51 protein-coding genes and 1 tRNA gene (2 of these 52 only partly in view) are annotated in these 55,701 nt (G+C 64.3%); 35 read left to right on the top strand and 17 right to left on the bottom strand.

Annotation, left to right across the window (positions count from 1 at the left end):
* From C8N43_RS04210 to C8N43_RS04145, 14 genes are all read left to right on the top strand, one after another.
* A protein-coding gene (locus tag C8N43_RS04210; RefSeq protein ID WP_107844410.1) for a DUF2182 domain-containing protein crosses the window boundary here: on the top strand, positions 1–245 show its end. It extends 562 nt beyond the left edge of the window; the window shows 245 of its 807 coding nt (coding positions 563–807); its start codon lies beyond the left edge, outside the window; it ends in the stop codon at positions 243–245.
* Between the two features lie 13 nt (positions 246–258).
* Complete coding sequence (locus C8N43_RS04205; RefSeq protein WP_107844409.1) at positions 259–960, top strand: DUF1326 domain-containing protein; 702 nt, start codon at positions 259–261, stop codon at positions 958–960.
* The gene (locus C8N43_RS04200) at positions 957–1,463 is read left to right on the top strand and encodes a DinB family protein (protein ID WP_107844408.1); all 507 of its coding nucleotides are present in this window, start codon (positions 957–959) and stop codon (positions 1,461–1,463) included. The genes C8N43_RS04205 and C8N43_RS04200 overlap by 4 nt, the downstream gene beginning before the upstream one ends.
* A 110-nt stretch (positions 1,464–1,573) precedes the next feature.
* A complete protein-coding gene (locus C8N43_RS04195) occupies positions 1,574–2,674 on the top strand; it encodes a dimethylsulfoniopropionate demethylase (protein ID WP_107844407.1) in 1,101 nt (366 codons plus the stop codon).
* Positions 2,675–2,686: 12 nt separating this feature from the next.
* On the top strand, positions 2,687–3,670 hold the full coding sequence (acuI, locus tag C8N43_RS04190) for an acryloyl-CoA reductase (RefSeq protein WP_107844406.1): 984 nt from the start codon (positions 2,687–2,689) through the stop codon (positions 3,668–3,670).
* A gap of 213 nt (positions 3,671–3,883) precedes the next feature.
* Positions 3,884–5,737: a BCCT family transporter gene (locus C8N43_RS04185; RefSeq protein WP_107844405.1), complete on the top strand. Its 1,854-nt coding sequence runs from the start codon at positions 3,884–3,886 to the stop codon at positions 5,735–5,737.
* A gap of 102 nt (positions 5,738–5,839) precedes the next feature.
* Positions 5,840–7,252: a cryptochrome/photolyase family protein gene (locus C8N43_RS04180; protein WP_107844404.1), complete on the top strand. Its 1,413-nt coding sequence runs from the start codon at positions 5,840–5,842 to the stop codon at positions 7,250–7,252.
* Positions 7,253–7,359: 107 nt separating this feature from the next.
* Positions 7,360–8,595 (top strand): SAM-dependent methyltransferase, encoded by a 1,236-nt coding sequence (locus C8N43_RS04175; RefSeq protein WP_107844403.1) that lies wholly within the window; start codon positions 7,360–7,362, stop codon positions 8,593–8,595.
* Positions 8,596–8,602: 7 nt separating this feature from the next.
* Entirely contained in the window at positions 8,603–9,043 is a 441-nt protein-coding gene (locus C8N43_RS04170) for a TrgA family protein (RefSeq protein WP_107844402.1), read from the top strand.
* Between the two features lie 4 nt (positions 9,044–9,047).
* Positions 9,048–10,178 carry an NUDIX domain-containing protein gene (locus C8N43_RS04165; RefSeq protein WP_158269904.1) on the top strand — a complete coding sequence of 377 codons (1,131 nt, stop codon included), beginning with the start codon at positions 9,048–9,050 and terminating at the stop codon, positions 10,176–10,178.
* 58 nt (positions 10,179–10,236) lie between these two features.
* Complete coding sequence (locus C8N43_RS04160) at positions 10,237–11,265, top strand: cysteine synthase A (RefSeq protein WP_107844400.1); 1,029 nt, start codon at positions 10,237–10,239, stop codon at positions 11,263–11,265.
* Positions 11,266–11,271: 6 nt separating this feature from the next.
* A complete protein-coding gene (locus C8N43_RS04155) occupies positions 11,272–13,692 on the top strand; it encodes a DUF3772 domain-containing protein (protein WP_107844399.1) in 2,421 nt (806 codons plus the stop codon).
* Complete coding sequence (locus tag C8N43_RS04150) at positions 13,689–14,405, top strand: alanyl-tRNA editing protein (protein ID WP_107844398.1); 717 nt, start codon at positions 13,689–13,691, stop codon at positions 14,403–14,405. The genes C8N43_RS04155 and C8N43_RS04150 overlap by 4 nt, the downstream gene beginning before the upstream one ends.
* A 128-nt stretch (positions 14,406–14,533) precedes the next feature.
* Positions 14,534–14,623: transfer RNA gene (locus C8N43_RS04145), tRNA-Ser, on the top strand.
* A gap of 9 nt (positions 14,624–14,632) precedes the next feature.
* On the opposite strand, the gene C8N43_RS04140 is transcribed toward C8N43_RS04145, so the two are convergent.
* From C8N43_RS04140 to C8N43_RS04130, 3 genes are read right to left on the bottom strand one after another with little or no spacing between them, the layout of a single operon-like run.
* A complete protein-coding gene (locus C8N43_RS04140) occupies positions 14,633–15,616 on the bottom strand; it encodes an ABC transporter substrate-binding protein (RefSeq protein ID WP_107844397.1) in 984 nt (327 codons plus the stop codon).
* Positions 15,595–16,953: a sensor histidine kinase gene (locus C8N43_RS04135; protein ID WP_107844396.1), complete on the bottom strand. Its 1,359-nt coding sequence runs from the start codon at positions 16,951–16,953 to the stop codon at positions 15,595–15,597. The genes C8N43_RS04140 and C8N43_RS04135 overlap by 22 nt, the downstream gene beginning before the upstream one ends.
* Entirely contained in the window at positions 16,946–17,611 is a 666-nt protein-coding gene (locus C8N43_RS04130; protein ID WP_107844395.1) for a response regulator transcription factor, read from the bottom strand. The genes C8N43_RS04135 and C8N43_RS04130 overlap by 8 nt, the downstream gene beginning before the upstream one ends.
* 107 nt (positions 17,612–17,718) lie before the next feature.
* On the opposite strand from C8N43_RS04130, the gene C8N43_RS04125 reads away from it, so the two are divergent.
* The 3 genes from C8N43_RS04125 to C8N43_RS04115 all read left to right on the top strand — a co-directional run bounded on the left by C8N43_RS04125 (position 17,719) and on the right by C8N43_RS04115 (position 20,766).
* The gene (locus C8N43_RS04125; RefSeq protein WP_107844394.1) at positions 17,719–18,705 is read left to right on the top strand and encodes a tripartite tricarboxylate transporter substrate binding protein; all 987 of its coding nucleotides are present in this window, start codon (positions 17,719–17,721) and stop codon (positions 18,703–18,705) included.
* 63 nt (positions 18,706–18,768) lie between these two features.
* Positions 18,769–19,251 carry a tripartite tricarboxylate transporter TctB family protein gene (locus C8N43_RS04120; protein ID WP_107844393.1) on the top strand — a complete coding sequence of 161 codons (483 nt, stop codon included), beginning with the start codon at positions 18,769–18,771 and terminating at the stop codon, positions 19,249–19,251.
* Between the two features lie 3 nt (positions 19,252–19,254).
* On the top strand, positions 19,255–20,766 hold the full coding sequence (locus tag C8N43_RS04115; RefSeq protein WP_107844392.1) for a tripartite tricarboxylate transporter permease: 1,512 nt from the start codon (positions 19,255–19,257) through the stop codon (positions 20,764–20,766).
* Here the strand turns inward: C8N43_RS04115 and C8N43_RS04110 are convergent.
* Together C8N43_RS04110 and C8N43_RS04105 are read right to left on the bottom strand one after the other, a co-directional pair.
* The gene (locus C8N43_RS04110; RefSeq protein ID WP_107844391.1) at positions 20,763–23,036 is read right to left on the bottom strand and encodes a mechanosensitive ion channel domain-containing protein; all 2,274 of its coding nucleotides are present in this window, start codon (positions 23,034–23,036) and stop codon (positions 20,763–20,765) included. The two genes, C8N43_RS04115 and C8N43_RS04110, sit on opposite strands and share 4 nt — an antisense overlap.
* Before the next feature lie 108 nt (positions 23,037–23,144).
* On the bottom strand, positions 23,145–24,350 hold the full coding sequence (locus C8N43_RS04105) for an ROK family transcriptional regulator (RefSeq protein ID WP_107844390.1): 1,206 nt from the start codon (positions 24,348–24,350) through the stop codon (positions 23,145–23,147).
* A 149-nt stretch (positions 24,351–24,499) separates the two neighbouring features.
* Between C8N43_RS04105 and C8N43_RS04100 the strand changes: the two genes are divergently transcribed.
* The 4 genes from C8N43_RS04100 to C8N43_RS04085 all read left to right on the top strand — a co-directional run bounded on the left by C8N43_RS04100 (position 24,500) and on the right by C8N43_RS04085 (position 28,065).
* A complete protein-coding gene (locus C8N43_RS04100) occupies positions 24,500–25,519 on the top strand; it encodes a sugar ABC transporter substrate-binding protein (RefSeq protein ID WP_107844389.1) in 1,020 nt (339 codons plus the stop codon).
* Positions 25,520–25,619: 100 nt separating this feature from the next.
* Positions 25,620–26,687 carry an ABC transporter permease gene (locus C8N43_RS04095; RefSeq protein WP_107844388.1) on the top strand — a complete coding sequence of 356 codons (1,068 nt, stop codon included), beginning with the start codon at positions 25,620–25,622 and terminating at the stop codon, positions 26,685–26,687.
* Positions 26,687–27,457: an ATP-binding cassette domain-containing protein gene (locus C8N43_RS04090; protein ID WP_107844387.1), complete on the top strand. Its 771-nt coding sequence runs from the start codon at positions 26,687–26,689 to the stop codon at positions 27,455–27,457. Before C8N43_RS04095 ends, C8N43_RS04090 begins: the two co-directional genes overlap by 1 nt.
* On the top strand, positions 27,457–28,065 hold the full coding sequence (locus C8N43_RS04085) for an AAA family ATPase (RefSeq protein WP_107844386.1): 609 nt from the start codon (positions 27,457–27,459) through the stop codon (positions 28,063–28,065). The genes C8N43_RS04090 and C8N43_RS04085 overlap by 1 nt, the downstream gene beginning before the upstream one ends.
* Here C8N43_RS04085 and urtE read toward each other — a convergent pair.
* The 5 genes from urtE to urtA all read right to left on the bottom strand — a co-directional run bounded on the left by urtE (position 28,054) and on the right by urtA (position 33,980).
* Entirely contained in the window at positions 28,054–28,749 is a 696-nt protein-coding gene (gene urtE / locus C8N43_RS04080; RefSeq protein WP_107844385.1) for an urea ABC transporter ATP-binding subunit UrtE, read from the bottom strand. The two genes, C8N43_RS04085 and urtE, sit on opposite strands and share 12 nt — an antisense overlap.
* The gene (urtD, locus tag C8N43_RS04075) at positions 28,742–29,491 is read right to left on the bottom strand and encodes an urea ABC transporter ATP-binding protein UrtD (protein ID WP_107844384.1); all 750 of its coding nucleotides are present in this window, start codon (positions 29,489–29,491) and stop codon (positions 28,742–28,744) included. The genes urtE and urtD overlap by 8 nt, the downstream gene beginning before the upstream one ends.
* On the bottom strand, positions 29,488–30,666 hold the full coding sequence (gene urtC / locus C8N43_RS04070) for an urea ABC transporter permease subunit UrtC (RefSeq protein ID WP_107844383.1): 1,179 nt from the start codon (positions 30,664–30,666) through the stop codon (positions 29,488–29,490). Before urtC ends, urtD begins: the two co-directional genes overlap by 4 nt.
* Before the next feature lie 4 nt (positions 30,667–30,670).
* Positions 30,671–32,599 (bottom strand): urea ABC transporter permease subunit UrtB, encoded by a 1,929-nt coding sequence (gene urtB / locus C8N43_RS04065; RefSeq protein ID WP_107844382.1) that lies wholly within the window; start codon positions 32,597–32,599, stop codon positions 30,671–30,673.
* Positions 32,600–32,696: 97 nt separating this feature from the next.
* A complete protein-coding gene (urtA, locus tag C8N43_RS04060; protein WP_107844381.1) occupies positions 32,697–33,980 on the bottom strand; it encodes an urea ABC transporter substrate-binding protein in 1,284 nt (427 codons plus the stop codon).
* Between the two features lie 542 nt (positions 33,981–34,522).
* Here urtA and C8N43_RS04055 point away from each other — a divergent pair.
* From C8N43_RS04055 to C8N43_RS04020, 8 genes are all read left to right on the top strand, one after another.
* Positions 34,523–36,256, top strand: a complete 1,734-nt coding sequence (locus C8N43_RS04055) for an ABC transporter substrate-binding protein (RefSeq protein WP_107844380.1) — start codon at positions 34,523–34,525, stop codon at positions 36,254–36,256.
* Between the two features lie 116 nt (positions 36,257–36,372).
* Positions 36,373–37,422, top strand: coding sequence for an ABC transporter ATP-binding protein (locus C8N43_RS04050; protein WP_107844379.1), 1,050 nt, complete (start codon positions 36,373–36,375; stop codon positions 37,420–37,422).
* Positions 37,422–38,495, top strand: coding sequence for an ABC transporter ATP-binding protein (locus C8N43_RS04045; RefSeq protein WP_107844378.1), 1,074 nt, complete (start codon positions 37,422–37,424; stop codon positions 38,493–38,495). Before C8N43_RS04050 ends, C8N43_RS04045 begins: the two co-directional genes overlap by 1 nt.
* Complete coding sequence (locus tag C8N43_RS04040) at positions 38,492–39,355, top strand: carbohydrate ABC transporter permease (RefSeq protein ID WP_107844377.1); 864 nt, start codon at positions 38,492–38,494, stop codon at positions 39,353–39,355. Before C8N43_RS04045 ends, C8N43_RS04040 begins: the two co-directional genes overlap by 4 nt.
* Complete coding sequence (locus tag C8N43_RS04035) at positions 39,352–40,149, top strand: carbohydrate ABC transporter permease (protein ID WP_107844376.1); 798 nt, start codon at positions 39,352–39,354, stop codon at positions 40,147–40,149. The genes C8N43_RS04040 and C8N43_RS04035 overlap by 4 nt, the downstream gene beginning before the upstream one ends.
* Before the next feature lie 15 nt (positions 40,150–40,164).
* On the top strand, positions 40,165–40,443 hold the full coding sequence (locus tag C8N43_RS04030; protein ID WP_107844375.1) for a DUF2160 domain-containing protein: 279 nt from the start codon (positions 40,165–40,167) through the stop codon (positions 40,441–40,443).
* Positions 40,444–40,527: 84 nt separating this feature from the next.
* The gene (locus C8N43_RS04025) at positions 40,528–40,923 is read left to right on the top strand and encodes a BlaI/MecI/CopY family transcriptional regulator (RefSeq protein WP_107844374.1); all 396 of its coding nucleotides are present in this window, start codon (positions 40,528–40,530) and stop codon (positions 40,921–40,923) included.
* Positions 40,910–42,052, top strand: coding sequence for a M56 family metallopeptidase (locus C8N43_RS04020; RefSeq protein WP_107844373.1), 1,143 nt, complete (start codon positions 40,910–40,912; stop codon positions 42,050–42,052). Before C8N43_RS04025 ends, C8N43_RS04020 begins: the two co-directional genes overlap by 14 nt.
* Positions 42,053–42,114: 62 nt before the next feature.
* Here C8N43_RS04020 and C8N43_RS04015 read toward each other — a convergent pair whose 3' ends face one another.
* Genes C8N43_RS04015 through C8N43_RS04000 form a run of 4 tightly spaced genes read right to left on the bottom strand, consistent with a single transcriptional unit; the run spans position 42,115 to position 46,729 of the window.
* Positions 42,115–42,669: a pyridoxamine 5'-phosphate oxidase family protein gene (locus C8N43_RS04015; protein ID WP_107844372.1), complete on the bottom strand. Its 555-nt coding sequence runs from the start codon at positions 42,667–42,669 to the stop codon at positions 42,115–42,117.
* Positions 42,662–43,708 (bottom strand): lipocalin-like domain-containing protein, encoded by a 1,047-nt coding sequence (locus tag C8N43_RS04010; protein WP_107844371.1) that lies wholly within the window; start codon positions 43,706–43,708, stop codon positions 42,662–42,664. Before C8N43_RS04010 ends, C8N43_RS04015 begins: the two co-directional genes overlap by 8 nt.
* Complete coding sequence (locus tag C8N43_RS04005; protein WP_107844370.1) at positions 43,698–46,076, bottom strand: FtsX-like permease family protein; 2,379 nt, start codon at positions 46,074–46,076, stop codon at positions 43,698–43,700. The genes C8N43_RS04010 and C8N43_RS04005 overlap by 11 nt, the downstream gene beginning before the upstream one ends.
* Entirely contained in the window at positions 46,073–46,729 is a 657-nt protein-coding gene (locus C8N43_RS04000) for an ABC transporter ATP-binding protein (RefSeq protein WP_107844369.1), read from the bottom strand. Before C8N43_RS04000 ends, C8N43_RS04005 begins: the two co-directional genes overlap by 4 nt.
* Positions 46,730–46,918: 189 nt before the next feature.
* Between C8N43_RS04000 and C8N43_RS03995 the strand changes: the two genes are divergently transcribed.
* Together C8N43_RS03995 and C8N43_RS03990 are read left to right on the top strand one after the other, a co-directional pair.
* The gene (locus C8N43_RS03995) at positions 46,919–48,709 is read left to right on the top strand and encodes an autotransporter assembly complex protein TamA (RefSeq protein ID WP_107844368.1); all 1,791 of its coding nucleotides are present in this window, start codon (positions 46,919–46,921) and stop codon (positions 48,707–48,709) included.
* Complete coding sequence (locus C8N43_RS03990) at positions 48,709–52,500, top strand: translocation/assembly module TamB domain-containing protein (protein WP_107844367.1); 3,792 nt, start codon at positions 48,709–48,711, stop codon at positions 52,498–52,500. Before C8N43_RS03995 ends, C8N43_RS03990 begins: the two co-directional genes overlap by 1 nt.
* Before the next feature lie 50 nt (positions 52,501–52,550).
* Here C8N43_RS03990 and C8N43_RS03985 read toward each other — a convergent pair whose 3' ends face one another.
* Together C8N43_RS03985 and C8N43_RS03980 are read right to left on the bottom strand one after the other, a co-directional pair.
* Entirely contained in the window at positions 52,551–52,730 is a 180-nt protein-coding gene (locus tag C8N43_RS03985; RefSeq protein WP_107844366.1) for a hypothetical protein, read from the bottom strand.
* Between the two features lie 58 nt (positions 52,731–52,788).
* Positions 52,789–53,517, bottom strand: a complete 729-nt coding sequence (locus tag C8N43_RS03980; protein ID WP_107844365.1) for a Crp/Fnr family transcriptional regulator — start codon at positions 53,515–53,517, stop codon at positions 52,789–52,791.
* A 115-nt stretch (positions 53,518–53,632) separates the two neighbouring features.
* Between C8N43_RS03980 and C8N43_RS03975 the strand changes: the two genes are divergently transcribed.
* Positions 53,633–53,950, top strand: coding sequence for a hypothetical protein (locus C8N43_RS03975; protein ID WP_146174154.1), 318 nt, complete (start codon positions 53,633–53,635; stop codon positions 53,948–53,950).
* A gap of 36 nt (positions 53,951–53,986) precedes the next feature.
* Here the strand turns inward: C8N43_RS03975 and C8N43_RS03970 are convergent, their stop codons facing one another.
* Positions 53,987–54,796: a response regulator gene (locus C8N43_RS03970; RefSeq protein WP_107844363.1), complete on the bottom strand. Its 810-nt coding sequence runs from the start codon at positions 54,794–54,796 to the stop codon at positions 53,987–53,989.
* A 107-nt stretch (positions 54,797–54,903) separates the two neighbouring features.
* Here C8N43_RS03970 and C8N43_RS03965 point away from each other — a divergent pair, with 107 nt between their 5' ends.
* The 3 genes in view from C8N43_RS03965 to C8N43_RS03955 are tightly spaced (each overlapping or abutting the next) and all read left to right on the top strand, a layout consistent with a single transcriptional unit that may run on beyond the window.
* Positions 54,904–55,068 (top strand): NepR family anti-sigma factor, encoded by a 165-nt coding sequence (locus tag C8N43_RS03965; protein WP_107844362.1) that lies wholly within the window; start codon positions 54,904–54,906, stop codon positions 55,066–55,068.
* Complete coding sequence (locus tag C8N43_RS03960; protein ID WP_107844361.1) at positions 55,058–55,615, top strand: RNA polymerase sigma factor; 558 nt, start codon at positions 55,058–55,060, stop codon at positions 55,613–55,615. The genes C8N43_RS03965 and C8N43_RS03960 overlap by 11 nt, the downstream gene beginning before the upstream one ends.
* On the top strand, positions 55,612–55,701 hold the beginning of the coding sequence (locus C8N43_RS03955) for a sensor histidine kinase (protein WP_107844360.1). It continues 1,635 nt past the right edge of the window; the window shows 90 of its 1,725 coding nt (coding positions 1–90); its start codon is at positions 55,612–55,614; the stop codon falls past the right edge of the window. Before C8N43_RS03960 ends, C8N43_RS03955 begins: the two co-directional genes overlap by 4 nt.

Here is a 55,701-nt window from a genome sequence, read left to right as displayed (position 1 = left end):
GCACCGGGTTCGCCGGGGGCTTGCGCATGGGGCTTGGCCTTGGCGCGTTCTGCGTCGGCTGCTGCTGGGGCTTTATGGCGCTTGGCTTCGTGGGCGGGGTGATGAGCCTGTTGTGGATGGGCCTCGCCACGCTGTTCATGGTGATCGAGAAACTGCCCCAGATCGGGCATTACGTGACAAAGCCTGCGGGGGTCGTCTTGATCGCCGCTGGGCTCGGTGTCGCCGGATATGGCGTCATCCAATAAGGGAGGACCAGCAATGGCCGCGAAGAAAGAGAGAAAGCCGTCCGATCGCCTGCAGGTGATGCAGAAGATCGACAGCCGGATGAACCCGACCCGGCGGCGCCGCGAGCCGACCAATTGGGAAATTAAAGGCGAGCTGTTTCTCAACTGCTCCTGCACCGTGTTCTGCCCCTGCGTCGTGTCGCTGGGCGCGCACCCGCCGACCGAAGGGCACTGCCATGCGTGGATGGCCATCGCCATTGACGACGGCCATTTCGAAGGCGAGAGCCTTGCGGGCCTGAATGTCGGCCTGCTGGTCGACATCCCCGGCCGCATGGGCGAAGGCAACTGGCGCGTCGCGGCTTACGTGGACGAGAACGCGACCCAGAAGGCCTATAACGGCATCCTGAAAATCTTCTCGGGCGCTGCGGGCGGCACCACGGGGCTGTTCACCATGCTGGTGTCCGAGATCATCGGGGCGGAGCGCGCGCCGGTCGAGATCGTGCGCGAGGGCAAGAAACGCTCCATCGTCATTGGCCGCAAAATCCAGGGCGAGATCGAGATGATCGATGGCAAGTCGCCAGATCATCCGGTGATGGTGTCCAACTCCAAATACTGGATGGGGCCTGACATCATCGCCGCCGTCGGCACGAAAAGCCGGGTGCGCGATTATGGGCGGGTCTGGGATTTCGGCGGCAAGAGCGCCGAGATCTGCCCGATCGAGTGGAGCGGTCCATGATCACAGTCGAATATTGCCGCACGATGGCACGCTACAACGCGTGGCAGAACCGCAGCATGACGGATGTAATGAGATCGCTCAAGAAGGCCGAGCTGACCAAGGATCGCGGGGCTTTCTTCGGGTCGATCTTCGCCACGGCGAACCACCTTTTGTGGGGCGACCAGCTGTGGATGTCGCGCTTTGACGGGGGCATCGGCCCCAGCGTGGCTCCAAAGGACCACCTGAAACTGCACGACACGCTGGACGCGTATCTCAGCGACCGCATGCGGACCGACGCGCGGATCACCCGCTGGGCGCAGGGGCTGACACAGGTCAGTCTGATCGGGCCGCTGACATGGTATTCGGGTGTGCTGGAGCGCGAAGTGAGCAAGACCAAGGGTCTTTGTATCGCTGGGTTCTTCAATCACCAGACCCACCACCGTGGCCAGATCCACGCGATGCTGACCGCGGCCGGGCACCGGCCCGGCGATACGGACCTGTTCATCATGCCGGATGGCGACTGAGATGTCGCCGCGGGGCAGGGATCGCCGCGCCCGGCTTGGGGTGGCGGTGTCCGGGGGCGCGCGTGTCGCGCCCTGTGATCTTGATCGTAACCTGCGAGGAGGGCTCTGAAATGGCCACCATCGTTCCGTCGCGCCGCGTGCGGCGCACCCCGTTCTCCGATGGCGTCGAAGCCGCGGGCGTCAAAGGCTACACGGTTTATAACCGGATGCTGCTGCCCACGGTGTTTCGCTCGGTGGAAGAGGATTATCACCACCTGAAATCCGCCGTGCAGGTCTGGGACGTCTCGGTCGAGCGCCAGGTGGAGCTGCGCGGCCCCGACGCGGGCCGCCTGATGCAGATGCTGACCCCGCGCGACCTGCGGGGCATGCTGCCAGGCATGTGCTACTACCTGCCGACCGTGGATGGCACGGGCGGGATGCTAAATGATCCGGTGGCGCTGATGCTGGCCGATGATCGCTACTGGATCTCCATCGCGGACAGCGATTTGTTGCTGTGGGTCAAAGGCTTGGCGCACGCGCTGTATCTCGATGTAATCGTCGAGGAGCCCGATGTCTCGCCGCTGGCGATCCAGGGCCCCAAGGCCGACGAGCTGGCCGCGCGCGTATTTGGCGACGGGGTCAAGGACCTGCGCTTCTTCCGCTACGGGTATTTCGATTTCCAAGGGCAATCCATGCTGGTGGCCCGCTCGGGCTATTCCAAACAGGGGGGCTTCGAGGTCTATGTCGAAGGCTTTGCCAATGGCATGCCGTTGTGGAACGCGCTGATGGAGGCGGGCAAGGACCTTGATGTCTATGCGGGCTGCCCGAACCTGATCGAGCGGATCGAGGGCGGGTTGCTGTCCTATGGCAACGACATGACGCGGGACAACACGCCCCATGAATGCGGGCTGGGGCGGTTCTGCTCGACCCAGACGGCGATTGGCTGCGTGGGGCGCGACGCGCTGCTGCGGGTGGCCAAGGAAGGCCCGGTCAAGCAGGTGCGCGCCATCGCCATTGATGGCGAAATTCCGCCCTGCGACCGGCTTTGGCCGATCACCGCGAAGGACAAGGTGGTGGGGCAGGTGACCTCGGCGGCGAAAAGCCCCGATTTCAACACCAATGTCGCTATCGGCATGGTGCGCATGACGCATTGGGATCCCGGCACCGAGTTGCAAGTTGAGACCCATGACGGCCCGCGCCGGGCCGTCGTGCAGGAAGAATTCTGGCTTTAAAGGAGAGAGACAATGTTCAACGCACTGATCGTCGAGAAGGATGAAGAGGGCAAGACCAGCGCTTCTGTCCAGAGCATCTCGGAGGACCGCCTGCCTGAGGCAGAGGTCACCGTGGCCGTGGAATACTCCACCGTGAACTACAAGGACGGGCTGTGCATCGGACCGGGCGGCGGTCTGGTGCGCAACTATCCCCATGTGCCGGGCATTGACTTCGCGGGCACGGTCGAGGCCTCTGATGATGACCGCTACAAGCCGGGCGACAAGGTCGTGCTGACCGGCTGGCGGGTGGGCGAGGCCCATTGGGGTGGCTATTCCCAGAAAGCACGCGTGAAGGCGGATTGGCTGGTGCCGCTGCCCGATGGTCTGGACACGCGCCAGGCGATGGCGGTGGGCACGGCGGGCTTTACGGCCATGCTGGCGGTCATGGAGCTGGAGGATCATGGCATCAAGGACGGCCCGGTTCTGGTCACGGGAGCGGCCGGCGGGGTCGGATCGGTCGCGACGGCGATCCTTGCCAATCTGGGCCACGAGGTCGCTGCGGTCACCGGGCGGCCCGAGACGGAAGACTACCTGAAATCGCTGGGGGCCACGCAGATCGTGCCGCGCGAAGAGATCAACGAGACGACCAAACGCCCGCTGGAAGGCGAGACATGGGGCGGCTGCGTGGACGCCGTGGGTGGCGAGATGCTCGCCCGGCTGCTGGGTCAGATGAAATACGGCGCGTCCGTCTCGGCGGTGGGTCTTGCGGGCGGCGCGGCACTACCCGCCACCGTGATCCCGTTCCTGCTGCGCGGGGTGAACCTGCTGGGCATCGACAGCGTCATGCAGCCGTATGACAACCGCGTGCGCGCGTGGGGGCGGATCGCCAAGGATTTGCCGATGGACAAGCTCGAGGCGATGGTCCAGCCCGCGACGCTCGCCGATCTGCCGGGTTTGGGCCGCGATATCCTGAAGGGGCAGGTCAAGGGCCGGGTCGTTGTCGACGTAAACGCCTGATTTTTTGGTATATCTCCAAAGAAACGCGGCGCCCCCGAACGGGGCGCCGTTTTTCGTTCAGGGTCTCAATAAGGCGTCTCGCAGCATCCGTGGTTGTCCCGGAGTTCCGGCTCTTATGTCGCCTAGTATGCCAGATTGTCGCATTTTCCCTATGGATTTGCCGGATTCGCGCGTATCGTTTCTGCACAAAAACAAGCCAACAGGGATAGAAACATGCCAGTTAAACCACCAGTCACGGATCTGCCGATCCGGACCGCCGTCAGCGGTTTTTATAAAGGCTTCACCAAGGACGTCACGATCACCGGCAAGATCCTGGTGGGCGGGCTCATCTTGTGGGCCGTTGCCTTTCCGGATCAGGCGGCGGGCGTTCTCAGCGCGCTGAACACGAGCATCCTGGCCTCCTTCGGCTTCTGGTATGTCTACGTCATGGCGTTCTTCGTCGTGCTCTGCCTTGCTCTTGCGGTGTGGCCCGCGGCCGGACGGCTGAAGCTGGGGCAGCCGGAAGACGTGCCGGAATTTTCCAACTTCTCATGGTTTTCGATGATGTTCGGGGCCGGGATCGGGATCGGCATGCTGACCTTCGCCACGGCGGAGCCGATGTATCACTGGGGCGCAAACCCCGCGACGATACAGGGCATCACCGAAGGCTCGTCGGCCGGTAACGTGCGGGAGGCCTATGTCTGGTCCTTCACCCACTGGGGTCTGGCGGCCTGGGCGTCCTACGCCATCGTCGGGCTGGCGCTGGCCTATTTCTCTTACCGTCGCGGGCTGCCGCTGACGATCCGCTCGGGCCTGACGCCGCTCTTCGGCAAGAGCCTGTCCGGTCCGATCGGCCACGTCGTTGATATCGTGGCGGTTGTGGCGACCGTGCTGGGCGTGTCGCAAACTCTGGGCTTCGGGGTGGAGCAATTCGTCTCCGGCCTCGTGCGTGTGGGCTTTGGCGACTGGTTGCAGACCACCGCGGCTGACGGGTCGGTGAAATCCTCGACCGCGGGCATCGTCGTGGCGCTGGTCGTCATCATGGGCGCGTCGACCCTGTCGGCGCTGTCGGGTGTCGGCAAGGGCATCAAATGGCTGTCGAACATCAACATGGGGCTGAGCTTCTTCCTGCTGGCCTTCTTCCTGATCTTCGGCTCGACCTTCTTCGGTCTGACGGCACTGTTCGTGGGCATCTGGGATTACCTGATCTCGATCCCGGGCAACATCCTGACCGTCTGGAGCGGCTCGCCCTATGAGAGCTTCTTTGCCAATGTGCCGCCCGCGGTGCAGGCGCTGCCGGAAGCCGATGTTCGTGCGATCTACGATTCCGCCACAAGCCCATGGGGCACCGCTGGCTCGTTCGCGGAAGGCGTGCCTGCCTCTGCGGCGGCTCTGTCGGAGGCTGATCTGTCCGCCGCCTATGCGGCTGCGACCGAGGACCGGCTGTCTGGCTGGCAGGGTGCGTGGACAATCTTCTACTGGGCCTGGTGGATCGCGTTTGCGCCCTTTGTGGGCGTGTTCCTGGCGCGTATCTCCAAGGGTCGCTCGATCCGTGAGTACGTGCTGGGCGCGCTGGTCGTGCCTGCGCTGATGTGCTTCGTGTGGTTCGCCATCGTCGGTGGCACCGCCATCGATCTGGAGCTCAACGGCGATGCGAATGGCGCGATCCAGGGGGCAGGTCAGTCTGACCAGCTCTTCGCGATGCTGGCGGTGATCTTGTCGGAAAGCATGGCGTGGATCATGAGCATCATCGTGGTGGTCCTGCTGCTGACCTACCTCGTGACCTCGGCGGACTCGGCGGTGCTGATCATCAACACGATCAACGCAGCCGGCGACGAAGGCCCGAAAGCGCGCCCGCACATCCTGTTCTGGGGCGCAGCCCTGGCGCTGGTGGTGGGCGGCTTGATCATCGCAGGGGGGCTGGGCGCGATCCAGACCGCCATGGTGATCGGGGCGCTACCGTTCAGTCTGGTGATGGTTTTGATGGGCCTCGCGCTGATCAAGGCGATCTGGAATGACGGCCGCCGCGAGGCCGCCGGCTTGCCAACCACGGTCGAAGACATCGAAGGTGCGACCCCCGCAGAGTAATCCGGACCTGACATGACATCGGGACGCCCCGCACCTGACGGTGCGGGGCTTTTCTTTTGGGCCGCCGCTTGACCAGTCCCAAGTGGCGCTAGATGCAGGCCCATGACTGAGACACCAATACTTTTCTGGTTCCGCCGCGACCTGCGTCTGGGCGACCATGAGGGCCTCACCGCCGCCGCCGAGACGGGTCGCCCCGTCATCCCTGTGTTCATCTGCGACGAGGTGGTCGAAAGCCACGGGGCCGCGCCGAAATGGCGGCTGGGGCTGGGGGTCGAGCATTTCGCGCAGACGCTGGACGGGATCGGCTCCAAGCTGATCCTGCGCCGGGGCCGCGCGCTCGACGTGCTGCGCGCCCTGATCGAGGAGACCGGGGCAGGGGCCGTCTGGTGGTCGCGCGCCTATGACCCCGACGCCATCGCGCGCGACAAGGGCGTGAAGGAAACGTTGAAAGACGACGGCATCGACGCGCAAAGCCACAAGGGCCATCTGCTGTTCGAGCCATGGACGGTCGAGACCAAGACCGGCGGCTTCTACAAGGTCTACACGCCGATGTGGAAATCGGTGCGCGACCGTGACGTGCCCGCTGACCTGCCCGCCGTGTCCGAGTTGCGCGCGCCGGAAAGCTGGCCTGCCTCGGACGATATTGCCGATTGGGGTTTGGGCGACGCAATGAAGCGCGGGGCCGAGATCGTCGCGAAGCATGTCTGCGTTGGCGAGGACGCCGCCTCCACCCGGCTTGCGACCTTTACCCGCGACCGGATTGCGGAATACGGCGAGGCGCGCGACGAGATGGCCGTGGAAGGCACCTCGCGCCTGTCTGAAAACCTGACCTACGGCGAGATTTCCACCCGCCGCTGCTGGCACGCGGGCAAGCGCGCGATGAGCGACGGCAAGAAGGGGGCGGAGACGTTCCTCAAAGAGCTGGTTTGGCGCGAGTTCGCCTATCATCTGGCCTATCACACCCCGCGTATCATCGACCAGAACTGGCGCGAGGAATGGGATGACTTCCCGTGGAAGGACGATGAGCGCGCCGCGGAGATCAAGGCGTGGAAGCAGGGCCGCACCGGTGTCCAACTGGTCGATGCGGCGATGCGCGAGCTCTATGTGACGGGCTACATGCACAACCGCGGCCGCATGATCGTGGCGTCTTATCTGACCAAACACTTGATGACCCACTGGAAAGTCGGGCAGGCGTGGTTCGACGATTGCCTGATCGACTGGGACCCGGCGAGCAACGCGATGGGGTGGCAGTGGTCGGCGGGCTCCGGCCCGGATGCCACGCCGTTCTTCCGGGTGTTCAATCCGGCAACGCAGGCCGAGAAGTTCGACCCCAATCGCGAGTACCGCGCGCGCTTTCTGGGCGAGCTGTTCAAGAACCATGGCGACGAGGCCAAGGATTTCTACAAGGCGATCCCCGAGAGCTGGCACATGTCCATCACCGACGACTATCCAGAGCCGGTGGTGGCGCTGGACGAGGGGCGCCAGCGGGCCCTTGATGCCTATCAGTCGCGGTAGGTCGGCCATGAAGTTCCCTTCACGTCACTTCACGAGAGCGTTGTTTTTCTTGTGTGTTTCCGCCCGCATGTCTAAAATATCTTACAGTTGAGGAGGAGGATCACGCGATGAATGTGCTCACTGGCGACCCGTTGGAGCAACACGTCCTGACCTCGACTGCGTGCCAGTCCGGCCTTCCGCGCTATTTCACGCAGGCGTTCGCGACAGCGTCGAAGATGCGCTACGGGCGGCTCGACATGAAGCTGCCCGACGGCCGCGTGTTTCGCGCAGAAGGGTCCGAGAAGGGCCCGATTGCCGAGATCGACATTCACAACAACGACCTGTTTGCGCGCCTCGTGCGCGAGGGCGATCTGGGCTTTTGCGATGCCTATCTTGACGGCTGGTGGACCACGCCCGACCTGCAGGCCTTCATGGACCTTGTGCATGCCGACAACGAAGACGTCTATGACGGCTACCCCGGCATGGGGCTGGTGCGCGCCTATGAGAAGCTGCGCTTCTGGATGCAGCGCAATTCCAAAGAGCAGGCCAAGAAGAACATCAGCTACCACTATGATCTGGGCAATGATTTCTATGCGCTGTGGCTCGACCCGTCGATGACCTATTCCTCTGCGCTGTTCAAAGGGGACGAGGACCACGAGGAGGCGCAGCAGAACAAATACGCCTCAATGCTGGATCAAATGGGCGCGCAGCCGGGCGACCACTTGCTTGAGATCGGGTGCGGCTGGGGTGGGTTTGCTGAGCATGCGGCCCGCAAGGGCATCCGGGTCACCGGGCTGACCATCAGTCAGGAACAGCACGACTACGCCGTGGCGCGCTTGGCGAAGGCGGGGCTGTCGGAGCTGACAGAGATCAAACTGCAGGACTACCGCGACGAAACGGGACAATATGACGGCATCGCCTCCATCGAAATGTTCGAGGCGGTGGGCGAGCAATACTGGCCGGTCTACTTCAAGGCGCTGCACAAGCTCCTCAAGCCCGGCAAGAGCGCCACGCTGCAGATCATCACAGTCGAGGATCGCCGCTGGAAGGTCTACAAGCGGCAGGTCGATTTCATCCAGAAATACATCTTCCCCGGCGGCATGCTGCCATGCCCCTCGGCGCTGCAGCGCGAGATCAAGCGGGCGGGGCTGGAGTTCCAGCATTCGATTGAGTTCGGGCAGAGCTACTCTAAGACCCTTCGGCTCTGGCACCGCGATTTCAACAAAGCGTGGCCCGAGGTCGCCGCGATGGGATTTGATCAGCGCTTCCGCAATATGTGGAATTTCTATCTGACCTCTTGCGCGAGCACCTTTTGGAGTGGAAACTGCGACGTGACGCAGATCACAATGAAAAAACCCGAGTAGCAGACCAATGCCCACCGCCGCCAAGCTCGTCGCAGCCGTCATCTTTGCGCTGACGGGGTACATCGTGGCAGAGGCCATCCGCCCCACACTTCCCGAAGGCCAGCCGTTGAAATGGCTGCTGCCAATTTGCGTAGGAATTCCGCTGCTTGTGGGCTGGCGCGTGATGGGCAGACTGGTCGGCAAAAACTACGGCGTCAGCATGAACTCCGGCCTCTACGGCATTGTTGTTGCTACGGTTTCCGTCACATTCATCTTTGCCGTCGCACAGATGATCAAGCTGTCACGCCGCCTGCAATATGACGGCCCGATGGAGGCACTGGTGGACGTGTTCGCGATCATGCTGGAATACGGGCTGCTTCTGGTGAACCCGGTGGTGATCGTGGCCCTTGTAGGCGGCGGCTTCATCGGTGGCTTCCTCGCTGAATGGGCGGATCGCAAGTTCGGATGATCCATTGAGCCGCGCCCCTGCGCCGCGCGATATCGTGCTGTTTGGCACGCTCCGCGACCCCGAATTGCTGGAAATCGTGTTGGGCCGTGTTGCCCATTTGCAACCCGCGTACTTGTCCGGACACGGTGTCTTTGTGGCCGAGGGCCAGAGCTTTCCGCTTCTCGCCATAGCCGATGGCGCGGCGGAGGGCGGGTTGCTTGAAGGGCTGACCGATGAGGAAATCGCCCGGCTTGACTGGTATGAAGCACCCTATGGCTACGCGTTGGAGCCGGTGACGCTCACGGACGGACGCACGGCGCAGGTCTACCGCCCGACGGACGGGCAGTGGCAGCCAGGCGGCGCGTGGAGCCTTTCGCGCTGGCAGGCAGAGCAGGGCCCGCTTGCTCGCGAAGCGGCGCGCGAAATCATGGACCTGTTCGGCACCGTGCCGCTGGACACCTTGCAGCAGCGCATGTCGCAGATCCGTTCCCGTGCGCAGGCGCGAGTGAATGCAAGCCGCGAAGCCCCGACCGCACAGCTGCGCCGGGGGCTGACCCGCAGCGACGTGGACGTGCTGACGCACCGGCAGGCCTATTCCAACTTCTTCGCCGTGGACGAGCTGGACATCCGCCACCGCCGCTTCGACGGCGGCACGCAAGAGGTCAACCGCGCGGTCTTCGTCATGGCCGACGCCGTGGTGGTGCTGCCCTACGATCCCGTGCGCGACCGCGTTCTGGTGATCGAGCAAATGCGCGTGGCCCCCTTCGTGCGCGGCGACAAGATGCCGTGGGTGGTCGAAACGGTGGCGGGCCGGGTCGATGGCGGCGAAAGCCCCGAAGACTGCGCCCACCGCGAAGCGCAGGAGGAGGCGGGCGTGAGCCTGTCCAGGCTGATTAAGGTCTCCGGCAATTACCCGTCACCCGGCGCGGTGACCGAATTTCTCCATTGCTACGTGGGGCTTGCGGAGCTCGGCGATGCGGGGGGGATAGGCGGGCTCGACAGCGAGTCCGAGGATATCCGCTCGATCACGGTGCCGTTCGAAGACCTGATGGCCGGGATCGCGCAAGGCGAGGTGCAAAGCGGCCCGCTGATCCTTCTGGCGCTCTGGCTGGAGCGGGAGCGCCCGCGGCTGAGGCACGACGCAACATCGCCTTGAGTTCGCGCAGGCCCGGTCCTACACATTAAATGTTATAGCCAACCCGGAGCCCGCGCCCATGACCATCAAGACAAACCTCGCCGATCTTGTGGGCAACACGCCGCTGATCCGGCTCAACGCGGCGTCAGAGGCGACGGGCTGCGAGATCCTCGGCAAGGCTGAGTTCATGAACCCCGGCCAATCGGTCAAGGACCGCCCGGCGCTCTATATCATCAAGGACGCGGTTGCCCGCGGCGCGCTCAAGCCCGGCGGCACGATCGTCGAGGGCACGGCGGGCAACACCGGCATCGGGCTGGCGCTGGTGGGCGCGTCGATGGGCTTCAAGACCGTCATCGTCATCCCCGAGACGCAGAGCGAGGAAAAGAAGGATATGCTGCGGCTGGCAGGCGCGGAGCTGGTGCAGGTACCGGCGGCACCCTACCGCAACCCCAACAATTTCGTGCGCTATTCCGAGCGGCTCGCGGCCGAGCTCGACAAGACCGAGCCCAACGGCGCGATCTGGGCCAATCAGTTCGACAATGTCGCCAACCGGCAGGCCCATGTGGAAACCACCGGCCCCGAGGTCTGGGAGCAGACCGACGGCAAGGTCGACGGCTTCATCTGCGCGGTGGGCTCCGGCGGCACGCTGGCAGGCATGGCGCAGGCGCTGCAGCCCAAGGGCGTGAAGATCGGTCTCGCCGATCCGATGGGCGCGGCCTTGTATGATTGGTACACTAAAGGCGAGCTGACGACCGAAGGCGGCTCCATCGCCGAGGGGATCGGGCAGGTGCGCATCACCAAGAACCTCGAAGGGCTCACGCCGGACTACACCTACCAGATCAGCGATGAAGAGGCGTTGCCGATTGTGTTTGATCTGCTGCGCGACGAGGGGCTGTGCATGGGCGCGTCATCGGGCGTGAACATCGCGGGCGCGATCCGCATGGCCCGCGACATGGGGCCGGGCCACACCATCGTGACGATTCTGTGTGACTACGGCACCCGCTACCAGTCGAAGCTGTGGAACCCCGCCTTCCTGCGCGAGAAGGGGCTGCCGGTGCCAGAGTGGCTCGACCGCCCAGCGCAGGACATGCCGTCCGTTTTCGAGTAGCGCGTGATGCTGGCCATCCTGCGCCTGTGTCTTTTGGCCCTCTCGCTGGCTTTGGCCGTTGGGGTGCCATCTGTTGCCATGGCGCAGGCCGTCGCGGGACCGGACGGCGCGCCGGATTACGCGGCGTGGGAAAGCAACGCGACACGCGCCAATGACGTGCTCATCACCGACCGCGCGTCGACCGAAACGCTTGAGCGGCTGCGCGGGCAACTGGTGTCGTGGCGCGAGATGTTCCTGCGCCGCCAAGGGGCCAATGGCGACCAGATCGCCACCGTGCGCAGCCAGATCGACGCGCTTGGACCTGTGCCCGCAGAGGGTGAGAGCGAAGCAGAAGACATCGCCGAACGCCGCGCCGCGCTGAACGAAGAACTTGACCAGCTGACCGCTCCGGTGCGCCGGGCCGAAGAGGCCTATGCGCGCGCCGACGGGCTGATCGCGCGGCTCGACGCCACGGTGCGTGACCGCCAGACAAACCAGATACTGGAGCTGAACCCGACGCCGCTCAATCCCGCACTTTGGCCGGAAGCGGCGTTCTCGGTGGCCGATCTGGGCGGTCGGCTGACCTCTGAGCTGTCGTCCAATTATGCCTCGCCGGTGAAGGCAGAGACGCTAAAGGGCAAAGCGCCGCTCTTGATCATCATGGTGGTCGTGGGCCTGACGCTCGTGCTGCGCGGCGCGGCCTGGGTCGAGCGGGCCATGGCGCATTTCCGGGGCGATACGGAAAGCTCCGGTCCGCGCCTGCGTGTGGGCGTGTTCATCGTCTCGCTGGCAACGCTGATCCTGCCGATCGCGGGGATGCTTCTGGTGATCGAGGCCGCCGATCAAAGCCAGCTTCTGGGGCAGGTGGGCACCACGCTGTTGGAGATCCTGACCGGGGTCGTCCTGGTCGTCTACGCTGCGCGCTGGCTTGGCCGTCAGCTGGCCCCGCCCAGCTTTCCGCCCCAGGCGGTGCTGACCCTGTCGGATGGCCAGAACCTGCAATTCCGCTTGCTCACCAACCTTGGCGGTTTCCTGTTCTCGGCCAATCTGGCGGTCAGCGCGCTGCTCGATCAGCGCCTGATCAGTGAGACTGCCGCCTCCGTTCTGGGCTTGCCGCTGATCGTTCTGGCTGGTTTGTTCCTATTCCGCATCGCGCAGCTCATGGTCAGCAGCGCCAAGGCCGCCGCTGCCGAAGCGAACGCCGCCAAGGAGGCAAATGGCGACACGACGCCTGACGGCCCCTCTGGCCTCGTCATGCGGTATCTGGGCCGTGGTGCGCGGCTGGTGGCAATCGCGGGTCCGCTTTTGGCGGCCATCGGCTACACGTTTGCGGGCAATGCGCTGGTCTTCTCGACCTACATGACGCTGGCGCTTCTGGCGGTCGTCGCGATCCTGCAGCGTTTCGTGCGCGATCTCTATGCAAGCTTCCGCGGCGAGGCGGCGGGCTCCGAAGGGTTGATCCCGGTGCTCTTGGGCTTCGCCATCGCGCTGCTGGCCCTGCCGGTGCTCGCGCTGATCTGGGGCGCGCGCGTCACCGATCTGAGCGAGGTCTGGTCCCTGATCGCCGCGGGTGTGCCTATCGGCGAAAGCCGCATCTCGCCCGTGGATTTCCTGAAATTCGCTCTGGTTTTCGCGGGCCTTTACGCGCTGACCCGCCTGTTCCAGGGCACGCTGAAGGCACAAGTGCTGCCGCGCACGAACCTTGATACCGGAGGGCGTAATGCCATCGTGGCGGGCACGGGCTATGTCGGCATCTTTCTGGCCGCGCTCATCGCGATCACCAGCGCGGGCATCGACCTGTCCTCGCTCGCCATCGTCGCAGGCGCGCTGTCGGTGGGCATCGGCTTTGGTCTGCAGACCATCGTGTCGAACTTCGTCTCGGGCATCATCTTGCTGATCGAGCGCCCGATTTCCGAGGGCGACTGGATCGAGGTCAGCGGCACCATGGGTGTGGTCAAGAAGATCTCCGTGCGCGCCACGCAGGTCGAGACGTTCGATCGCCGCGACGTGATCGTGCCCAACGCGGATCTGATCTCGACCTCCGTGACCAACTGGACCAAGGGCAATCTGACGGGGCGGATCATCGTACCGGTCGGCGTGGCTTACGGCACCGACACCCGCAAGGTGGAGGCGATCCTCAAAGAGATCGTCGAGGCGGAGCCGCTGGTGATCCTGAACCCGCCGCCCTCGGTGCTGTTCATGGGGTTTGGGGCGGATTCGCTCGACTTCGAGATCCGCGCGGTGCTGCGGGACGTGAACTACGTCATGGCCGTCCCGTCCGAGATGCGCCACACCATCGCCAAGCGCTTCAAAGAGGAAGGCATCGAGATCCCGTTCGCACAGCGCGATGTCTGGCTGCGCAACCCGGAGACGCTGCGCGCGGTGCAAGATGACGACCCACCGCCCGAGCCCCAGGGGCCCGCGCCAGAGGAGCCCCAGACCACATGACCAAGCTATTGTTTCGTGAGGATGCGTATCTGAAAGAGGCGCCCGGCGTCGTTGTCTCCCGTACCGATCTGGGCGTCGTTCTGGATGCGAGCGTGTTTTATCCCACCGGCGGCGGCCAGCCCGGCGATGCGGGCCGTCTGAGCTGGGACGGCGGGATGTGTCAGATCGTCGACACCCGCAAGGGGGAAGGTGATGCGGTGGTGCTGATCCTCGCCGAGGGCGCAACTTGGCCCGAGGTTGGCACGCAGGTCACCCAAACCCTCGACTGGGACCGCCGCTTTGGCCACATGCGCGTGCACACGGCGCTGCATCTGCTGTCCGTCGTGATCCCCATTGGGGTCACCGGCGGGCAGATCGGGACGGAGAAGGGACGGCTGGATTTCGACATGCCGGAACCGCCGGCGGACAAGGTCGCGCTGGAGGAGACGCTGAACGCGTTGATCGCCCGCAATCTGGAGGTCTCCGAAAGCTGGATCACCGATGCGGAGCTGGAGGCGAACCCCGGCCTTGTCAAAACCCTGTCCGTGCAGCCGCCCAAGGGGGCAGGCCGCGTCCGGCTGGTGCGCATCGGCACGGATGACGAGCAGGTGGACCTGCAACCTTGCGGTGGTACCCATGTGGCGCGCACGGGCGAGATCGGGCGCGTGCGGATCGGCAAGATCGAGAATAAAGGCCGTGGCAACCGCCGCGTGAACCTGCATCTGGACGGCTGATCGGGGCGTCGGGATTTCGAATGCTTTTGCCGAGATGAAGCCGGGGAGACACGTGCACGGCTTCGCGTGAAAAAAGCGCCGTGGACCCCTTGCAAATGTCACCGCCTATTGGCTAAACCCTGCGCTACGGACAGGTGGCCGAGTGGTCGAAGGCGCACGCCTGGAAAGTGTGTAGGCGGGAGACCGTCTCCAGGGTTCGAATCCCTGTCTGTCCGCCATATCCCCCTTCATTGCCGCTGGATGATCGCGTTTTCCCATTCCGTGAGAAACGTGCGTCGCTTGAGCGTGTCCAGATAGGTCATCAGCGCAGGCGCCAGCGTGATCGTGGATTGGCCCAGCTCCCCCGTCAGGGCGGGCAGCGGGGCTGCACGGATGCCCGGGCCGAGCAGGTGGCGCAGAAAGGCCTCGGCCCGCGCGGGCTGCGGCGCATCGCGGGAGATCAGCGCGCTGCGCATCATCGTTGTAGGGAAATCCTGCGGCAGGATGATCTCGAGCCCCGGCGTCTCGGCCTGGCGCGCCTGCGCGTAGCTGCCCAGCACATTGTAGGCCACGGCGAGACGCCCATCGGCCAGCTCGTCGATCATCTCGCCGGAGCAGCAGTAAAGCTTTGCGTCGAGCGCGCCCATGACCTCCATCAGCCGCCAGTAGGTCTCCGATGCGCGGGCATCCTGCGTCGCAAACAAGTAGCCCAGCCCCGATTGCCGCACGTCATAGGTGCCCACGCGCCCGCGAAACACCTCTGGTCGGGCGCGCAGGGACTGGATCAGCTCTTGCCGGGTCTGCGGGATATCGTGGCCGGTGAAGGCCGCGCGGTTGATGACGATTGCTGCGGGCTCCGACGTGAAGGCGAAAAGCGTCTGGCGCCATTCGGCCCAATCAGGATGGTCCAGCTCTTCGATGCGCGCGCCGAAGCCGTCATTGGCGAGCTTCAACTGCAGATCCATCGCGCTGGAAATCACCAGATCGAAGGCGGCCGGGTCCGCGCGAAACCGGGTGTTCAGATCGGCGGTGCCGGTCACCAGATACTCCACGGCCGTGCCGGGGTTGGCGGTGAGATAGCCCTCGATGATCGGGGCAAAGAAAGACGTATCGGTGCTGGACAGAACCCTGAGCGGGGCGGGCGCGTCGCCGAAGACCTGTCGGTCCTCCCACTCCTGTGCGCCCGCGAGCGCGGGCAGGAGCCACAGGATCAAAGCGATAAGGTAACGCATGCGCCGCCCTCCGGTCGGTTCTCGAGCTTCAGCGCGCCGCCATGGGCCACCGCCACGTCCTGGGCGATGGTCAGGCCAAGGCCAGAGCCGATCGTGCCTTTCGCGTTGCCGCCGCGCTGGAACCGCGTGGCGAGCGTGTCGATTTCGTCGGGCGGAAAGCCGGGGCCTTCGTCACAGATGATGACCTGCGGTGAGGCGGTGAGCGTGATCTCCACGACGCTTTCGGCGGGCGAGTATTTCAAGGCGTTGTCGATCACATTGCGCACCGCGTTTTGCAGCAGGATCGGGTCGCCCGTGCAGGTGACAGGGCCATCCTGGTGGATGCGCAAGAACAGGTCTTTCATGTCGGCAATCGGGGTCAGGCCGCGCACCAGCTCGGCCACCAGCTCGCCCAGATCAAGCTGCTGGCGTTCCAGATGATCGGCGCGGAATGTGATCATCGCATGATCCAACAGCTGGCCCGCCGCCCGTGAGCTTTCGTCAATCGCGCGCACCATGGATCGCAGCGCCTGGCGGTTCTCTTCCCGGTCGACGCGCTGCAACGTGGCTTCCGCATAGGAGCGCACGGTGGCCAGCGGCGTGCGCACCCGGTGGGCGGCCTCGGCGATGAAATCCTCCGAGCGGTTGAGCGACTGGTCGAGCCGGCCCATCAGCGAGTTCAGCGCGCCCACCAGCGGCTGCATTTCGGACGGCACGGGTTTGGAGAAGGGCGTCAGGTCCTGCGGGCCGCGCCGTGCCACCGATTGGCCAAGCGCGCGCAGGGGGCGGATCGTGGTCGAGCTGGCCCAGAGCGCCAGCAGCGTTGCCAGCACGAAGAACCCACCACCAAACAGCGCGGCATTGCGAGAGATATCCGCCAAAGTGCCCGCCATGGCGTCCTGTGTCTGAGCGACCGAGACGGTGATCAGCGTTCGGTTGTCCTCGGCAATCAGCCAGCGCCTGTTGGTGACCCGGCGTACCTGTGAGCCTTGAAATTGCAGCGTCTGGATGTCTTGCAGCTTCATTCGCGGAAAGGGCGGCGACAGCCCTTCATAGCCTGAAAGATGCGTGTCATCTTGTTGAATTTCGTAGAAAATTCGGTCGTCCTGCTGCGTCGTCAGCATCGAAAAGGCGGCATAGGGAATGTCGAGTTCCAGCGCGCCGTCGCGGATCAGCGCGGCGTCGAGGATCGACGTGACGGAGGCCCCAAGGATCGCGTCCTGGCTTTGCTGCGCAACCGCCGTGGCGTAGCCGCGCAGCAGCAGGAAGACCAGCACGGCCAGCACCGCCGCCCCGCCGATCAGCGTCACCATCAGGCGGCGTCGCAAAGAACCGGAGCTGCGTAAAACCTCAGTCATGGTCCAGCCGATAGCCGAGGCCGCGCAGGGTGGTGATCCTCAGGTTTGAGCGCTCAAGATGCTTGCGCAACCGGCCGATATAGACCTCCACCGCGTTCTCGGAGACGTCCTCGTCGTAGGAAAACAGCCGATCCACCAGCTTTTGCTTTGAGAAAATCTGCCCCGGCGCGCCGATCAGAAGCTCCAGCAGGCGCAGCTCCCGGTTGCGCAGGTCCACTTGTGTCTCACCAACTTTCAGGTGGCCGGCCACTGGATCAAACGTGACATCACCCAGCACTTGCACCGTCTGCGCCTTGCCCGCTTGGCGGCGCAACACGGCGCGGCAGCGGGCCTGCAGCTCTGCATGGTCAAAGGGCTTGGTGACGTAGTCATCGGCGCCCAGATCAAGGATGCTGATTCTGTCGGACACCTGGCTGCGGGCGGTCAGAACGATCACCGGCGTGTCCTTCTGGCCCGCGCGATGGCGTTTGAGGAAGCTGCGCCCATCGCCATCGGGCAACATGATATCGAGCAGGATCAGGTCGTATTCCCCGGTCTCGGAGAAGGCGATTGCATCTTCCAAATTGCCCGCATGATCAACGACATGCCCGTCGAGGCTCATCCGGCTCGAGACCGCGTGCGCCAGCTCTTGGTTGTCCTCGACAAGCAGGAATTTCATTCGATGCGCCGCCCAAGTGATGCGTGACAGGTCTGTGTCAGGTTTGCATGATTGCCTGCATGCAACTGAGCCGCGACGCGGACAGTTGTCAAATGGGAGGACAATCTATGACGACATTGAAACTGGGCCGCAGGGCCCTGATGGCGGCTGCTGTGGCGGCCCTGAGCTTTGGCACCAGCGCACATGCGGACGGCCATCAGGTTGTGGACAGCATCCACTTCCTGATCCCCGGCGGCGCTGGCGGCGGCTGGGACGGTACCGCTCGCGGCACCGGCGAAGCGCTGACGAATGCGGGCCTTGTCGGCTCCGCATCTTACGAGAACATGTCGGGCGGCGGCGGCGGCAAGGCCATCGGCTACCTGATCGAGAACGCCGAAAGCAACCACGGCACGCTGATGGTCAACTCGACCCCCATCGTGATCCGCTCGCTGACGGGCGTGTTCCCGCAGAGCTTCCGCGACCTGACCCTCGTGGCTGGCACCATCGGTGACTACGCGGCCATCGTGGTGGGCAAGGACAGCCCGATCAACAACATGGACGACCTGCTGGCCGCCTATGACGCCGACCCGTCCGGCACCGCAATCGGCGGCGGCTCGGTTCCGGGCGGCATGGACCACCTTGTGGCGGCCATGGCGATGGAAGCGGCGGGCAAAGATGCGCTCAACGTGAAATACATCCCTTACGACGCTGGCGGCAAAGCCATGGCAGCGCTGCTGTCGGGCGAGATCGCGGCCTTGTCGACCGGCTTCTCCGAGGCGGTTGATCTGGCGAACGCGGGCGAAGTGAAAATCATCGGCGTGACCTCGGACGAGCGGGTGCCCGCGGCCCCCGACGCCATGACCCTGAAAGAGCAGGGCATCGACACGACCTTCGTCAACTGGCGTGGCTTCTTTGGCGCCCCGGGCCTGCCTGCGGACAAGACCGCCGCTTATCAGGACGCCATCGCCAAGATGTATGACACGCCCGAGTGGGAAGAAGTGCGCGCACGCAACGGGTGGGTGAACATCCACAACCCCGGCGACGACTTCAAAGCCTTCCTCGAGGACCAGGAAAAGGTCATCGGCGATCTGATGAAGAAGCTCGGCTTCCTCTAAACCACTTTGGCAGAGCGGCCCCGCGCTGCTCTGCCTTTTTCTCATTCCGGGGGAGGGGATGTGATGGCGCTCGATCGCTGGATTGCACTGATATTGTTAGGCATTTGTCTGACCTACGGCTACACGGCCTGGTTCACGATGGATGCCTCGCTCGCGCCCTTCATGAAGCGTAACCCGATCTGGCCCTCGACTTTCCCAAAAGTGCTGTCGGTGCTGGCGACGCTCGCCTGCCTGTCGATCCTGCTGGGCCTCGAGAAATCCGAGGCGAAAGAGCCGGAAATCGACTACCGCCGCCTGCATGAATACAAGCTCGGCCAAGCGGTGATGTTGCTGGCGCTGATGGCCGCTTACGCGCTGTGCCTGCGCCCGCTGGGATTTCTGATCTCCACCACTGCCTTTCTCGTTCTCGGCTCGTTCATCCTGGGCGAGCGCAAATGGCTGGTGATGATCCCTATCGCGCTGACCGCGACCGGGGTGGTCTGGTATCTGGTCCAAGAGGTTCTTGGCATCTACATGCGCCCGCTGCCGGGCTTTCTGGGAGGCTGATCCATGCTCGAAGGACTTCTGATCGGCCTGCAAACGGCCATGTCATTCCAGAACCTCGCGATGGTGATCGCGGGCTGCCTGATCGGCACGTTCATCGGCATGTTGCCGGGGCTGGGGCCGATGTCGATTATCGCGATCATGATCCCGGTGGCGATCTCCATGGGCGATCCGTCTGCCGCGCTGATCCTGCTGGCGGGGGTCTATTACGGCGCGATTTTCGGCGGCTCCACCTCGTCGATCCTGCTGAATGCGCCGGGTGTTGCGGGCACCGTGGCGTCGAGCTTCGACGGCTATCCGATGGCCCGCCAAGGCAAGGCAGGCAAGGCGCTGACCATTGCCGCAATCGCGAGCTTCGCGGGCGGCACGATCGGCGCGATCTTGTTGATGGTCTTCGCGCCGATGCTGTCCTCGGTCGCATTGCTGTTCCACTCGGCGGAGTATTTCGCGCTGATGGTCGTGGGCCTGTCGGCCATCGCGGCCTTCGCGGGCACGGGGCAGGTGGGCAAGGCGCTGCTGATGACCGTGCTGGGCCTGATCATGGCCACCGTGGGCGAGGGGGCGCTGTTCAACCTGCCGCGCTTCACTGGCGGGATCATGGACCTGCAATCGGGCTTTGGCTTCATCACGCTGGCCATGGCGATGTTCGCCCTGCCAGAGGCGCTGTTTCTGGTCCTGAAGCCCAAGGACGCCGGCAGCGCCGATGGCGAGATCAAGGATCTGCGCATCACCGGGGCGGAGGCGCGCTCCATCGCGCCGGTCATCGGTCGGCAATCCATTCAGGGCTTCTTCATCGGCGTGCTGCCCGGCGCGGGGGCGACAATTGCCAGCTTCCTTGGCTACGCGGTCGAGCGCAACATTGCACCGAAGCACGAGCAGGACGAGTTCGGCAAAGGCTCGATCAAAGGGCTTGCCGCGCCTGAGACGGCGAACAACGCCGCCTGCACCGGCTCCTTCGTGCCGCTGCTGACGCTGGGCATCCCCGGCTCCGGCACCACTGCGATCCTGCTCGGCGCGTTGATCGCGCTGAACGTCTCGCCCGGTCCTCGCCTGATGATCGACGAGCCGCAGATTTTCTGGGCGGTCATCATGTCGATGTTCATCGGCAACCTGGTGCTGCTGATCCTGAACCTGCCGCTGATCCCCTATATCGCCAAGGTGCTGGCGATCCCGCGCAACTACCTGATCCCGTTCATTTTGTTCTTCACCCTGATGGGGGCCTATATCGGGCAGAACAACGCGACCGAGCTCTTGATCCTAGTGGCTTTCGGCATCTGCGCGACGGCGCTGAAATTCGCGGACTATCCGCTCGCGCCGCTGCTCATCGGCTTCATCCTGGGCGGCATGCTTGAGAACAACTTTGCCCGCTCGATGCAGCTTTACGACGGCGTGTCCTTCATCTGGGAACGCCCCATGACGCTTGGCCTGCTGGTGATCGCCGCGATCCTGATCCTGCTGCCCAGCTACCGCGCCCGCCGCGCGCGGCTGCGCGCGCAGGGCGTGGCGGACGGCGACTAGGTCTCGTCGCTCACGACCTTCAGGGGCTGGGTCTTGCCGTCCTTGCTTTCGCCAAAGAAGATCGTCTGGTGCGGGAAGGGGATCTCGATCCCTGCCGCGTCGAACTGGCGCTTGAGGATCTCGTTATAGGCGCGGCCCACGCCCCATTGCTTGCCCGGCAGTGTCTTGATCCGGCAGCGCAGCACCACGGCGCTGTCGCCGAAGGACTGCACGCCGAACCATTCCAGATCGCCAAGGATGAAGCCGCCCTGATCGGGATGCTCGCGCAGCTCGTCGAAACAGGCATGCATGACCTCGCGCACCTCGTCGACATTCTCGCGGTAGGCCACGCCCATGTCGCAGACCGCAAAGGAGAAATCGCGCGAGAAGTTGGACACCATGTCGACGCTGGAGAACGGAATGATGTGGAAGACGCCATGCACATCGCGCAAGGAGACCGAGCGCACGGACAGCTTCTCCACCCCGCCGGTGGTGCCGCCCACAGTGATGACATCGCCCACGTTGATCGCGTTCTCGAACTGGATGAACACGCCGGTGATGATGTCCTGCACCATCTTCTGTGCGCCAAAGCCGATGGCAAGGCCCAACACGCCGGCAGAGGCCAGCAGCGGGCCGATATCCAGCCCGATCTCCGACAGGCAGAACATAAGCGTAAGCACTACCAGCACGATCGTCAGCGCATTGCGCAACAGCGATAGCAGCGTGGTCTCGCGCGCCGTTGGCACCGCGCCGTATTCCGGGTTCAGCCGGAAATCGACCCAGGAGGTCATGGCCAGCCACAGCGCGAAGGCCACGACAAGGATCAAGCCCAAGGTGACCAGCGTCCCGGCCAGCTCCTGGCCGAACTGAGTGCCGAGCCAGCCGCGCACATCCAGCACGCTGATGATGTCGAGGATGAAGAACACCGCAATCGCCATGATCACCAGCCGCACCGCGCCGAGCGCGCGGGTCATGAAGCCGTTGAGCCGCGGCTCGAGCAGCGGCAGCTTCATCGTGACGTCCTCGGGCAGGGAAATGCCCGTGGCGATTGAGCGCGCCAGCATACCAGAGACCAGCGATGCCGCCACGAGGGTCGCCAGCACCTTGCCCGACGCGATGAGCACCGCGAAGGTGGTCTCTGCGGGTTGGGTCATGACCACGATGAAGATCGCCGTCAGGTAGACCAGCGCAAACCAGTGCCAGATCAGCGCGAGCGACATCAGCATGCCGCGCAGGCCGCCGGGGCGGGCAGGGGCCTCTATCTCGGCTGCGGCCTCTGCGGTCGCTTGCTCTGCGGGACCGGGCTGGTCGGTTTGCACGGGCGCGTGCGGGTCGAACATCGCCACGATCCACGCCGCTACGGGCTTGCGGCGGGCCCAGACCACGGTCATCAGGTAGATCAGTACACCGACCGCCAACAGCGCGGTGATGCCGCTGCCCGCGGCGAAAGACGCGCTTTGATTGACGATTGGCACAACCAGCAACTGGCCGTAGCCCAGAACGCTGACCACGATCTTGGCCGTGCGGTAGAGCGACTGCGCCGCGCTGTCGCTCAGCGGCACAATGCGCAGCCCGCTGGCACTGGGCGACAGCACCACCCGGATCGCGACCTTGACCATTTCGACGATCAGGAAGGCGTTGAGATACATGGTCTGGCGGATGCCGATATTGCCGAACTCGCCCAAGGCCAGAACCGTAATCGCGTAGCCCGCGGCCCACGCGAGGACCACGATCACCGCGTCCACCAAGTTGGTCCCGACGAATAACAGCGCGGTGGAGAAACTGTTTGCCTCATGCGCCCTGTTGCCCATGCGGCGATAGAAGGGACGCGCCAGCAGGCGCAGCCCGATGTAAATCCCCACGGTGATCACGATAACCAATAGCAGGCTGGGCAGGGCCGACAGGACGATGCCGAACTCGTCGCCACGCAGGCCCGACAGCGCGTTCTCGCCACTGGTCAGCCCGGACCAAAGGGCTGTCGCACGCTCGACCGTGCCTTCCACCGCCTCTTGCGTGAATACGGCGATGCGGCGTCCAAGCGACACCTGCTCTTGGGCCGTGGCTGTGGCAGTCTCCGCGACCGCTTCGGCGGCTGGCGCGACGCTGGCTTCCAGCTCCGCGATCAGTTTTTCGCGGGCGGCGTCGTCCTTGAGCACGTCAAGCAGAGTCGAAAGTGCGCCATCCGCGCCCTCGGCCGCCTGATCCTGCGCGGCGGAGGGGGCCCCGGTCAGGGCGACGAAAAATGCGAGAAGGCAGGCGAGCAAGCGGGTCTTGAAACTATACGACGACATCGGGTCCTTACTTGTATCTTCTTGGGCACGCCGATTGACGACATCAAAGGGAGTAACGCGCGAAGCCCCGGAACTTGTTCCGTACAGATGCTAATATTTTGTGATTGTCTATGCGGGCGCTGCGGCGCGGGCGTTCGTGTTGAGGAAATACTGCGCAAAGATCGGCCCGCTGGCCGCCCCGATGCCGCGCGCCTCACGCCCGATGGAGCCTTCTTCGATCTCCGGCAGGATCAGACCGCGGCTGTCTTCGTGCGGCAGCTTCTCGCGCACGGCGGCGACGAGCCGGGTTCGGATTTCCTCCGGAAAGGCGCCGTCGATGATGACGGCTTCAAAGTCGATGACCGACGCCACGGACACGCAAGCCTGCGCGATGGCGGCGCCGGTTTCGTCCAGCCAGGGCGCGACCTCGGCCTCGAAGGACTGCCAGTCCTGCGGCTCCGCCCACAACGCGCGCGGGTCGTGGCCTGCGGCGCTGAGCCGGTCCTCCAGCACATGCACCGACGCCACATCCAGCAATTGCCGCGTGCGCCCGGCGCGGTCCCCCACACGCAAGGGGCCAAAGGCACCTGCATTGCCACTGGGGCCCTCATAGACCGCCTGGTTCAGCACGATACCCCCGCCGATGAAGGTCGACACGAACATGTAGGCGTAGTCGCTATATTCACGGCCCCGCCCGTAGACATGTTCCGCCCAGCAGGCGCTGGTCGCGTCGTTGAGCATGAAGACGGGCAGGTCGGTGATCTCGGTGAGCCGCTCGCGGAACGAGACATCCTTCCACGACAGAAATTCCTCGGGCGTGTTGCGGTCGGTCGCCCCCCATTTCCAGATCTCAAACGGGGCCGCGACGCCGATGCCACAGACCCGCGCGGCCAGCGTCGCGCCGACACTGTCGAGCGCATCCCGGTAGGCCGCCTCGATAAACGCGAATACGGTGCGGGGCAGGGCGATTGCGTAGCCGAGCTGGCGCTGGAACAACACCCGGCCCAGAAGATCGGTCAGCACGACCTCGCTGGAGCGCCGCCCGACCTTGACCCCAAGCCCAAGCGCGCCTTCGGGGTTCAGGGCCATCGGGATCGACGGCTTGCCGACCTTGCCCTTGACCGGCGCGCCCTTGATCAGCAGGCCGTCGGCCTCGAGTTTGCGCAAGATGACGGACACGGTCTGCGCCGACAGATGCGTCTCGCGCGCGATTTCGCTGCCCGGCAGCTCGCCATGGCGCTGCAGCACGGACAGGATCAGCCGCTCGTTGTGATTGCGCACCCCGCGTTGGTTGAAGCCTTCGCTCAACGATCTGATTTTGGCGGATTGCTCCATGGCGCTCTCTTTTGGATAGACCGCAGAATGGTCAAGCGCGATTATTAAATCAAGTTTATTTATTAATTGACTTCGCCCGGGAATCGCTCAATTTTGGCGATATTCCGCCTCACCCGGTAGGCGGCTTTCGAATTCCGTGGGAGGAACTAATGAAGAAATTTATCGCTGGAACCGCAATGGCTCTGATCGCATCTGCGGGGGCGGCTGCGGCGGATGGCCATGCTGTCTCTGCCTGCCTGATCACCAAGACCGACACCAACCCGTTCTTCGTGAAGATGCGCGAAGGCGCGACCGCGAAGGCCGAAGAGCTGGGCATCTCGCTCAGCAGCTACGCGGGCAAGGTCGATGGCGACCACGAGACCCAGGTGCAGGCCATCGAGACCTGCATCGCCAACGGCGCCAAGGGCATCCTGCTGACCGCGTCGGATACTTCATCCATCTCGCCGGTCGTGCAGCAAGCGCGCGATGCGGGGCTTCTGGTCATCGCGCTCGACACGCCGCTGGAGCCGATTGACGCCGCCGACATGACCTTTGCCACCGACAACTTCCTGGCCGGTGAGCTGATCGGCAAATGGGCCGCCGCGACGCTGGGGGATGCTGCAGCTGACGCCAAGATCGGCATGCTTGATCTGGCCATCAGCCAGCCCACCGTGGGCGTGCTGCGCGATCAGGGCTTCCTGACGGGCTTCGGCATCGATGTGAAGGACCCCAACAAGTGGGGCGACGAGGATGATCCGCGCATCGTCGGCAATGACGTGACCTCCGGCAACGAGGAAGGCGGCCGCCGCGCCATGGAGAACCTGCTGGCCAAGGATCCCGGCATCAACGTTGTGTACACGATCAACGAGCCGGCCGCCGCGGGCGCCTATGAGGCGCTCAAGGCCATCGGCCGCGAGAATGACGTGCTGATCGTCTCCGTCGATGGCGGCTGCCCCGGTGTGCAGAACGTGGCTGACGGCGTGATCGGGGCGACCTCGCAGCAGTATCCGCTGCTGATGGCGTCCCTCGGGATCGAGGCGATTGCCGCCTGGGCCAAGGACGGCACCAAGCCGGAAGCCACCGAAGGCAAGGCGTTCTTTGACACCGGCGTCTCGCTGGTGACGGACAAGCCCGCCGACGGGGTCGAGAGCATCTCGGTCGCCGAAGGCAAAGATCGCTGCTGGGGCTAAGCCCCGGGTGGACTGCAACCACCTGATCTAAATCACAAACCCGTGGGCAGGCTTCGCGCCTGCCCTCGGGCGCACCCGCCCTTTGAAATAGGCCGTCCCCATGTCCAGCTCTGACAATTACGAGTCCGCCGCCACGACCGCCAACGCGCAGGTCGCCCAGTTCGAGGACAACCGCAAAGGCCTCGTGGGCCAGATTCAGAACCGGCTGCATCAGACCCCGTCCCTGGTGCCGCTGATCGTGTTGGTCTTCTCCATCGCGCTTTTTGGCCTCCTGCTGGGCTCGCGCTTTTTCTCGCCCTTTGCGCTGACGCTGATCTTGCAGCAGGTGCAGATCGTGGGCGTGCTGGCCGCGGCGCAGACCCTGATCATTCTGACCGCGGGCATTGACCTCAGCGTCGGGGCCATCGCGGTGCTGTGTACGGTCGTCATGGGCAAGGCCACCTTCAGCTACGGCATCCCGCCCGCCATCTCCGTGGCCATCGGTCTGGCGGTTGGCACCACCATCGGCGCGATCAGCGGCTGGCTCGTCAGCCGCATGAAGCTGCCGCCCTTCATCGTCACGCTCGGCATGTGGCAAATCGTGCTGGCCGCGAATTACCTCTATTCCGCCAACGAGACGATCCGCAGCCAAGATATCGAGGCGGAGGCCGCCTTCCTGCAATTCCTAGGCTACAAGCTGCAATTCGGCGGCGCGACCTTCACGCTGGGCGTGGTCTTGATGATCGTGCTCTTCATCGTGCTGGCCTACGCGTTGCGCTCCACCGCATGGGGGCGGCATGTCTATGCGGTGGGCGACGACCCCGAAGCGGCGGAGCTGTCGGGCGTCAATGTGCACAAGACCTACATGTCCGTCTATATGGTCACCGGCTTCATCTGCGGCCTCGCGGCCTGGGTGATGATCGGGCGGTTCGGCTCAATCTCGCCGTCCGCCACAACCGGGGTCATCGGGAACATTCAGGCCATCACTGCCGTCGTGATCGGGGGCATTTCGCTCTTTGGCGGGCGCGGCTCGATTGCGGGCGCCTTGTTCGGCGCGCTGATCGTTGGTGTATTCGAGCTTGGCCTGCGGATGGCGGGCGCCGACCCGCAATGGACCTTCATGCTAATCGGCTGGCTGATCATCGCAGCCGTCGCAGTGGATCAGTGGATCCGGAAAGTGAGCGCATAATGGAGCCGATTCTGAAAGCACGCGGGCTGGTCAAGCGCTACGGTAAAGTCACGGCGCTGGACCATGCCGATTTCGATCTGATGCCGGGCGAGATCCTCGCCGTCATCGGCGACAACGGCGCCGGGAAATCGTCGATGATCAAGGCGGTCTCCGGCGCGGTTGTGCCGGACGAGGGTCAGGTCTGGCTGGAGGGGCGCGAGGTCAAGTTCCGCTCCCCCATCGACGCCCGCGCCGAGGGGATCGAGACGGTCTACCAGCAGCTCGCCATGTCGCCCGCTTTGTCGATCGCCGATAACATGTTCATGGGGCGCGAGCTGCGCAAACCCGGGGTTCTGGGTAAGGTCTTCCGCCGTCTCGACAAATCCGCGATGGAGAAATTCGCCCGCGACAAGCTCAACGAGCTGGGGCTGGCCACGATCCAGAACATCAACCAAGCGGTCGAGTCGCTCTCGGGCGGGCAGCGCCAGGGCGTCGCCGTGGCCCGCGCGGCGGCCTTTGGGTCCAAGGTTGTGATCCTCGACGAGCCCACCGCGGCGCTTGGCGTCAAGGAAAGCCGCAAGGTACTGGAGCTGATCCTTGATGTGCGCTCGCGCGGCATCCCGATCATCCTGATCAGCCACAACATGCCCCATGTGTTCGAGGTGGCCGACCGCATCCATGTGCACCGTCTGGGGCGGCGGCTGTGTGTCATTGACCCCAAGGAACATTCCATGTCCGACGCGGTGGCCTACATGACCGGCGCCAAGGAGCCCGAACCGAAGGCCGCCTGATGGACCTGGCGTCCGTCACGGCCCGGATTGCCGCCGCGCCCTTCAAGGCGCGCAGGCGACTGGTCGCTTTGGTTGGCCCGCCCGCCAGCGGCAAATCCACCCTGTCCGAGCAATTGCCGCAGGTGGTGCCCGCCTCGCAGGTCGTACCGATGGACGGCTTTCACCTCGACAACAGCCTGCTGGCCGAGCGGGGTCTGAGCACGCGCAAGGGCGCGCCCGAGACGTTCGATATCGCGGGGCTCACCCATCTGGTGCGGCGATTGGCCGACGAGGAAGAAGTCATCTTCCCGCTCTTCGATCGCGCCCGCGACGCGGCCATCGCCGGGGCGGGGATCGTCGGGCCAGAGGTGGACACGGTGATCGTCGAAGGCAATTACCTTCTGCTTGACCGCCCGGGCTGGCGCAAATTGGCGGCGATGTGGGATATCTCGATCCTGCTTACCGCGCCCGAGGACGTCCTGCGCGACCGGCTTTTGCAGCGTTGGCGCGATTTTGGCTATGCCGAGGGCGACGCGGTGACGAAGACGGAAACCAACGATTTGCCCAACGCCCGGACCGTACTGCGCGAAAGCCTGCCCGCCGACATCACGATCAGCTCAGAGCGCTAGGTCCGCGATCAGATTATCGCGGGCATAGCCGTCCTTCTCAGTCGCCCGCTTGATCCGCCCGCCTTCCATCAGCACGAAGCGATCCGCGATGCCATAGGCGAAATCTGCGTTCTGTTCGACCAGCAGGATCGCCATCTCGCCCTGGCCGCGCAGCAGCTTCAGCGCCTCGCCGATCTGCTGGATGACATTGGGTTGAATGCCCTCCGTCGGCTCGTCCAGAAGCAGCACCTTGGGTCGCGTAATTAGTGCACGGGCAATCGCCAACTGCTGTTGCTGCCCGCCCGACAAGTCACCGCCGCGGCGCGATTTCATGTCCAGTAGCACCGGGAACAGGTCGAAGATGTAATCCGGGATCGTGTGGGCGTCCTTCGGCAGGCAGGCGAAGCCAGTCTCGAGGTTCTCCATTACGCTCATCATCGGGAAGACTTCGCGGCCTTGGGGCACATAGGCCACGCCCGCCCGCGCGGCGTTGAACGCGTTCGAGAACCGGGCAGGGGCGCCGTCCACCGAGACGTCCCCGCCGGATGCCGGATGCCGCCCGGCAACCGCCTTCAAAAGCGATGTCTTGCCGACACCATTATTGCCCATCAACGCGGTGATCTTGCCCAAAGGCGCGTCCAGCGACACGTCCCACAGAATCTGGCTCTGCCCGTAATGCAGGTTCAGGTTTTGCACATCAAGCATGGCCGCGCCCCAGATAGACGTCGATCACCGTCTGGTCGCTGGTCACATGGTCCAGACTGCCCTCGGCCAGCACCGATCCTTCGTGCAGAACGGTCACTTTGCACTCGAGCCTGCGCACGAAAGCCATGTCATGCTCGACAACCACGACCGCGCGCGTCTCGGCGGCGCGGCGCAGGATGTCGGTGGTCTTCTCGCGCTCTTCCACGGTCATGCCCGCGGCGGGCTCGTCGACCAGCAGCAGACGCGGGTCCTGCGCCAGCAGCATCCCGATCTCGAGCCATTGCTTTTGCCCATGAGACAGCTCCCCCGCGCGCCGCATCAGCTGATCGAGCAGTCCGATCTCGTCGGCAATCGCCTCGATCCGGGCGGCATTGGTCGCGGTTTTCTTGTGCATCAGCACCGCAAACGGACCGCGCGGGGTCTTAAGCGCCATCGCCAGATTTTGCCGCACCGTCTGATCCTCGAACACGGTGGGTTTCTGGAACTTGCGCCCGATGCCCTCCATCGCGATCTGGCTTTCCGACATACCCAGCAGCGAGATGTTCTTCTCGCCCCAGATCACGCGGCCCTCGTCGGGCTTGGTCTTGCCCGTCACGATGTCCATGAAGGTCGTCTTGCCTGCGCCATTGGGCCCGATGATCGCGCGCAGCTCGGCCTCGGCGAAGTTGATCGACAGGTTGTTGATCGCCTTGAAGCCGTCGAACGAAACCGACACGCCAGATACTTCCAGCAGCATGCTCATGACGGCTTCCTCACCAGATAGTCAAACAGCCCGCCAATGCCTTTGGGGAAGAACAGGGTGACGGCCACGAAGGAGAAGCCCAGCAGTACCAGCCACCAGTCGGTCCATTGGATCGTGTAGAAACCGAGCGGGATATCGGGCGCGCCGCCGCCGGTGAACCAGCTCGACAGAAGCGACACGAATGCCGCACCGATCACCGCGCCATAGAGCCTGCCGCGCCCGCCAATGGCGACCCAGACGGCCAGATAGATCGACGCAATCGGCGCGATCTCGCCCGGGTTGATGATGCCCGCCTGCGGGTAATAAAGCGCGCCTGCGATGCCGGATACGACGGCGGTGATCGTGAAGATGAAGAGCTTATAACTTTCAACGTGATAGCCAAGGAACCTCACGCGCGCCTCGTTGTCGCGGATGCCTTTCACGACGCTGCCCATCTTGCCGGAAATCACCCATGCGAAGAAGAGATAGCCCATCGCCAGCGCCAAGGCCGAGGCGTAGAAGAACACGATCGAGATCACCGCCTGTGACGTGTCCTCGAACCCCGGGATGTTCTGCAGGCCCGACAGGCCGTTATTGCCGCGCAACCCGCTGTCGTTCTGGAACAGGTAGAGCGACAGGGCCAGCGTCATAGCTTGCGTCAGGATCGACAGGTACACCCCCGTCACCCGCGACCGGAAGGCCAGCCACCCAAAGACCAGCGCCAGCAAGCCTGGCACCAGCACGACCATTGCCAATTGCAAAAACAGGCTGTCCGCGAAAGCCCAGATCAGCGGGAATTCCGATGATCCGACCACGCCGAAGATCTGGTTGCCGATCGCGTCGCTGATCTCGTCGGGCGTCGGCGGGATCGCGCGCTCCATCAGGGACGGCACCACGATGGCTTGTGTCCGCGCATACATCAGCCACATGCCGATGGCGTAGCCGCCGATGCCGAAGAAGGCGAAATGCCCAAGGCTCAGGATGCCGCAATAGCCCCAGACCACGTCCATCGCGATGGCGATCAGGCACAGGCACAGGGTCTTGCCCAGCGTCTTGACGAAGGAGGTCGAGATCACGCCAACCCCGGTCGCCTCGGACAACAAAGTGACACCAAGAGTGAACAGGCCGAGCGCTGCGAGGAAATACAGCACGGATGGGTTTTGTGCGATAAAGCTTTGTCGGGGTGGTGTGCTCATGGGATCAATCCGCCGCCGCGCGGCCTTTGGGGGCGACGATGCCCTTGGGCCGGAATTGGATGAAGAGGATGATGAACAGGATCATGTAGGTCTGCGCGGCTAGCGTGTTGGACGGGTTCAGCCACTCAATGCCCTTTTGCAGGAAGCCGATCATCGACGCGCCCGCCAGCGTGCCCCAGACATTGCCGACGCCGCCCACGACCACGGTCATGAAGCTTTGCACGATGTAGTCCGCGCCCATCTCGGACGTCACCTTGGCGTAGAGCCCGATGGCCACGCCCGCGATCCCCGCGATGCCGGAGCCAAGCCCGAAGGTCAGCATATTGATGCGGTCCGGGTTGATGCCCATGCTCGCCGCCATGCCGGGGTTCTGGGTCACGGCGCGCACTTCCAGCCCCAGCCGGGTGCGCTTGAGCACGAACAGGATCAGCGCGAGGAACATCAGCGCCAGCACGAAGATCGCGATACGGATGTAGCTGATCGCGATCACGTCCGAGATCACCCAAGCCCCGTCCAGCCACGCGGGCGAGGTCAGGGGGCGCGCCTGCGTGCCGAAGATGTTCTTGGCCAACTGCTGCAACGCAATCGAGATCCCGAAGGTCGCCAGCAAGGTCTCCAGCGGGCGGTGGTAGAGATGCCGGATCACCAGCCGCTCCATCGTGACGCCGGCCGCAAACGTGATGGCGAAGGCCACGGGCAGGGCGACCAGGATCGACACGGTGTAGTCGGGGATGAACAGCTGGATGACGTAGCCGGTGTAGGCGCCCATCATGATGAACTCGCCATGGGCCATGTTGATGACCCCCATCACGCCAAAAGTGATCGCCAGCCCGATGGCCGCAAGGAAGTAGATCGAGGCGAGCGAGAGACCGTCGAGCGCCAAATCCGCCGTCTGCGCCAGTGCGACGCGGCTCTCGACCGAAGCCAAAGCGGCCTCTGCGGCGGCGGTGATGTCGGCGTTCGGCTCGTCGTAGATCTCGTAGAACACATGCTCATCGAGCGCGGCATCACGGTAGACCTGCGTGACCAGTTGCGGCACCAGATCGTCCGCGGCCAGCCGCGCATAGGCGCGCTCGCGGGCCGCGTTGGTGTTCATCTGCGCCACGGGCAAGCCAGCGACCATGCCGCCCTCTAGGTTTGCTTCCAACGCCGCACGGATCGCGTCAGGCGTGGTGCGGGGCGGGGCAAGCTCTGCCGAGACAAGCTGGGCGTAGAACGCATCGGGTGCGGTGGTCGGGTCAAGGATGCGGGCGATATTGCCCTCAGGCGCCTCTTTGGCGACGCCTGCCTCGACTTCGAGGATTTGGTTCAGCACCGACCGCGCCTCGACCGATGTGTCTTGGGCGAGGCTCTCAATCGCCGCGATCCGGTCCTCTGGCGCGTCTGCGAAACGCGCGGACATGAAATTGGCAAGCTGGGTCTTGCGGGCCTTCAGCCCGGCATCGGTTTCACCGTCGATGGAGGCGAGCAGGGGGGCGAGCTGCGCGGCTTCCGGCCTGCGCGCAATCGAGGCCACTGCGCTTTCGCGCCGGGACAGGTCAGGGTCAGACAGTTGGAACTGCACCAGCGCCGTGCCAATCACCCGGCGCACGCCGCCATTGGGCTTCAGCTGGGTAAATTCGTCCTTGGCCCCGGTGGTCTCGGCACCGCTGTCAATGTCGCGCAAAGCAAGCGTTTCACCATCGGCTTCGGCGATGAAAAACAGGCCATCCGCGTCGCGCTGCCAGACATTCTTGTCGGACCATTCCTCCAGAAAAACCAGAACCTGCGGTAGGCCGGACGCCACCAGATCATCCAGCACAACACCGACCGACGCGCGCTTCGGCTTGGCGATTTGATCGGCATGGGTTTGCAAAAGTGTCTGTAATTGCTGGGCGTTTGCGGGAATTGCAAGGCCGAGGCACACAGCCAGAACGGAGAGGATCAGGCGCATGGGGACGGGGACCGCTCTGTCTTGAGGTCGATACTTGGAAAGGCGAGGGGCTGCGGGGCCGACAGGGAGGTTCGGCCCCGCAACAGGTGCGTTCAGCTTAGTAGTTGGAGGTCAGCTGCACGCAGGATTTGGTCTCGGTGTTGTACATCCCGCAACCGAGGTCTTTCCAATCGGACACCAGTTTGGCGCTTTCCGGCAGGAAGTCGGTCCAGGCGTCGCCCGGCACTTCGGAGGTCTTAGAGATGATGTCGAACTGACCCTCGGCGGTGATCTCGCCGATCAGAACCGGCTTGGCCAGGTGGTGGTTCGGCAGCATCACGGCGGTGCCGCCGGTCAGGTTCGGGAATTCCTGCCCATACATCGCGGTGCGCACGGCGTCGACGTCGGTGGACCCGGCGGCTTCAGCCGCGTTCACCCACATGTTGAAGCCGATATAGTGGGCTTCCATCGGGTCGTTGGTCACACGATCTTCACCGGCGAAGGCCTTCCACGCCTTGATGAATTCGGCGTTGGCGGGTGTCTCGGCGGACTGGAAGTAGTTCCATGCGGCCAAGTGGCCAACAAGGTTCGAGGTGTCGAGACCCGACAGCTCTTCCTCACCCACGGAGAAGGCCACGACGGGGATGTCGTCGGCAGAGATGTCGGCTGCGGCCAGCTCTTTGTAGAAGCCGATATTCGCGTCGCCGTTGATGGTGGAGATCACACCGACCTGCTTGCCGTCCTCGCCCAGGGCGACGACGTCGCCGACGATGGTCGCCCAGTCAGAATGGCCGAAGGGCGTGTAGTTGACGAAGATGTCTTCCTTCGCGATGCCTTTGTCCTGCAGATACTGCTCGAGGATGTTGTTCGTGGTGCGCGGGTAGACATAGTCGGTGCCCAGCAGCGCGAATTTCTCGACGCCCAGCTCTTCCAGGAAGTAGTCCACTGCAGGGATGGCCTGCTGGTTCGGCGCGGCGCCGGTGTAGAACACGTTCTTGGAGCTTTCCTCGCCCTCATACTGCACCGGGTAGAACAGCAGGCCGTTGAGCTCTTCGATCACCGGCAGCACAGATTTGCGCGACACGGAGGTCCAGTTGCCGAAGATCACGTCCACTTTGTGCACGGTCAGCAGCTCGCGCGCTTTCTCGGCAAAGAGCGGCCAGTCGGAGGCGGGGTCGACTACCACGGCTTCCAGCTCGCAGCCCAAAACGCCACCTTTGGCGTTTTGCTGCTCGATGAGCATCAGCATGGTGTCTTTCAATGTTGTCTCGGAGATCGCCATGGTGCCCGACAGCGAGTGCAGCACACCAACTTTGATCGGGGCGTCGCAGGCGAGCGCAAGAGAGGTCGTGCCCAGCAGCGCGGCGCAGGCGAGGGTGGGTAGTTTAGCGAAGTTGGCCATAGTCTAGCGTCCCTATTGTCGCTGCGGGCGGTCGAGACGGCGCGAAAGGGGCTGTCCCTGCCGATCCAAACCGATAGGCAGGACCCGCAACAGTGATGTTGTAGTCGCGTGGGGGGAGATATCTGCCAGGATGGCCCTCCACGCGGCGTTCATGCCCCCCAGGCGGGGACAGCGGCAGATGGCGACAATCCGATGGGCCAAGCCAGCTTTCGGGCGGTTGCGGGAGCCGGGAGACCCGGTTTTGTGTAATTTTGCACACAAAAACTGTGCAGGTGCTCAATTCTTAGACTCTTTACGCGCGGTAAATTCCGGGTGCCGATGCTCAACTTGGCAGCGCCCCGGGGAGAGTCGCGGCATTTCTGTGCATCGGCGAAATTTCGGCCTTTCCGGTTCTGCGGCGCAGCAAGGAATTGTGATAACCCATTGTTTAATAATAGTTTAAATCTACTAATAATTTAGTTTGACAGATTTGTGCAAGTGCATCTACCGTTACGGCGTGGGCAGAAACCTGCCTGCAGAAATAAACATAGGGAGGAGACAGGATGCGCAAGTATCTGCTCTCCGCGACAGCGGCCGTGGCCGTCATCGCGGGATCTGGGACTGCTTTTGCGGACGCCGCCGCAGCTCAGAAATGGATTGACTCAGAATTCCAGCCATCGACGCTCAGCAAAGACGAGCAAATGGCCGAGATGGAATGGTTCATTCAGGCCGCCGAGCCATATTCCGGCATGGAAATCAACGTGCTGTCGGAGGGTATTCCGACCCACGGCTACGAGAGCGAAGTGCTTACCAAGGCGTTTGAGGAAATCACCGGCATCAAGGTGAACCACCAGATCCTGGGCGAGGGCGAGGTCGTGCAGGCGGTGCAGACCCAGATGCAGACCAACCGCAACCTCTACGACGGCTACGTCAATGACAGTGACCTGATCGGCACGCACTCGCGTCTGCAGCAGGCCTATAACCTGACAGACATGATGGCGGGCGACTGGGCGGCGACGACCTCGCCGACGCTGGATCTGGCCGACTTCATGGGCACCCAGTTCACCACCGGCCCCGATGGCGACCTGTACCAGCTGCCCGACCAGCAATTCGCGAACCTCTACTGGTTCCGCAAGGACTGGTTCGACCGCGAGGACCTGCAAGCGGCCTTCAAGGAAAAGTACGGCTATGATCTGGGCGTCCCGGTCAACTGGTCGGCCTACGAGGACATCGCCGAGTTTTTCTCCAACGACGTCAAGAATATCGACGGTGTCGATATCTACGGCCACATGGATTACGGCAAGCGCGCGCCCGATCTGGGCTGGCGCATGACCGATGCGTGGCTGTCGATGGCCGGCGCAGGCTCAAAGGGTGAGCCGAACGGCGTGCCGATCGACGAGTGGGGCATCCGTATGGAAGAGGGCTCGTGCAACCCGGCTGGCGCATCCGTGTCCCGCGGTGGTGCGGCCAACGGTCCTGCGGCGGTCTACGCGATCCGCAAGTGGGACGAATGGCTGCGCAACTACGCGCCTCCCGGTGCGGCTAGCTACGACTTCTACCAGTCGCTGCCTGCTCTGGCCCAGGGCAACGTGGCCCAGCAGATCTTCTGGTACACGGCATTCACCGCCGACATGGTGAAGCCGCAATCCGAAGGCAACAACACGGTGGATGCAGATGGCAACCCGCTGTGGCGCATGGCCCCGTCGCCCCACGGCCCGTACTGGGAAGAAGGCCAGAAGGTCGGCTATCAGGACGTGGGCTCCTGGACTTTCCTGACCTCCACGCCCTCTGACCGGGCGCAGGCGGCATGGCTTTACGCGCAGTTCGTGACCTCCAAGACCGTCGATGTGAAGAAGTCCCATGTGGGTCTGACTTTCATTCGCGACAGCTCGGTGAACCACGAAAGCTTCACGGAACGTGCCCCCAAGCTGGGCGGACTGGTCGAGTTCTACCGCTCGCCCGACCGCGTGGCCTGGAGCCCGACCGGCATCAACGTGCCGGACTATCCGAAGCTGGCCCAGATCTGGTGGCAGCAGATCGGTGACGTGAACTCCGGTGCCTTCACCCCGCAGGAAGCCATGGACCGTCTGGCCGAGGAGATGGACATCACCATGTCCCGGATGCAGCGCGCCGACGAGGCACAGAACGTCTACGGTGGCTGCGGCCCGCGCCTGAACGAAGAGCGTGACGCCGAGTATTGGTTCGCCAATGGCGGCGCCAAGCCCAAGCTCGACAACGAGAAGCCGCAAGGCGAGACCGTGAACTACGACGAGCTGGTCGCCCGCTGGAACCAGTAAGCACCTTTCCGGTCCCCGGTTGAAACCGGGGGCCGGTCTTTCGGGGGCTCCCGCCTTGGTATGTATGTCCGGGCGGGGGCCTTCCTGCCGCGCCTTCAAACACAAAGACCAAACTCATGACACTTGAGCTCAAACAGGCCACCAAGGTGACCCGCGGGATCACCCATATCAAGCCGACCTCGCTGGTGCTGGAGACCGGGCATTTCAACGTCCTGCTGGGCCAGACCGGTGCGGGCAAGACATCCCTGATCAAGCTGATGGCGGGTCTCGACCCGCTGGCTTCTGGGCAGATTTTCTTCGACGGGCAGGACGTCTCCAAACTGTCGACGCAGAAACGCAACATCTCGCTGGTGCACCAGTTCTTCGTGAACTACCCGCAGATGAGCGTCTACGACAACATCGCCTCCCCGTTGCGGGTCGCAGGCATGGCCAAGTCCGAGATCGACGACCGGGTGCAGGAAGCTGCCAAGCTGATGAAGCTGGAGCCGATGCTCAAGCGCCGCCCGCAGGAACTCTCCGGCGGCCAACAGCAACGCTGCGCGCTGGCGCGCGCGATTGCCAAGGAAAGCCGCGCGGTGTTCCTCGACGAGCCCTTGGCCAATCTCGACTACAAACTGCGCGAAGAGCTGCGCGAGCAGCTGCCGGAGCTGTTCGCCGGGCGCGGTGCCGTTGTGGTTTATGCAACGTCCGAGCCGGAAGAGGCGCTTCTTCTGGGCGGCCGCACCGCCTTGATGGAAGACGGGGTCGTCACCCAGTTCGGCCCCACGGCCGAGATCTACCGCAACCCCGCCAACCTGACCGCCGCGTCGGTCTTTTCCGACCCGCCGATCAACGTGCTCGACGTCACGTCCGAGAAGGGCGGCATCTGGGGCGGCGGCAACCTGACATGGAACGCCGATGACCGAAGCGCGTCCGAGGGCCAGTACCACTTCGCGATCCGCCCGCACCATGTCCGACCCACGCGCGGCAGCGACGCCGATGTCGAAGTCACGGGCCGCATTCAGGTGACCGAGTTGTCGGGCTCCGAGACCAGCGCGCATTTCGAAGTGCAGGGCCGGTCCTGGGTCAGCCTTGCCCACGGGGTGCACCCTTACCGCGTCGGCGAAGAGCACACCTTCTACATGGACCCGGCGGACGGTCTTTACTTTGCAAACGGGGCCGCGTGATGGCGAAAATTACCCTCTCCAAACTGCGACACTCCTACATGCCGAACCCGAAGGGCCCGGAGGATTACGCGCTGAAGGAAATCGACCTCGACTGGGAAGATGGCGGCGCCTACGCGCTGCTCGGCCCGTCGGGCTGCGGCAAGTCTACCTTGCTCAACATCATCTCGGGGCTGCTGGAGCCATCCGAGGGCGCGATCCTGTTCGACGACCGCGATGTCACAAGCCTGCCGCCCGACCAGCGCAACATCGCGCAGGTGTTCCAGTTTCCGGTGATCTACGACACAATGACCGTCTACGACAATCTGGCCTTCCCGCTGCGCAATCGCGGCTTTGCGGAGAAATTCGTCAACGAGCGCGTGACCGAGATCGCCGCGATGCTGGAGGTCGAAGAGATGCTGCGCACCCGCGCCGCGCATCTGTCACCTGACAACAAGCAGAAGATCTCCATGGGCCGCGGTTTGGTGCGCGACGACGTGAATGTCGTGATGTTCGACGAGCCGCTCACCGCGATCGACCCGCATCTGAAGTGGAAGCTGCGCTCGAAGCTGCGGGAGCTGCACCAGCGAGTGCGCGCCACGATGATCTACGTGACCCACGACCAGACCGAAGCGCTGACGTTTGCGGATCAGGTGGTCGTGATGCAGGAAGGCGAGGTCGTGCAGATCGGCACCCCCGTCGAGCTGTTCGAGCGGCCCCAACACACCTTCGTGGGCCACTTCATCGGATCGCCCGGCATGAACGTGCTCGCCGCTGACGAGCGCGATGGTGGTGTCAGCTTTGAAGGGCAAGCCGTTGCGTTGGAAGGGAAAGTGACCGGGCAGGGCGGTCTCGCCCAGATCGGCATCCGCCCCGAATTTGTGTCCCTGTCTGACACCGGTCTCTCTGCCCGGGTGCGCAAGGTCGCAGATGTCGGGCGCCATTCCGTGGTCGAGGCGATGGTCGGTGACACCCCCGTCAAAGCCATCGTCGAAGGCGATACCCCGGAACAGGGCGAAGAAGTCCATCTGGCCTTCCGTCCCGATCAGACCCGGCTTTACCGCGACGGCTGGCTCGCAACGGAGGCACGGACATGAAAACCGAAAACCAAAAGGCATGGTTCTTCGTGCTGCCGGTGCTGCTGCTGGTCGCCTTCAACGCGCTGATCCCGATCATGACCGTGGTCAACTACTCGGTGCAGGAAACCTTCGGGGACAACCTGTTCTTCTGGGAAGGGCTGACATGGTTCGAACAGATCCTGCGCTCGGAACGCTTCCACGCCGCCTTGGGTCGCCAGTTCCTGTTCACCTTCCTGATCCTGATCATCGAGGTACCGCTGGGCATCGCCATCGCGCTGGCCATGCCCAAGAAAGGCATCTGGGTGCCGGTCTGCCTCGTGACCATGGCGCTGCCGATGCTGATCCCGTGGAACGTGGTGGGGGCGATGTGGAACATCTTCACGCTGCCCGATATCGGCCTGCTGGGGTACTTCCTGAACAGTGTGCTGGGCATCGACTACAACATGACCCAAAGCCCGGTGGCCGCGTGGATCACCATCGTGACCATGGATGTGTGGCACTGGACGTCGCTGGTGGTGCTGCTTAGCTACGCGGGCCTCGTCTCGATCCCGGATGCCTACTATCAGGCGGCCAAGATCGACGGGGCGTCCCCGTGGAAAGTGTTTCGCTACATCCAGTTGCCCAAGATGAAGACCGTGCTGACCATCGCGATCCTTCTGCGCTTCATGGACAGCTTCAACATCTACACCGAGCCCTTCGTGCTGACGGGCGGCGGGCCGGGCAACTCCACCACGCTTCTGTCGATTGACCTCGTCAAAATCGCCCTCGGTCAGTTCGATCTTGGCCCGGCGGCGGCGATGAGCCTGATCTACTTCGCGATCACGTTGCTGGTCAGCTGGTTGTTCTACACTCTGATGACAAAGGATGATGCGAAATGAGGAAAAGGTCTCTTATTCCAATCCTCTATATCCTGTTCCTGATGCTGCCGATCTACTGGCTGGTGGCGATGAGCTTCAAGACCACCAACGAGATCCTGTCGGGCTTCTCGCTGTTCCCGCAGACCTTCACGCTGGAGAACTACCGGGTGATCTTCACCGACCCAAGCTGGTACTGGGGCTACATCAACTCGATCATCTATGTGTCGCTCAACACGGTAATCTCGATCACGGTGGCGCTGCCCGCGGCCTACGCGTTCTCGCGCTACAGCTTTCTGGGCGACAAGACGCTGTTCTTCTGGCTGCTGACCAACCGCATGGCCCCTGCGGCGGTCTTCGCGCTGCCGTTCTTCCAGCTCTATTCCTCGGTCGGGCTGTTCGACACGCATATCGCGGTGGCGTTGGCGCATTGCCTGTTCAACATCCCGCTGGCGGTGTGGATCCTCGAAGGCTTCATGGGGGGCGTGCCGAAAGAGCTGGATGAGACGGCCTATGTCGACGGCTACTCGTTCCCGCGTTTCTTCATCACGATCTTCCTGCCCACGATCAAGGCGGGCGTGGGCGTGGCAGCGTTCTTCTGCTTCATGTTCTCGTGGGTCGAGCTGCTGCTGGCCAAGACCCTGACTGCGGTCGAGGCCAAGCCGATTGCGGCCACCATGACCAAGACCGCCTCATCCGCGGGATACGAGCTGGGATTGCTGGCCGCCGCCGGGACCCTGACGATTATTCCGGGCGCGATCGTGATCTACTTCGTGCGCAACTACATCGCGAAGGGCTTCGCCCTTGGCCGAGTTTAGGGGGGAGAGTGTAAGATGCTGAGCTGGATGGCATGGACCTGGCCCACGGGGCTGTTCTTCATCGGGTTGTTCACCGCGATGGCGATCATCACGGTGATCGAGATCCGCAAACCCGGCACGTCCGAGCGCAAGGGCGCCTTGGGCCTGACCACGACGCGCGGGGACCGCTTGTTCCTGACGATGCTGGGCTCGGCCTACATTTTCCTTGCGTGGCTCGGGATCATGGGCGAGCCGCTTTGGGCCCCGCTGGGCCTGTCGCTGGCCTGGGGCGTGTTTTGCTTCTGGAAGGTCTGAGAAGAAAATGATTTGCGGCACCGGAAATCTGGGCTTTACTCGCTCCCTGTAACGAGTGAGCGGTGCCCGAAGGGCAGGACAGTGATGAAACAGAAAAAGAAAAACGATTTGCTGACGGAGGTGGAGCTGGAGTTCATGACCCAGCTCTGGGCCTTGGAAGAGGGGACAGTGCGCGATGTGCTGGACCAGCTGCCGGAAGGCCGCAACCTCGCCTATACGTCAGCCGCCACGATCCTGCGTATCCTCGAGCAAAAGGGGTTCGTGACCAGCCGGAAGGATGGCAAGCGCCATATCTTCACCCCCGCGCTGGCCAAGGACGCCTACCAGACCCGCTCACTCAAGCACCTCTCGGTCAAGCTTTTCGACGACGCGCCCGCGGCCCTTGTGGCCCGGCTTGTCGATGATGCGGAGCTGACCGACGAGGCTTTGGGGCAAATCCGGGCGCTTGTGGATCGGAGGTTGAAGAATGATACCGGGTGACGCTGTTCTCGACGCTTTTATCAATGCCAATATCCTGTTTGCCGTGGCCTACGGGCTGTGGTGGCTCGCACGCGGGCTTCTCGATGGCGCGGGGCTGCGCCACGCCTATGCGACGCAGCTGAGGCTGCTCAATACGGTCTTCGTGGCCATTGTGCTGTCGCCGTTCCTGATCCTTGGGCTGACGCAGCTGATGGCGGCGCTCGCGCCCGGGGTCAGCATGAACCTGTCCGACCGGGTCGTGGCGCTGTACCTCAATGGAGGCTTCGAGATGCGCGCGACCGAGTTCGAGCGCCTGATTTCGATGCGCGATACGATCACCGGCGACATCCTCGGCGCGCGGGGGCCCTTGGCGCAGGGTGTGATTGCCGCCTTCCTTGCGGGCTGCGCTCTGGGGCTCGCGCGGCTTGGCTACTCGATGCTGTGCCTGCGCAGGATCGTGGCGACCAGCTACGCCTGGCGCCGTTTCGGGCGCCTGCGCATCCACCTATCCGACCGGGTGCTGGTGCCGTTCTCGACGCGCGGGCTGTGGAATTACTACGTGGTGATCCCGTCCGGGATGCTTGCGAATGCCGATGAGCTGCGCGTCTCGCTCGCCCACGAGTTCCAGCATCTGCGCCAGGGCGATATCGAGTGGGAGATCCTGCTTGAAGCGCTCAAGCCCGCCTTCTTCCTCAACCCCGCCTATCACGCGTGGAAGCGCCGGGTGGAGGACCTGCGCGAGCTGGCCTGCGACAGCGAAGTCCTGGGCCGCGGCCGCATCGGCCCGCGCGCCTATTGCGAGACCTTGCTGAGCGTGTGCCAGCAGACCCTGCGCCGCGACCGGGCCTTTGTCATTGCCGTGCCCAAGGTTACGCTTGTGACCGCGGATCGCAGCGCGCTGCGCGACGGCAAGATGAGCTTTCTGGAGCAGCGCATCGTCACCCTTCTGGACGCGCGCCACCTGCGTCACCCGCGGCTGGTCTTCGCCGCGATGATCCTGCCGCTGCTGGCCGCCATTCTGGTCACCGCCATGGCGATCCAGCGGCCCGGGGACTGGAGCCAGGACCGGCTGATGTTATCCACCGTGGTCAATCTGGAGCGGCTCGACGAGATCAACCGCCTGTCCACCTTTGGGCGGATCCGGAACTAAGCCTCAAAGGTAACCCGTGGGTTACCTTTGGTTAAACGATTGAATCGCCCTGATTTCTCAGATCAGGGCGAGACCCATCGCCCCGCCCATCCGTCGCGCGCGACGAAGACGGCCCGTCTGTGGCGCTCCTGCAGCTCGACCAGATCGATATGCTCGAGATGGCAGATCAGCACCGCGAACCCGTCCCGCAGCCCGGGCTTTTCGTAGTCAAAGGGTCCGTCGATGGCGGTGCCGGGCGTAGGCTGCGTCCCGTAGGATTGCCGCGCGGGGTCGGGGACCTTCTGCCAGCGCGCATCGGCCTTCGGGCCGGTCACGATCTCGACCCGGGCGCGGGCGCGGATCTGCAGTCTGGGGGAGGGGTCCCAGACCTGCAGCTCCGCATAGGGCGTGGCCCGCAGCGCCGCGATCTTGGCCGTGTGCGGGTCGGTGTGGACCTCCAGCGTGGCGTCCTCCTGCGAGGCCGCGCGTAGCACCACCGTGCGGACCTCTGGCAGGCCCTCGGGCGAGACGGTGGCGAATGTAATGTTGCGCGCCGCCGCGCGCCGGTCCGCCACACCGCGCCCCAGGCGCTGCCAGGCGAGGCGCAGGAAGACCTGCAGGTCCGCGGGGTCACTCATAGCCGGTCATCTCCAGATAGCCGATCCCGTCATGGCTGCCGCGCACGGTGACGGGGCCTTCCCAATAGGAAATCGCAAGGCCCATCCAGGCCTGTTCATTGATCGCCGCGACCTCGACCTCGACATCGCGGGCGGGCACGCGCAGGCGCCAGCGGACGGGGACGTCACGGCCCTCGACCCGGGCGGTCTCCAGTGGCTCGGCCTCGATCTCGCCGTCGCCCATGGCCGTCGTCGTGCCATCGGCTGCGATCCACGTGCCGGAGGTGAAGAAACTGCCGTCGCGCTGGCGCAGGCGGAATCCCATCAGCTTGTCCCCGTCGTCGAAGCTGAGCGAGAACCAGTCCCAGCCGGTCTGATCCTCCGATAAAGGCTGCGAGGACCATTCCCGATCGAGCCACGCCTGACCCGTCACCGCGACGTCGCCCTCGGGCAGGGTGAGCGTGCCGTCGAGCGCGAAGAAGGGTTGCGAGTAGTAGTAGCTGGCCTGCCCCTGCGCCGACTTCACCGAGTAGCCGCGGTCGCCGTGGAAGACCAACGGGCCTTGCGCGTTGAGCGAGACGTCATAGGCGAAATCAGGCCCAGCGGCCCGCAGGCGCATCGTGTCGAAATCGGGCCCCGCCATCTCCCACTCGTCGATCCACGCGCGGAACGGCGCGGGCTCCACGCCTGCCTGTCCGATGCCGCCACGGGCGAAGCGTTCTGTGGCCAGATGAGTGTCGGGCGTGGTCACGGCGGCGTGGGCGAACCAGACTTGCGGCGATGACCAGCCGGGCGCCTCGCCCGGCGCAAGGGCGGAACGGAACAGCGTCCATTGCAGCCCGTAGGGCGTGCCGTCGGGGCCGATCATATTGGCCGTCACATACCACCACTCGATGCGAAAATCGGGATGCGCGCCGTGATCGGCGGGGAAGTCAAAGGCCGTGCCGCGCTCGGGGCGGGCGAAGCCATCGGCCTCGGTCCCGATGCCCGCGAAGCCTTGTGCGAAGGCCTGAAGGGGCAGGAGCAGGAGCAGGGCCAGCAGAAACGCTCTAACGCTCATTGGCAAACACCTTCAACAAGTCCGACGGCGGCGTGCGCGCCAGACGCCACGCGGGCCACAGCGCCGCCAGCGCCGCGGCGAGCAGCGCGAAGAGGCCAAGGCGCGCGTAGTCGAGCGGGAACAGGAACATCGGCAGCTTCCACCCGAAAGCCTGCACATTGACCACCGCCAGCAAAACCCAGGCCAGCGCAAGGCCCAGCGGCAAGGCCAAGAGCGCCGTCAGGCTGGCGAGGATCAGCGCGCGGATCAGCTCTAGCCGGCCCATTTCGCGCCGCGTCAGCCCAAGCGCCCATACGGGCGCGAGCTGCGGCACGCGCATGGCCGACAGGGTCAGCAGGCTCATCAGGATCGCGAAGCCCGCGACGCTCAGGGTCAGCACGTTGAGCGCGGCGGTCACGGTAAACGTTCGCTCGAACACGCCCAGCGAGAACGCCTTGATCCCGGCCTGATCGATGATGTTTTCGGCGGGCAGGCCGAACGTCTCAACCAATGCACGGCGCAGGGCGTCGGGGTCGTCGGTGCGCAGGCCGAAACGGGTCGGGCGCTCGCCCGGGTGGAGGGTCGCGAAGAGCGGCTCGGAGATGATGACCTGCCCGATGGGATTGCCGTAATCGCCGAACACGCCCGCGATGGGCAGGGTCAGATCGGCGCTCAGCGCCAGCGGGTCGCCCACCCAAAGCCCCGCGCGCCGTGCGAGCTGCTCGTTGATCAACAGCGCCTCACCCGCCGCGACGCGATCCCACGGGGCGGGGCTTGCATCCAGAAAGGTCCAGTTTTCGCGGTAAGTGTCGCCGATGCGTGCGCCGTAAAGTTCCGCGGGCAGGCCCGCCGCGGTGGTGTCGACCGACAGGATCGGCATGACCTCGCGCGCGCGCTCCAGCGCGAACGCCTCCAGCCGCGCGGCGTCGGTCGCGGCGGTCGAGACATAAAGCTCTGCCGCCAGGCGCTGGTCGAGAAAACCCACGAAGGTCGTCCGGAAGCTCGACACCATGGTCGAGACGCCGACATTGGCCGCCATGGCCAGCAGCAGCGCCATCAAGGCAAGGCTGAGGCCGCGCAGCTGCTGGCGCGTGTCGGCCCAGAACCATTGCCATTTCACCGCGCGGGTCGTTCGGGCGGCCAGCGTGAGCACCCGGTCCAGCACCATGGGCAGCGCTAGCGCCGCGCCGATCAGCAGGCAGCCGAGCAGCGCGAAGCCGGCGATCAGGCCTTCGCCAAACAGGGCAAGCAGCGCGGCCCCAGACAGTAACGCCACGGCTCCCACGATCTGCCAAGCCCGCGCCTTGCCGCTGGCCATCGCCCAGGCCCGCGCGCCGCCGCTGGCCAGCAGCGGCATTCGTGCGATCTGCCACAGCGCACCAGACGCGGCGAGCGCCGCACCGACGAGCGCGATGGCCAGACCCGAGAGCCACCATTCGGGGCGCAGTTGCAACTGGTTGCTGACCTCTGCGCCGTAGAGCCCGCGCAAGGTGGCGGCGACGTCGGGCAGCAGCGTCGCGGCGACGAGATAGCCCAGCACGACGCCAAGCGCGCCCGCAACAAGCGCGAGCGCGGTGATCTCGAGCGCGAGCAGAGCGATCAGGCGCGACAACGGCATGCCCACCGCGCGCAGGGTGCGGACCATGGCGCGGCGCTGCTCGAAGGCGAGACCGATCGCGCCATGCACGATGAAAATGCCGACGGCGAAGCTGAGCAGGCCGAAGGCGGTCAGGTTCAGATGGAAACTGTCGGTCAGCCGTCCGATATCGCTGCCGCCTTGCGCGGCGCGCAGGGTCAGATCTGGGGCGAGCGTGTCGAGCGGCGGTCGGCCCAGGGGCTGGATGGGGGCGATGATCAAGCGGCTGATCCCCGGCTGCCCCAGCAACTCCTGCGCGGTGGAGATGTCGGCGAGCGCGGTGCCCGGCGCGATATCGGGGTTCTCGGTGACCCGCAAACCCTCGCGGGCGATCCGGGACGCGGTCTGGGCGTCGGCGAAGACGGTCGCGCCGCCCAGCACATCGCCAAGCTCCTGCTCGGGCCCAAGGCTGACAGGTCCCATGCCGCCGGGGGAGGTCAGCGGGTCCAGACCGATGACGCGAATGCCGTCCAGCTCGCCCTCGACGACCGGGCTGACCTGCCAGCCCGCGCGGCGCAGGGCCACATAAGTCGCAAGGGGGATGGTGCTGCCCGCACGCGGCACAAGCTGGTCGTAGCGGCCCTCGTCCAAGGTCGCCGCCGCCGCGTCGTAGCTGGCGCGCGCCTCGACATTGACGGCCTGCACCCCTGTCCATAGCGCCGTGGCCAGCGCCAGCCCCGCGATCAGGGTAAACAGCTGCAACTTGTTGCGCAGCCAATGGGACCAGAGCGCCTGAAGTCCGGCGGCGGTCACGCGAGGCGGCCTTGCTTGAGATGCAGGCGTCGCGACATGCGCGCGGCGAGCGTGGGCGAGTGGGTGACCATCATCAGCGCCGCGCCGGTGTCCGTCACGAGGCGCAGCAATTGGTCGAGCACATCCGTGGCCGTGGCCTCGTCAAGGTTGCCCGTGGGCTCGTCGGCCAGCACCAGCTGGGGCCGGGCCGCGAGCGTGCGTGCGATGGCCACGCGCTGCTGCTGGCCGCCTGACAGCTGCTCTGGGTATTTGTCGAGCTGCGCGCCAAGGCCGAGCGCCTGCGCCAGCTGTGCGATATGCGCGTCATCGGCGCGACCTGCGAGGCGCGCCTGAAAGCTGATATTGGCCGAAACGGGCAGAGACGGGATCAGGTTGAACTGCTGGAAGATCACGCCGACGGTCTCGCGCCGCAGCGCCGCGCGGGCGGTGTCGCCCATCGCGGTGACGTCCCGGCCCGCAATTTCGATGCGCCCGCCATCGGCGACATCGAGCCCGCCGACCAGATGCAGCAGCGTGCTTTTGCCGGAGCCGGATTCGCCCGTCAGCGCCAGCGTCTCGCCTGCATCAAGCTGCAAGTCCACGCCGCGCAGCACCTCCACCGGGCCTTCGGCGCCGGGGTAGGATTTTGTCAGGTCTTCGACGCGCAGCAGCATGGGCTCTCCTTCGGCGCCAAGAGGTAACCCGTCTGACGCAAATGTCACGAGGGATCGGCCCGCGCCACGTTGCAGTCGCGCCGCGTGGGGCGTAGAGCATTAGGGAGCACCGCATGCGGGAACCGATCTCCCCGCCTTGGCGTTTTGCGACTGACGTGGGCCGGGCTGACCGGAGGAGCACTAGACCTGATGCGACTACCTTTCGGCCGCGCGGCCCTGCTTCTTTTGATGTCTGTCCTGCCCGTGGCCGCGCTCGATGTGCGCATCGCCACCGACCGCCCCGACAGTGATCTGGCCGAGGCCTTGCGCGCCACCTCCCTGTCTGCGGGCCTTTTGCAACGCGAAGAGCCCGCCACGCCCCAAGACGTATTGGCCGCCGCGCAAGCGGACTACGCGCGACTGGTCGGGCTGCTGTACGACCGGGGATATTTTGGCCCGGTGATCTCGATCAAGCTGGACGGGCGCGAGGTCGCGTCGATCCCCGCCGTGGCCCCGCCGCGTGCGGTCGGCACGGTGCAGATCACAGTGCGCGAAGGCCAGCAATTCCGCTTTGGCGATGTGCAGCTCACGCCGCTGGCCCCGGGCACGGAGTTGCCGGAAGACTTCGCCCGCGGCGCGCAGGCCTCGACCTCGACCTTGCGCGATGCCGCCGAGGCGGGCGTGACCGGGTGGCGGGACGTGGGCCATGCGAAGGCGGCGCTGTCGGGCCAGACGATCATCGCGCGCCACGATGCGGGCGCACTTGATGCGGACCTGCGGCTTGATCCCGGCCCGCGCCTGCGCTTTGGCGATCTGGTGATCCGCGGACCCGAGCGGATGCGCGAGGACCGCATCCGCGATATCGCGGGGCTGCCCACGGGGTCGGTGTTCGATCCTGAGGAGCTGGAGCTTGCCGCCACCCGCCTGCGCCGCACGGGCGTTTTCAGTGTCGTGGTGCTCAGCGAGGCGGAGCAGCCGCGCGGCGACGTGCTTGATATCAACACGCAGCTGACCGAGGCCAAGCCACGCCGCTTTGGCTTCGGCGCGGAGCTTTCGACGCAGCAGGGCCTCGGCCTGAGCGCCTTCTGGCTCCACCGCAATCTGTTCGGGGGCGCCGAGCGGCTGCGCATCGAGGGCGAGGTCGAGGGGATCGGCGGCGACAGCGGCGGCGAGGATTACAATGTGCAGCTGACCTTCGGCCGCCCCGCGACCTTCAACGAGGACACGGATTTCTACGCGGAGGCCGAGATTTCAAGCGAGGACGAGCCGAATTACAGCGCCGACCGCATCCGGCTGGAGGCGGGCATCCGGCGCTACGCCTCGCTGCAGCGTGAATACACGTTTGGTCTGGGGTTCGAGGCGGCCGATACGGTGGACGCCTTCGGAGAGCAATCCTACCGCATCCTGACCGCGCCGATGGGCGCCGAGTTCGACTACCGCAACAACGAGCTGAACGCGACGGACGGCTACTACGCGCGGGTCGCGCTGACGCCGTTTCTCAATATCTCAGGCACCGCCAGCGGGGTGCGGCTGTTTGCCGACGGACGGGTCTATCGCAGCTTCGGGGCCGAGGACCGATTCACCTTCGCGCTGCGGGGCCAGCTTGGCGCGGTGAGCGGGCCGAGCCTTCAGGACGCGCCCGTGGATTTCCTGTTCTACTCCGGCGGCGGTGGCACGGTGCGGGGGCAGGACTACCAGTCGCTCGGGGTCGAGCTGGCCTCGGGCGCGACGGTGGGCGGGCGGTCGTTCATCGGCCTGTCGGGCGAAATCCGGGCCAAGACCACGGACAACCTCAGCATCGTGGGCTTCTACGATTTGGGCTATGTCGGCTCGGAGGAGTTCCCCGATGGCAGCAGTGGCGAGTGGCACAGCGGCGCGGGGCTCGGCATCCGCTATGACACGGGGATCGGCCCGGTGCGGCTTGATGTCGGGCTGCCGATTTCAGGCCCCAGCGATCAGAGCGGCTTCGAGATCTACATCGGCATCGGGCAGGCCTTCTGATGCGCGTCTGGGGCCTTTTGCTGGCGGCGATGGTCGCCCTCTGGACGGGCTTTGTTGCGGCGCAACAGCTGGCCGAAGACCTGTCGGGTGAGAGCGACCGCGGGTTCGTGGCGGGGCTGCTTGAGGGCGCGCTTGGCGGCGAGGGCCGCACGGTGCGCGTTGAAGGCTTTGAAGGCGCGCTCAGCAGCACGGCCCAGATCGCGCGGATCACCATTGCCGACGATCAGGGCGTGTGGCTGGAGCTGCGCGAGATAGAGATGGTCTGGACCCGCTCGGCGCTGCTGCGGGGGCGCATCGAGATCGACGCGTTGACCGTGGCCGAAGCGATCCTATCCCGCCCGCCGCAAGCGCCGCCATCGGACATGCCAAGCCCTGAGGCGCAGGGGTTCAGCTTGCCGAACCTGCCGGTGTCGGTCGAGATCGAGCGGGTGGAGATCGGGCGCATCGCCCTGGGTGCGCCGATCCTTGGGGCAGAGGCGGAGATGACGCTGGCGGCTTCCGCGCGGCTGGCGGATGGCTCCGGCGCGGCGCAGATCGATGCGCGGCGCATCGACGGGCAGGCAGGCAACTTCGCGCTGAACGCGAGTTTTGACGCTGGCAGCGAGGCGGTCGTGATCGACCTGCAGCTTGACGAGGCCGCCGATGGGCTGGTGGCGCGCAGCCTGAACCTGCCGGGACGGCCCTCCGTGCGGTTGGCGGTGCAGGGCGAGGGGCCGCTGGACGATCTGCAAACCGAGATCGCACTGGACACGAATGATGAGCCCCGGCTGCGCGGCGCGGTGACCCTGACGGGCCGCGGCGATGGCGGGCGCAGTTTTGAGGCCGACCTCAGTGGCAATCTCGCGCCGCTCTTCCCGTCCGCCTACCAGCCGTTCTTTGGCGACACCGTCGCCCTGGCCGCGGAAGGCGCGCAGGATGGCGCGGGTGCGCTGACGCTCGACGCCCTGCGTTTCGAGACCGGCGCGACGGAGCTTGACGGCGCGCTGGCCCTGTCGCCGGACTACTGGCCAACGCGGTTTGATATGCAGGGCCGCATCGGTGCGCCCAATGGCGGGCCGCTGTTGCTACCCTTTGGTGAAAGCCCCATTCGCATTGAAGCCGCGCGGCTGAGCGTCGCCCATGACAATGCGCAGAGCGAGGCCTGGACGGCGGAAGTGACCGTCGATCAACTCGACACCGCCGCGGTTGTGGCGGGCGAGGTTCAGATCACGGCGGAAGGCACGCTCGACGACATAAGCGCGCCGCAATCGGGCGTCACCGGCGCGGTGCAACTCGCCGCGAGCGATGTGGCGTTCGAAGACGCGGCCGTGCAAAGTGCCGTGGGCGCGCAGGTGCAGGGCCGTTTTGACGTCGCCTACCGCGAGGGCGCGCCCGTGCAGATCACCGGTCTGGAGCTCAGCGGCGATCAATACGGTCTCACCGGCGAGGTGCTGGTTGCCGGGCTCGATGCGGAGTTCGAGACGCGGTTTGACACCACATTGCAGGCGCGCGATCTCGCTCGCTTCGCGCCCCTTGCCGGGGTCGATCTGCGCGGCGCGGCGGAGGCCCAGCTTGACGGCCGCGTGGACGCGGGCGGCGCGTTCGAGATTGCCGTCAAGGCGGCCACGCGGGAGCTTGGTGTGGGCATCGCGCAAGCGGATGCGGTGCTGGCGGGACAGACGACGCTGGTGATGGACGCTGTGCGCGACGCGGCCGGGACCCGCGTGCCCCGGCTTGATATCACCAATCGCCAATTGGCGCTGACGGCGACGGCGGACATCGTGACCGATGCGACAACGGCAGAATTCGATCTGCGCCTGCCCGATGCCAGCGTGATCGACCCACAGCTTGAGGGGACCGTGCGGCTTACCGGCGGCGCGTCGCAAGCCCCTGAAGGCTGGTCGATCCGCGCCGATGGCACAGGGCCTTTCGACGCGACCGTAGAGGTCGATGGCCGCGTCACCGGGGCCGAGCCTGCGGTGGATTTCTCGGCCCGGCTGCCGGATATCGCGCCGCTGGCCCCGGGCTATACCGGCGCGGCGTCGGTTTCGGGGCGGGCTACCCAGAACGACGCGGGCTGGTCCGTCGACACGCAGATCACCGGGCCGTACGGGCTGAACGGCGAGGTGGCAGGGCAGGTGACAGGGCTCAACACGCCCGACATCCGCTATGCGCTGCGCTTGCCGAATGTGCGCCCTCTGGTATCGAGCGTGAACGGCGCGGCGACGGTCGAGGGCACGGCGCAGGCGCAGGGCGAGGCTATTGTGGTGAATGCCAGCCTGTCGGGGCCTTACGGGTCCTCTGCCCGGGTCTCGGGTCCTGTGACCGGCCCCGCGCCGCAGGTGGAGTTCTCGGCCAGCGTTCCCGATGTCGGACCCTTTGGCGTACCGTTGCGCGGGGCGCTGGATGTCGACGGGCGTGCGGTCCAGCAGGGTGCCAGCTGGCGGATCGACACGCGCATGCGCGGTCTTGGCGGGACGGATGCCAGCGTGTCGGGCACGGTCGGCGGCGGGGCGATGGCGCTGTCGGCGAACGGGAGCGCGCCGCTGGCGCTGGCGGGGCCGTTTATTGCGCCGCGCAGCCTTGCCGGGCAGGCGCAGTTTGATCTGCGCCTTGATGGCGCGCCCGGTCTGCAAGGCCTGTCCGGCACGGTCACGACGCAAGGCGCGCGCCTGTCGGCCCCGACTTTCGCAGTCGCACTCGAAGGGATCGATGCACGGATCGGGTTGTCGGGCGGACAGGCGCAGCTTGATATCTCGGGTGCGGTGTCCACCGGTGGGCAGATCACCCTGCGCGGGCCGGTGGATTTGACCGGCGGCATGCGAGCCGCCCTGACCGCACGGCTCGAGGCGGTGCGGCTGGTTGATCCCACGCTCTATGAGACAGTGCTTCAGGGGCAGGTCCGCGTGGAAGGGCCGCTGAGCGGTGGGGCCCAGATCAGCGGGCAGATCGGCGTGGGCGAGACGAATATCGTGGTGCCGTCGGCCTCGACCAGCGGCTTTGCCATCGTGCCGGAAATTATCCACCAAGGCGCGCCCCCTGCGGTGCGCCAGACCATCGCGCGCGCCGGGTTGGACGGTAACGGAGAGGACGCGGGCGAGGGCGGTGCGGGCCCGGACTACGGGCTGAATATCGTGATCAACGCGCCGTCGCGCATCTTCGTGCGCGGGCGCGGGCTGGACGCAGAGATGGGCGGGCGGCTGACCTTGCGCGGCACCACGAACAACCTGATTTCAGCCGGGCGGTTCTCGCTGGTGCGCGGGCGGCTGGATGTGCTGGGCAAACGCTTCGTGCTGGACGAGGGCTCCGTCGATCTGCAGGGCCAGCTCGATCCGTTCCTGCGCTTTGCGGCCACAACGAACACCAGCGTCGGCACCGCCACGGTTCTGATCGAAGGCCCGGCATCGGAGCCGCGGGTGCGTTTCGTCTCCTCGCCGGAGGCGCCGCAGGACGAGGTTTTGGCACAGATCTTCTTTGGCCGCGAGGCCAGCCAGCTGTCGGCCTTTCAGGCGCTGCAACTGGCCAGCGCGGTGGCGACCCTTGCGGGCGAGGGCGGGGAGGGCGTGATTTCGAAGCTGCGGCGCGGCTTCAACCTGGACGATCTTGATGTCACCACCGATGCCGAAGGCAATACCGGGCTGCGTGTCGGCAAATACCTGTCGGATAATGTCTATTCACAGGTGACGGTCGGCGACACGAATACGGCGGGGGTGTCGTTGAATATCGATCTGGCACCGAACCTGACCGCGAGCGGGCGGGTGAAATCCGACGGAGACACGTCGATCGGGATCTACTTCGGGAAAGATTACTGAGGCCGCAAAAAAGCCCCGCTTGCGAATTCAAGCGGGGCTATTGATTTGGCTTAGCCGTCATTTGCTTCGATGGTGGGCGGGATCACCAGCGAGTCTTCTTCGGTCGAGGGGCCGAACAGCGTGAACCCTACGAAAAGCAACGCGGCAAAAGTCAGGACACCGGCAATGCCAAGCAGGGCCGGGCTGTGACGTTTGGCTTCTTTTTCAATGTTTGTGTCGTTTGCACTCATATTCTGTACTCCATCTCATTAGTTGAGCAACGCGGCGGGGGCCGGTTTGTTCCGTGCGCTACATCAGCGGGCGCTTTGGCATCGGCTCGCCATCATCTTTTGCCAGCTCTGCCAAGCTCTCCATGTCATTGATTTGCAACTGACCTTCCGACCAGGACACGATTTGACGCTCCCGCAGCCGTCCGAGCGTCTTGTTCGTGTGAACCAGCGACAGCCCAAGACAATCGGCCAGGTCTTGCTGCTTGTAGGGCATCGGCATGTGACCGTTTGTCACAAGACCTACCGCCTCGCCGCGCCTGTAGATGCGAAGAAGGGTCCAGGCGATTGCTTCAGACGCCGTGCGCTGGCCGATTGTAGCGAGGCTTTCGCCCAGAAGATGCTCTTCGACAGCGGCAAGCCACGTCATATCGAAGCCGCGTTCGGGGTTGTTGCGGAAGAAATTCCAGAACTCGCCGCGGTCGAAAACGCACAAGGTCATATGGGTCGTGGCCTCGACGGAATGCTTCATTTCTTTCATCACACCCGCCTGCAAGCCGATGAAATCCCCCGGGAAAACAAGGTTTATAACCTGTCTGCGTCCGTCCTGGAGTGTCTTGTAACGCAGCCCCATCCCGCGAAGTGCTGTGAACAATTGCGGGCTATTGGACCCCTCCATAAGCAGCGGTGTCCCGGGATCGATGCTGAGTTCACCGACCTTGAACCGCTGCATCTCTGCCAGCTGCTCGGGCTTGAGACTGACGAATAAGTCCTTGGTGTGGAGCGGGCAATTCTTACACTCTGTAGCCATGGTCTCTTTCTTCTTGTTCTATGTCCTAGTTTAATGCCGCACGTCCGAGAATGTTCCATAAGCATGCTTCCAAATGGAGGGCGATATGGTCTTCGTTCATGCAATAAGATTTCTCGTGTCAGAGACTGACGCCGTCGTCGCGCTTGATATCGCGGAGACGTTGGCGACAGAGTTTACCGATTGCGAGATTGAGCCGGTCAGTGACTTCAACGGCCTCAAGGTCCCCAACACGCGGCCCGCGCGCGTGACGATCGCCATCGTCTCGGCTGAGATCGTCAACCAGGAACTGTGCGATCGGTTCCTTGCCGCAGAGGCCGGGGTTGTCGTTTTGGGGGATAGCGCGGTTTCAGGGCGCAGCGTGGTCACGCTGCCAAAGCCGTTTACCGAAGAAATGCTTGTGGGCGCGATCGAGGACAGTCTGTCGCTCACATAGCGGGCCGCCGCTTGGGAGGGCGGCGGCCCAATTGATTTAGGCCCGCAGGGTCTCAGTAGACGAGAAGAACATCGCTTGACTGATCGCGGAGCGGACCTGGTCCTCGGTATAGGGTTTGGAAATCAGGAAGGCCGGCTCGTGCTTTTCGCCGGTGAGCAGGCGCTCAGGGTAGGCGGTGATGAAGACCACCGGGATCTCGCCCATATCCTTGATGATCTCGTTAACCGCCTCGATCCCCGACGAATTGTCGGCAAGATGAATGTCAGCGAGGATCAATTCCGGACGATCCTTGGCGGCCAGCTCGGTCGCCTGCGCGTGGGTGCGCGCGATGCCGGTGACTTCGTGGCCCATGCTGTTGGCGATGGCTTTCAAGTCGACGGAGATAAGCGCTTCGTCTTCGATGATCATCAGGCGGCCAGAGGCGGATTTGCTCATCTCGTTGCGGGCGATCTGAACCAGCTCGGCGGCTTCTTCTGCCGACACTTCCATGATCTGCGCCGATTCCTCGAAAGAGAACTCTTCTACAGTATGCAACAGAAGCGCCTCGCGGGTGTTGGTCGTCAACTTGGCGAGATGCTCTTGCGCCTTCGCCTCCAGATCGTTGGCGGAGTCTTCGATTGGGGCACCGCTGGAGCGCCAGATTTTGTTGAACGCGCGAAACAGGCCGATTTTCGGTGCGACATCGTCCAGCATGGAGCGGTCTTCCAAGATCGCCTCCAACGCAGCGGCGGCATATCGATCGCCGCTCGACTGGGCACCGGTCAACGCCCGCGCATAGCGGCGAAGGTAAGGCAGAGCCTTGCCAATTTCTGCCGTAACATCATGTTGAGAGGAGACTTCGCTCATGTGATCCGTCCTAATGTTTTTTTATTTGGAACCAAACGCCCCAATGCCGAGTTGCGTTCCCTAGAAAACGCATGTGGTAGCAGTTTTATACAGGAACGCCTTTAGATATGGCCCCAGCCGACAAAAATTCAAAGCGCGATGAAGAAATCGATGAGAATCTCAAGCGCGTTTTTCGGGAAAGTCTTGAAGAAGATGTGCCCGACCGCTTCAAGGATTTGCTTGCCCAGTTGAAGCAGCAGACCGAACAACAGGGATCGTCGAATGAAAAGTAACGATCCGCGGGACGAGCTTGCAGAGCACATCCCCGCAATGCGCGCTTTTGCGATGTCCCTGACACGCAACAGCGCCACGGCTGACGACATGGTCCAAGACACGCTGGTGAAGGCGTGGACGAATATCGAAAAGTTTCAGGTCGGCACGAATTTGCGTGCCTGGCTCTTTACCATATTGCGCAACACGTTCTATTCCAGCCGCCGCAAACTGAAGCGGGAGGTCGCCGACGTCGACGGCGTCTTCGCGGAAGGGTTAGCGGAAAAACCCGCCCATGATGGCGTTTTGCAGCTGACCGACTTCAAGCAGGCCTTCACGAAGCTGACCGACGAGCAGCGCGAGGCGTTGATCCTGGTCGGCGCACAGGGCTTTTCCTACGAAGAAGCCGCGGACATGTGTGGCGTGAAGGTCGGCACGATCAAAAGCCGGGTAAATCGCGGACGTTCTGCGTTGACCGAGATCATGGGGCTTAGCGACGAAGACGCGATGGAGATCACCGACGCGGCAACGATGGGGGTCGTAACAACGCAGGGGACGACTGCATTTTGAACGGAGAAGACCGGGCTTCGTGGCGCGAAAGCCTGATTGCGAAGGTGGTGTTGTACCTGTCATTGGCATTGTTGCCGATCGGGTTC

Origin of the sequence: Litoreibacter ponti (assembly GCF_003054285.1) — a bacterium.
Lineage (GTDB): Bacteria > Pseudomonadota > Alphaproteobacteria > Rhodobacterales > Rhodobacteraceae > Litoreibacter > Litoreibacter ponti.
The sequence above is the reverse complement of the archived record's forward strand: the minus strand, read 5'-3'. Positions and strand labels throughout refer to the sequence as shown.

What these genes read in the sequence shown, in the direction of transcription:
- C8N43_RS04205 (WP_107844409.1), top strand. Translation starts at nt 259, where the DNA reads ATGGCCGCGAAGAAAGAGAGAAAGCCGTCCGATCGCCTGCAGGTGATG.
- C8N43_RS04200 (WP_107844408.1), top strand. Translation starts at nt 957, where the DNA reads ATGATCACAGTCGAATATTGCCGCACGATGGCACGCTACAACGCGTGG.
- C8N43_RS04195 (WP_107844407.1), top strand. Translation starts at nt 1,574, where the DNA reads ATGGCCACCATCGTTCCGTCGCGCCGCGTGCGGCGCACCCCGTTCTCC.
- acuI (WP_107844406.1), top strand. Translation starts at nt 2,687, where the DNA reads ATGTTCAACGCACTGATCGTCGAGAAGGATGAAGAGGGCAAGACCAGC.
- C8N43_RS04185 (WP_107844405.1), top strand. Translation starts at nt 3,884, where the DNA reads ATGCCAGTTAAACCACCAGTCACGGATCTGCCGATCCGGACCGCCGTC.
- C8N43_RS04180 (WP_107844404.1), top strand. Translation starts at nt 5,840, where the DNA reads ATGACTGAGACACCAATACTTTTCTGGTTCCGCCGCGACCTGCGTCTG.
- C8N43_RS04175 (WP_107844403.1), top strand. Translation starts at nt 7,360, where the DNA reads ATGAATGTGCTCACTGGCGACCCGTTGGAGCAACACGTCCTGACCTCG.
- C8N43_RS04170 (WP_107844402.1), top strand. Translation starts at nt 8,603, where the DNA reads ATGCCCACCGCCGCCAAGCTCGTCGCAGCCGTCATCTTTGCGCTGACG.
- C8N43_RS04160 (WP_107844400.1), top strand. Translation starts at nt 10,237, where the DNA reads ATGACCATCAAGACAAACCTCGCCGATCTTGTGGGCAACACGCCGCTG.
- C8N43_RS04155 (WP_107844399.1), top strand. Translation starts at nt 11,272, where the DNA reads ATGCTGGCCATCCTGCGCCTGTGTCTTTTGGCCCTCTCGCTGGCTTTG.
- C8N43_RS04150 (WP_107844398.1), top strand. Translation starts at nt 13,689, where the DNA reads ATGACCAAGCTATTGTTTCGTGAGGATGCGTATCTGAAAGAGGCGCCC.
- C8N43_RS04140 (WP_107844397.1), bottom strand. Translation starts at nt 15,616, where the DNA reads ATGCGTTACCTTATCGCTTTGATCCTGTGGCTCCTGCCCGCGCTCGCG.
- C8N43_RS04135 (WP_107844396.1), bottom strand. Translation starts at nt 16,953, where the DNA reads ATGACTGAGGTTTTACGCAGCTCCGGTTCTTTGCGACGCCGCCTGATG.
- C8N43_RS04130 (WP_107844395.1), bottom strand. Translation starts at nt 17,611, where the DNA reads ATGAAATTCCTGCTTGTCGAGGACAACCAAGAGCTGGCGCACGCGGTC.
- C8N43_RS04125 (WP_107844394.1), top strand. Translation starts at nt 17,719, where the DNA reads ATGACGACATTGAAACTGGGCCGCAGGGCCCTGATGGCGGCTGCTGTG.
- C8N43_RS04120 (WP_107844393.1), top strand. Translation starts at nt 18,769, where the DNA reads ATGGCGCTCGATCGCTGGATTGCACTGATATTGTTAGGCATTTGTCTG.
- C8N43_RS04115 (WP_107844392.1), top strand. Translation starts at nt 19,255, where the DNA reads ATGCTCGAAGGACTTCTGATCGGCCTGCAAACGGCCATGTCATTCCAG.
- C8N43_RS04110 (WP_107844391.1), bottom strand. Translation starts at nt 23,036, where the DNA reads ATGTCGTCGTATAGTTTCAAGACCCGCTTGCTCGCCTGCCTTCTCGCA.
- C8N43_RS04105 (WP_107844390.1), bottom strand. Translation starts at nt 24,350, where the DNA reads ATGGAGCAATCCGCCAAAATCAGATCGTTGAGCGAAGGCTTCAACCAA.
- C8N43_RS04100 (WP_107844389.1), top strand. Translation starts at nt 24,500, where the DNA reads ATGAAGAAATTTATCGCTGGAACCGCAATGGCTCTGATCGCATCTGCG.
- C8N43_RS04095 (WP_107844388.1), top strand. Translation starts at nt 25,620, where the DNA reads ATGTCCAGCTCTGACAATTACGAGTCCGCCGCCACGACCGCCAACGCG.
- C8N43_RS04090 (WP_107844387.1), top strand. Translation starts at nt 26,687, where the DNA reads ATGGAGCCGATTCTGAAAGCACGCGGGCTGGTCAAGCGCTACGGTAAA.
- C8N43_RS04085 (WP_107844386.1), top strand. Translation starts at nt 27,457, where the DNA reads ATGGACCTGGCGTCCGTCACGGCCCGGATTGCCGCCGCGCCCTTCAAG.
- urtE (WP_107844385.1), bottom strand. Translation starts at nt 28,749, where the DNA reads ATGCTTGATGTGCAAAACCTGAACCTGCATTACGGGCAGAGCCAGATT.
- urtD (WP_107844384.1), bottom strand. Translation starts at nt 29,491, where the DNA reads ATGAGCATGCTGCTGGAAGTATCTGGCGTGTCGGTTTCGTTCGACGGC.
- urtC (WP_107844383.1), bottom strand. Translation starts at nt 30,666, where the DNA reads ATGAGCACACCACCCCGACAAAGCTTTATCGCACAAAACCCATCCGTG.
- urtB (WP_107844382.1), bottom strand. Translation starts at nt 32,599, where the DNA reads ATGCGCCTGATCCTCTCCGTTCTGGCTGTGTGCCTCGGCCTTGCAATT.
- urtA (WP_107844381.1), bottom strand. Translation starts at nt 33,980, where the DNA reads ATGGCCAACTTCGCTAAACTACCCACCCTCGCCTGCGCCGCGCTGCTG.
- C8N43_RS04055 (WP_107844380.1), top strand. Translation starts at nt 34,523, where the DNA reads ATGCGCAAGTATCTGCTCTCCGCGACAGCGGCCGTGGCCGTCATCGCG.
- C8N43_RS04050 (WP_107844379.1), top strand. Translation starts at nt 36,373, where the DNA reads ATGACACTTGAGCTCAAACAGGCCACCAAGGTGACCCGCGGGATCACC.
- C8N43_RS04045 (WP_107844378.1), top strand. Translation starts at nt 37,422, where the DNA reads ATGGCGAAAATTACCCTCTCCAAACTGCGACACTCCTACATGCCGAAC.
- C8N43_RS04040 (WP_107844377.1), top strand. Translation starts at nt 38,492, where the DNA reads ATGAAAACCGAAAACCAAAAGGCATGGTTCTTCGTGCTGCCGGTGCTG.
- C8N43_RS04035 (WP_107844376.1), top strand. Translation starts at nt 39,352, where the DNA reads ATGAGGAAAAGGTCTCTTATTCCAATCCTCTATATCCTGTTCCTGATG.
- C8N43_RS04030 (WP_107844375.1), top strand. Translation starts at nt 40,165, where the DNA reads ATGCTGAGCTGGATGGCATGGACCTGGCCCACGGGGCTGTTCTTCATC.
- C8N43_RS04025 (WP_107844374.1), top strand. Translation starts at nt 40,528, where the DNA reads ATGAAACAGAAAAAGAAAAACGATTTGCTGACGGAGGTGGAGCTGGAG.
- C8N43_RS04020 (WP_107844373.1), top strand. Translation starts at nt 40,910, where the DNA reads ATGATACCGGGTGACGCTGTTCTCGACGCTTTTATCAATGCCAATATC.
- C8N43_RS04015 (WP_107844372.1), bottom strand. Translation starts at nt 42,669, where the DNA reads ATGAGTGACCCCGCGGACCTGCAGGTCTTCCTGCGCCTCGCCTGGCAG.
- C8N43_RS04010 (WP_107844371.1), bottom strand. Translation starts at nt 43,708, where the DNA reads ATGAGCGTTAGAGCGTTTCTGCTGGCCCTGCTCCTGCTCCTGCCCCTT.
- C8N43_RS04000 (WP_107844369.1), bottom strand. Translation starts at nt 46,729, where the DNA reads ATGCTGCTGCGCGTCGAAGACCTGACAAAATCCTACCCCGGCGCCGAA.
- C8N43_RS03995 (WP_107844368.1), top strand. Translation starts at nt 46,919, where the DNA reads ATGCGACTACCTTTCGGCCGCGCGGCCCTGCTTCTTTTGATGTCTGTC.
- C8N43_RS03990 (WP_107844367.1), top strand. Translation starts at nt 48,709, where the DNA reads ATGCGCGTCTGGGGCCTTTTGCTGGCGGCGATGGTCGCCCTCTGGACG.
- C8N43_RS03985 (WP_107844366.1), bottom strand. Translation starts at nt 52,730, where the DNA reads ATGAGTGCAAACGACACAAACATTGAAAAAGAAGCCAAACGTCACAGC.
- C8N43_RS03980 (WP_107844365.1), bottom strand. Translation starts at nt 53,517, where the DNA reads ATGGCTACAGAGTGTAAGAATTGCCCGCTCCACACCAAGGACTTATTC.
- C8N43_RS03970 (WP_107844363.1), bottom strand. Translation starts at nt 54,796, where the DNA reads ATGAGCGAAGTCTCCTCTCAACATGATGTTACGGCAGAAATTGGCAAG.
- C8N43_RS03965 (WP_107844362.1), top strand. Translation starts at nt 54,904, where the DNA reads ATGGCCCCAGCCGACAAAAATTCAAAGCGCGATGAAGAAATCGATGAG.
- C8N43_RS03960 (WP_107844361.1), top strand. Translation starts at nt 55,058, where the DNA reads ATGAAAAGTAACGATCCGCGGGACGAGCTTGCAGAGCACATCCCCGCA.